The organism is Flavobacterium hydrocarbonoxydans (genome assembly GCF_009789235.1).
GTDB lineage: Bacteria > Bacteroidota > Bacteroidia > Flavobacteriales > Flavobacteriaceae > Flavobacterium > Flavobacterium hydrocarbonoxydans.
Map to the genome: position 1 here is coordinate 115343 of NZ_WSTB01000010.1, position 57671 is coordinate 173013.

The 57671-nt window shown below is 34.7% G+C and carries 62 protein-coding genes (2 of these 62 running past the window's edge); 30 read left to right on the forward strand and 32 right to left on the reverse strand.

What is annotated here, in order from left to right; genetic code table 11:
- A protein-coding gene (locus GON26_RS16765) for a carbon-nitrogen hydrolase family protein (protein WP_160375923.1) crosses the window boundary here: on the reverse strand, positions 1-81 show its beginning. Its footprint begins 669 nt before the window's first position; the window shows 81 of its 750 coding nt (coding positions 1-81); the start codon lies at positions 79-81; the stop codon falls past the left edge of the window.
- Between the two features lie 146 nt (positions 82-227).
- Here GON26_RS16765 and GON26_RS16770 point away from each other — a divergent pair, with 146 nt between their 5' ends.
- The 11 genes from GON26_RS16770 (at position 228) to GON26_RS16820 (ending at position 8500) form a co-directional block, all read left to right on the forward strand.
- Complete coding sequence (locus GON26_RS16770; RefSeq protein ID WP_160375924.1) at positions 228-2393, forward strand: TonB-dependent receptor; 2166 nt, start codon at positions 228-230, stop codon at positions 2391-2393.
- A 60-nt stretch (positions 2394-2453) separates the two neighbouring features.
- Entirely contained in the window at positions 2454-2831 is a 378-nt protein-coding gene (locus GON26_RS16775) for a hypothetical protein (protein WP_160375925.1), read from the forward strand.
- 304 nt (positions 2832-3135) lie between these two features.
- Positions 3136-3759, forward strand: a complete 624-nt coding sequence (locus GON26_RS16780) for a hypothetical protein (RefSeq protein ID WP_160375926.1) — start codon at positions 3136-3138, stop codon at positions 3757-3759.
- Positions 3760-3983: 224 nt separating this feature from the next.
- Positions 3984-4412, forward strand: coding sequence for a VOC family protein (locus GON26_RS16785; protein ID WP_160375927.1), 429 nt, complete (start codon positions 3984-3986; stop codon positions 4410-4412).
- Between the two features lie 263 nt (positions 4413-4675).
- The gene (locus tag GON26_RS16790; RefSeq protein ID WP_160375928.1) at positions 4676-6034 is read left to right on the forward strand and encodes a histidine kinase; all 1359 of its coding nucleotides are present in this window, start codon (positions 4676-4678) and stop codon (positions 6032-6034) included.
- A 2-nt stretch (positions 6035-6036) separates the two neighbouring features.
- Complete coding sequence (locus GON26_RS16795) at positions 6037-6339, forward strand: 2TM domain-containing protein (RefSeq protein ID WP_160375929.1); 303 nt, start codon at positions 6037-6039, stop codon at positions 6337-6339.
- A gap of 2 nt (positions 6340-6341) precedes the next feature.
- Entirely contained in the window at positions 6342-6647 is a 306-nt protein-coding gene (locus tag GON26_RS16800; RefSeq protein WP_160375930.1) for a 2TM domain-containing protein, read from the forward strand.
- Between the two features lie 16 nt (positions 6648-6663).
- Complete coding sequence (locus tag GON26_RS16805; protein ID WP_230407957.1) at positions 6664-7020, forward strand: 2TM domain-containing protein; 357 nt, start codon at positions 6664-6666, stop codon at positions 7018-7020.
- The gene (locus GON26_RS16810) at positions 7011-7328 is read left to right on the forward strand and encodes a 2TM domain-containing protein (RefSeq protein ID WP_160375931.1); all 318 of its coding nucleotides are present in this window, start codon (positions 7011-7013) and stop codon (positions 7326-7328) included. The genes GON26_RS16805 and GON26_RS16810 overlap by 10 nt, the downstream gene beginning before the upstream one ends.
- Before the next feature lie 15 nt (positions 7329-7343).
- The gene (locus tag GON26_RS16815) at positions 7344-7709 is read left to right on the forward strand and encodes a 2TM domain-containing protein (RefSeq protein ID WP_160375932.1); all 366 of its coding nucleotides are present in this window, start codon (positions 7344-7346) and stop codon (positions 7707-7709) included.
- Between the two features lie 23 nt (positions 7710-7732).
- Positions 7733-8500 carry a LytR/AlgR family response regulator transcription factor gene (locus GON26_RS16820; protein ID WP_160375933.1) on the forward strand — a complete coding sequence of 256 codons (768 nt, stop codon included), beginning with the start codon at positions 7733-7735 and terminating at the stop codon, positions 8498-8500.
- On the opposite strand, the gene GON26_RS16825 is transcribed toward GON26_RS16820, so the two are convergent.
- The 3 genes from GON26_RS16825 to GON26_RS16835 form a co-directional block, all read right to left on the reverse strand.
- Entirely contained in the window at positions 8481-9506 is a 1026-nt protein-coding gene (locus tag GON26_RS16825; RefSeq protein WP_160375934.1) for a COX15/CtaA family protein, read from the reverse strand. The genes GON26_RS16820 and GON26_RS16825 overlap by 20 nt on opposite strands.
- A 328-nt stretch (positions 9507-9834) precedes the next feature.
- Positions 9835-10143 (reverse strand): hypothetical protein, encoded by a 309-nt coding sequence (locus GON26_RS16830; RefSeq protein ID WP_160375935.1) that lies wholly within the window; start codon positions 10141-10143, stop codon positions 9835-9837.
- A 36-nt stretch (positions 10144-10179) separates the two neighbouring features.
- Positions 10180-11607, reverse strand: a complete 1428-nt coding sequence (locus GON26_RS16835; protein ID WP_160375936.1) for a CCA tRNA nucleotidyltransferase — start codon at positions 11605-11607, stop codon at positions 10180-10182.
- A 330-nt stretch (positions 11608-11937) separates the two neighbouring features.
- Between GON26_RS16835 and yaaA the strand changes: the two genes are divergently transcribed.
- Complete coding sequence (yaaA, locus tag GON26_RS16840) at positions 11938-12696, forward strand: peroxide stress protein YaaA (protein WP_160375937.1); 759 nt, start codon at positions 11938-11940, stop codon at positions 12694-12696.
- Positions 12697-12950: 254 nt separating this feature from the next.
- On the opposite strand, the gene GON26_RS16845 is transcribed toward yaaA, so the two are convergent.
- The 24 genes from GON26_RS16845 to GON26_RS16960 all read right to left on the reverse strand — a co-directional run bounded on the left by GON26_RS16845 (position 12951) and on the right by GON26_RS16960 (position 35987).
- Entirely contained in the window at positions 12951-14537 is a 1587-nt protein-coding gene (locus GON26_RS16845) for an MDR family MFS transporter (RefSeq protein ID WP_160375938.1), read from the reverse strand.
- Position 14538: 1 nt separating this feature from the next.
- Positions 14539-15618 carry an HlyD family secretion protein gene (locus GON26_RS16850; protein WP_160375939.1) on the reverse strand — a complete coding sequence of 360 codons (1080 nt, stop codon included), beginning with the start codon at positions 15616-15618 and terminating at the stop codon, positions 14539-14541.
- 12 nt (positions 15619-15630) lie between these two features.
- Positions 15631-16956 carry a TolC family protein gene (locus tag GON26_RS16855; protein WP_160375940.1) on the reverse strand — a complete coding sequence of 442 codons (1326 nt, stop codon included), beginning with the start codon at positions 16954-16956 and terminating at the stop codon, positions 15631-15633.
- Positions 16946-17575 (reverse strand): TetR/AcrR family transcriptional regulator, encoded by a 630-nt coding sequence (locus GON26_RS16860; protein ID WP_160375941.1) that lies wholly within the window; start codon positions 17573-17575, stop codon positions 16946-16948. Before GON26_RS16860 ends, GON26_RS16855 begins: the two co-directional genes overlap by 11 nt.
- A gap of 370 nt (positions 17576-17945) precedes the next feature.
- A complete protein-coding gene (gene trpA / locus GON26_RS16865; protein WP_160375942.1) occupies positions 17946-18707 on the reverse strand; it encodes a tryptophan synthase subunit alpha in 762 nt (253 codons plus the stop codon).
- Between the two features lie 136 nt (positions 18708-18843).
- Positions 18844-19581 carry a carbon-nitrogen hydrolase family protein gene (locus tag GON26_RS16870; RefSeq protein WP_160375943.1) on the reverse strand — a complete coding sequence of 246 codons (738 nt, stop codon included), beginning with the start codon at positions 19579-19581 and terminating at the stop codon, positions 18844-18846.
- Positions 19582-19594: 13 nt separating this feature from the next.
- Complete coding sequence (locus GON26_RS16875) at positions 19595-19912, reverse strand: gamma-glutamylcyclotransferase family protein (protein WP_160375944.1); 318 nt, start codon at positions 19910-19912, stop codon at positions 19595-19597.
- Positions 19913-19945: 33 nt separating this feature from the next.
- Positions 19946-20581, reverse strand: coding sequence for a LysE family translocator (locus tag GON26_RS16880; protein ID WP_160375945.1), 636 nt, complete (start codon positions 20579-20581; stop codon positions 19946-19948).
- Between the two features lie 162 nt (positions 20582-20743).
- Entirely contained in the window at positions 20744-21925 is a 1182-nt protein-coding gene (trpB, locus tag GON26_RS16885) for a tryptophan synthase subunit beta (RefSeq protein WP_160375946.1), read from the reverse strand.
- 10 nt (positions 21926-21935) lie between these two features.
- Positions 21936-22571 (reverse strand): phosphoribosylanthranilate isomerase, encoded by a 636-nt coding sequence (locus tag GON26_RS16890; protein ID WP_160375947.1) that lies wholly within the window; start codon positions 22569-22571, stop codon positions 21936-21938.
- A 169-nt stretch (positions 22572-22740) separates the two neighbouring features.
- Positions 22741-23526, reverse strand: a complete 786-nt coding sequence (gene trpC / locus GON26_RS16895) for an indole-3-glycerol phosphate synthase TrpC (protein WP_160375948.1) — start codon at positions 23524-23526, stop codon at positions 22741-22743.
- A gap of 74 nt (positions 23527-23600) precedes the next feature.
- Positions 23601-24593 carry an anthranilate phosphoribosyltransferase gene (gene trpD / locus GON26_RS16900; RefSeq protein WP_160375949.1) on the reverse strand — a complete coding sequence of 331 codons (993 nt, stop codon included), beginning with the start codon at positions 24591-24593 and terminating at the stop codon, positions 23601-23603.
- A 107-nt stretch (positions 24594-24700) separates the two neighbouring features.
- Complete coding sequence (locus tag GON26_RS16905) at positions 24701-25108, reverse strand: GNAT family N-acetyltransferase (RefSeq protein ID WP_160375950.1); 408 nt, start codon at positions 25106-25108, stop codon at positions 24701-24703.
- A 72-nt stretch (positions 25109-25180) separates the two neighbouring features.
- Complete coding sequence (locus tag GON26_RS16910) at positions 25181-25747, reverse strand: anthranilate synthase component II (protein WP_160375951.1); 567 nt, start codon at positions 25745-25747, stop codon at positions 25181-25183.
- A 90-nt stretch (positions 25748-25837) separates the two neighbouring features.
- Complete coding sequence (locus GON26_RS16915; protein WP_160375952.1) at positions 25838-26284, reverse strand: hypothetical protein; 447 nt, start codon at positions 26282-26284, stop codon at positions 25838-25840.
- Between the two features lie 86 nt (positions 26285-26370).
- Positions 26371-27771 carry an anthranilate synthase component I family protein gene (locus tag GON26_RS16920; RefSeq protein ID WP_160375953.1) on the reverse strand — a complete coding sequence of 467 codons (1401 nt, stop codon included), beginning with the start codon at positions 27769-27771 and terminating at the stop codon, positions 26371-26373.
- Positions 27772-28068: 297 nt separating this feature from the next.
- Positions 28069-29346 carry a hypothetical protein gene (locus tag GON26_RS16925; protein WP_160375954.1) on the reverse strand — a complete coding sequence of 426 codons (1278 nt, stop codon included), beginning with the start codon at positions 29344-29346 and terminating at the stop codon, positions 28069-28071.
- Positions 29347-29548: 202 nt separating this feature from the next.
- Positions 29549-30115 (reverse strand): YceI family protein, encoded by a 567-nt coding sequence (locus tag GON26_RS16930; protein WP_160375955.1) that lies wholly within the window; start codon positions 30113-30115, stop codon positions 29549-29551.
- Between the two features lie 33 nt (positions 30116-30148).
- Positions 30149-30781: an NAD(P)H-dependent oxidoreductase gene (locus GON26_RS16935; RefSeq protein WP_160375956.1), complete on the reverse strand. Its 633-nt coding sequence runs from the start codon at positions 30779-30781 to the stop codon at positions 30149-30151.
- Between the two features lie 4 nt (positions 30782-30785).
- Positions 30786-31247 (reverse strand): MarR family winged helix-turn-helix transcriptional regulator, encoded by a 462-nt coding sequence (locus tag GON26_RS16940; protein WP_160375957.1) that lies wholly within the window; start codon positions 31245-31247, stop codon positions 30786-30788.
- Between the two features lie 82 nt (positions 31248-31329).
- Positions 31330-32913 carry a glycerol-3-phosphate dehydrogenase/oxidase gene (locus GON26_RS16945; protein ID WP_160375958.1) on the reverse strand — a complete coding sequence of 528 codons (1584 nt, stop codon included), beginning with the start codon at positions 32911-32913 and terminating at the stop codon, positions 31330-31332.
- 355 nt (positions 32914-33268) lie between these two features.
- Positions 33269-33748 carry a DUF6691 family protein gene (locus GON26_RS16950; protein WP_160375959.1) on the reverse strand — a complete coding sequence of 160 codons (480 nt, stop codon included), beginning with the start codon at positions 33746-33748 and terminating at the stop codon, positions 33269-33271.
- Positions 33749-33758: 10 nt separating this feature from the next.
- The gene (locus tag GON26_RS16955; protein WP_202110891.1) at positions 33759-34328 is read right to left on the reverse strand and encodes a YeeE/YedE family protein; all 570 of its coding nucleotides are present in this window, start codon (positions 34326-34328) and stop codon (positions 33759-33761) included.
- Between the two features lie 240 nt (positions 34329-34568).
- Positions 34569-35987, reverse strand: coding sequence for an MBL fold metallo-hydrolase (locus tag GON26_RS16960; protein ID WP_160375960.1), 1419 nt, complete (start codon positions 35985-35987; stop codon positions 34569-34571).
- A gap of 880 nt (positions 35988-36867) precedes the next feature.
- Here GON26_RS16960 and GON26_RS16965 point away from each other — a divergent pair.
- From GON26_RS16965 to GON26_RS16990, 6 genes are all read left to right on the forward strand, one after another.
- Complete coding sequence (locus GON26_RS16965; RefSeq protein WP_160375961.1) at positions 36868-38214, forward strand: cytochrome ubiquinol oxidase subunit I; 1347 nt, start codon at positions 36868-36870, stop codon at positions 38212-38214.
- Positions 38215-38216: 2 nt separating this feature from the next.
- Complete coding sequence (gene cydB / locus GON26_RS16970) at positions 38217-39293, forward strand: cytochrome d ubiquinol oxidase subunit II (protein WP_160375962.1); 1077 nt, start codon at positions 38217-38219, stop codon at positions 39291-39293.
- Positions 39294-39846: 553 nt separating this feature from the next.
- Positions 39847-42699 carry a TrlF family AAA-like ATPase gene (locus GON26_RS16975; protein WP_160375963.1) on the forward strand — a complete coding sequence of 951 codons (2853 nt, stop codon included), beginning with the start codon at positions 39847-39849 and terminating at the stop codon, positions 42697-42699.
- A gap of 181 nt (positions 42700-42880) precedes the next feature.
- Entirely contained in the window at positions 42881-43165 is a 285-nt protein-coding gene (locus GON26_RS16980) for a hypothetical protein (RefSeq protein WP_160375964.1), read from the forward strand.
- Between the two features lie 136 nt (positions 43166-43301).
- A complete protein-coding gene (locus GON26_RS16985; protein ID WP_230407959.1) occupies positions 43302-43724 on the forward strand; it encodes a VOC family protein in 423 nt (140 codons plus the stop codon).
- 76 nt (positions 43725-43800) lie between these two features.
- Positions 43801-44586: a hypothetical protein gene (locus GON26_RS16990; RefSeq protein ID WP_160375966.1), complete on the forward strand. Its 786-nt coding sequence runs from the start codon at positions 43801-43803 to the stop codon at positions 44584-44586.
- Positions 44587-44682: 96 nt separating this feature from the next.
- Here GON26_RS16990 and GON26_RS16995 read toward each other — a convergent pair whose 3' ends face one another.
- Entirely contained in the window at positions 44683-45204 is a 522-nt protein-coding gene (locus GON26_RS16995; RefSeq protein ID WP_160375967.1) for a hypothetical protein, read from the reverse strand.
- Positions 45205-45673: 469 nt separating this feature from the next.
- On the opposite strand from GON26_RS16995, the gene GON26_RS17000 reads away from it, so the two are divergent.
- The 3 genes from GON26_RS17000 (at position 45674) to GON26_RS17010 (ending at position 47973) form a co-directional block, all read left to right on the forward strand.
- Positions 45674-46471, forward strand: a complete 798-nt coding sequence (locus GON26_RS17000) for a hypothetical protein (protein WP_160375968.1) — start codon at positions 45674-45676, stop codon at positions 46469-46471.
- A gap of 57 nt (positions 46472-46528) precedes the next feature.
- On the forward strand, positions 46529-47146 hold the full coding sequence (locus GON26_RS17005; RefSeq protein ID WP_160375969.1) for an RDD family protein: 618 nt from the start codon (positions 46529-46531) through the stop codon (positions 47144-47146).
- 104 nt (positions 47147-47250) lie between these two features.
- A complete protein-coding gene (locus GON26_RS17010) occupies positions 47251-47973 on the forward strand; it encodes a hypothetical protein (protein ID WP_160375970.1) in 723 nt (240 codons plus the stop codon).
- Between the two features lie 35 nt (positions 47974-48008).
- Here the strand turns inward: GON26_RS17010 and GON26_RS17015 are convergent, their stop codons facing one another.
- Positions 48009-48371: a winged helix-turn-helix transcriptional regulator gene (locus GON26_RS17015; RefSeq protein WP_160375971.1), complete on the reverse strand. Its 363-nt coding sequence runs from the start codon at positions 48369-48371 to the stop codon at positions 48009-48011.
- A 115-nt stretch (positions 48372-48486) separates the two neighbouring features.
- Between GON26_RS17015 and GON26_RS17020 the strand changes: the two genes are divergently transcribed.
- The 6 genes from GON26_RS17020 (at position 48487) to GON26_RS17045 (ending at position 53170) form a co-directional block, all read left to right on the forward strand.
- A complete protein-coding gene (locus GON26_RS17020) occupies positions 48487-49098 on the forward strand; it encodes an FMN-dependent NADH-azoreductase (protein WP_160375972.1) in 612 nt (203 codons plus the stop codon).
- A 389-nt stretch (positions 49099-49487) separates the two neighbouring features.
- Positions 49488-50270, forward strand: coding sequence for a hypothetical protein (locus GON26_RS17025; RefSeq protein ID WP_160375973.1), 783 nt, complete (start codon positions 49488-49490; stop codon positions 50268-50270).
- A gap of 94 nt (positions 50271-50364) precedes the next feature.
- Entirely contained in the window at positions 50365-51063 is a 699-nt protein-coding gene (locus tag GON26_RS17030) for a hypothetical protein (protein WP_160375974.1), read from the forward strand.
- A 103-nt stretch (positions 51064-51166) separates the two neighbouring features.
- Positions 51167-51853, forward strand: coding sequence for a DUF3575 domain-containing protein (locus GON26_RS17035; RefSeq protein ID WP_160375975.1), 687 nt, complete (start codon positions 51167-51169; stop codon positions 51851-51853).
- 141 nt (positions 51854-51994) lie between these two features.
- A complete protein-coding gene (locus tag GON26_RS17040) occupies positions 51995-52516 on the forward strand; it encodes an STM3941 family protein (RefSeq protein ID WP_160375976.1) in 522 nt (173 codons plus the stop codon).
- Positions 52517-52711: 195 nt separating this feature from the next.
- A complete protein-coding gene (locus tag GON26_RS17045) occupies positions 52712-53170 on the forward strand; it encodes an SRPBCC domain-containing protein (RefSeq protein WP_160375977.1) in 459 nt (152 codons plus the stop codon).
- Between the two features lie 113 nt (positions 53171-53283).
- On the opposite strand, the gene GON26_RS17050 is transcribed toward GON26_RS17045, so the two are convergent.
- Both GON26_RS17050 and GON26_RS17055 read right to left on the reverse strand, forming a co-directional pair.
- The gene (locus GON26_RS17050) at positions 53284-54069 is read right to left on the reverse strand and encodes a sulfite exporter TauE/SafE family protein (protein WP_160375978.1); all 786 of its coding nucleotides are present in this window, start codon (positions 54067-54069) and stop codon (positions 53284-53286) included.
- Positions 54070-54253: 184 nt separating this feature from the next.
- Positions 54254-54880, reverse strand: coding sequence for a Crp/Fnr family transcriptional regulator (locus GON26_RS17055; protein WP_160375979.1), 627 nt, complete (start codon positions 54878-54880; stop codon positions 54254-54256).
- 384 nt (positions 54881-55264) lie between these two features.
- Here GON26_RS17055 and GON26_RS17060 point away from each other — a divergent pair, with 384 nt between their 5' ends.
- The 3 genes from GON26_RS17060 to GON26_RS17070 all read left to right on the forward strand — a co-directional run.
- Positions 55265-55576 (forward strand): rhodanese-like domain-containing protein, encoded by a 312-nt coding sequence (locus GON26_RS17060; protein ID WP_160375980.1) that lies wholly within the window; start codon positions 55265-55267, stop codon positions 55574-55576.
- Between the two features lie 76 nt (positions 55577-55652).
- On the forward strand, positions 55653-57233 hold the full coding sequence (locus GON26_RS17065; RefSeq protein ID WP_160375981.1) for an NADP-dependent glyceraldehyde-3-phosphate dehydrogenase: 1581 nt from the start codon (positions 55653-55655) through the stop codon (positions 57231-57233).
- A 158-nt stretch (positions 57234-57391) separates the two neighbouring features.
- Positions 57392-57671 carry the 5' portion of a M1 family metallopeptidase gene (locus GON26_RS17070; RefSeq protein WP_160375982.1) on the forward strand. It continues 1592 nt past the right edge of the window, so only the first 280 of its 1872 coding nucleotides appear in the window; it begins with the start codon at positions 57392-57394; the stop codon falls past the right edge of the window.

The following is a 57671-nucleotide window of genomic DNA, read 5'->3' on the forward strand; positions in this document are numbered from 1 at the left end:
TTCAATCAACCTGATATGCTTTTCTATATTGGCTGGAATATCTCCTTTAAGAGGTTTTATTTGTGCAACTGCGATGTTCATTTTTCGTGTATATTAAATCCTACGAACTAAAAGCTAAGATACAAATAACTATTTTACAACTCATCCTCAAATTTCTACAATTGGGTGATTAATTATTTTTACTTTGTTATTCTCAAAATACATTTGCCTCATCAAAACCAAATGTTATGAACACCAAATTACTTTTTACCGCAGTTTTTTTATTTCTAAGCTCCATTATTTTTGCTCAAAACACCATTTCCGGAAAAGTGGTGGACGAAAAAGGAAAACCAGTTCCGGGAGCCAATATTTATATTGATGGTACTTATGATGGCGCAACCAGTTCTGAAACCGGTGAGTTTTCTTTTGAAACCACAGCTACAGGAAATCAATATTTAGTGGTGAGTTTTTTAATTTATGAAACTTTCAAAAAAGAAATAGAGGTTAACAACTTCAAAAATCAAATAGTAAAACTAAAAGAAAGCGTAAATGCGCTGGACGCCGTTGTTATCACAGCCGGAACATTAGAATCAGGTGATAAAGCCAGAGTTTCGGTGCTGAAACCTCTTGATATTGTAACCACAGCAGGTTCTGCGGGCAATATTATTGCGGCTTTGCAAACTTTGCCGGGAACGCAAACTGTGGGCGAAGATGGTCGTTTGTTTGTACGTGGAGGAGAAGCCAGCGAAACGCAAACTTTTGTTGACGGAATTCGTGTGGCACAGCCTTATGGCGCCACGACAAATAATGTACCTACCCGAGGACGATTTTCGCCTTTTTTGTTTAGCGGAATTGCCTTTTCTACCGGAGGATATTCGGCGGAATATGGCGAAGCTTTATCGAGTGTGTTACTTTTAAACACCCAGGATGAAGCCGATTATAATAAAACCGATATGGGTTTAATGTCTGTAGGATTGTTGTTTGGAAATACGCAGAAATGGGCAAAAAGTTCGTTGAGTGTCAATACGGCTTACATCAATCTGGCACCTTATCAGGCGGTGATTCCTCAAAACGTTGAGTGGAATAATCCTTATCAGTCGTTGTCTGGCGAAACGGTGTATCGTTATCATTTTACAAACGGAATTTTTAAACTGTACGCTTCTTTTAACTCAGAAAAATTCGATTTGAATCAGAAGAATATCAATTTTGAAGAACCTATCAGAACAGATTTGAACAATAATAATTTTTATTTAAATACCTCTTACAAAGGGAGTATTGGTACAGGCTGGCAGCTTACGACAGGTTTGAGTTACGGTTACAGCAAGAACAAAATAAAGTTTAATCTGAGTGATTTGGACAACGATGAAAATGCGGCACAGCTAAAACTGAAGTTGCGAAAAAATGTTTCGGAACACTTTAAACTTTCTTTTGGAGCCGATTATTTTATTACCAAATTCAATGAAAACTTTGATGACAATGATGCCATAAGTGCTACTAATGGATACGATTCGAATATTGCCGCTTTTTATACGGAGGGAGATATTTTATTTTCTAAAAATTTAGCTGCAAAAGTAGGTTTCAGACTTTCGAATAATAGTTTGCTAGACGAAACAACGATCACTCCAAGAGCTTCTATTGCGTATAAAGTGTCAAAAACCAGTCAGTTTTCTTTTGCCTATGGCGATTTTACGCAGACTCCTGTTGTTGACTACATCAAATATTCGAAATACCATCAATTCGAAAGCGAAAAAGCCAGTCATTATATCCTGAATTACCAGTTCACCAGACATGGGCAAACTTTCAGGGCTGAGGCGTATTACAAAGATTACAGCAATTTGGTGAAGTACGATACGAGAGACATTCAGTACAATTCGGTTTTCAATAATAACGGTTCGGGCTATGCCAAAGGATTAGATTTATTTTGGAGAGACAGTAATTTATATAAAAATTTAGAATACTGGATTTCATACTCTTACATAGATTCGGAAAGAGATTATAAAAATTTCAGAACGACGGCAACACCTAATTTTATCGCGAATCATAGTTTGTCAATTGTAACCAAATATTTCATCACCGACTGGAAATCTCAGATAGGTTTTACCAATAGTTTCAGTACCGGACGCCCTTATGACAATCCGAACGAAACACAATTTATGAACGGAAAAACCAAAGCGTACAACAGTTTGAGTTTCAACTGGGCGTATTTGCTAACCACACAAAAAATATTGTATTTCTCGGTTTCAAACCTTTTAGGTACTCAGAATATCTTTGGATACGATTATGCCAGAACACCAGATGCCGCAGGAGTTTACAACAGACAGGCTGTGCTGCCCACTGCGGATAGATTTTTCTTCGTAGGTTTCTTCTGGACCATCAGTCAGAATAAAAATGATAATCAGTTGAAGAATCTTTAATGTTGAGGGACAAAGGTTCAGAGTTGCAAAGGTTCAAAGGTTTTTTAATAGTTTTTTAAAATGAATTTACGCCGTTCAATATTTAGTATCATAAATAAAGGATCAATTAATTTCGTTACCGAGCGTCGTAAGTCTGTTAGTGAGCGTGGTAACTTTGTTGGTAAGCTTGGTAATTTCGTTAACGAGCATGGTAAGTCTGTTGACGGGCATGGTAAGTTCGTTAGTAAGCTTGGTAATTTCGTTAACGAGCATGGTAAGTCTGTTGGCGGGCATGGTAAGTTTGTTAGTAAGCTCGGTAATTTCGTTAACGAGCGTGGTAAGTCTGTTGGCGAGCGTCGTAACTTTGTTGGTAAGCTTGGTAATTTCGTTAACGAGCGTGGGAAGTTTGTTAGTAAGCATGGTAACTTCGTTAGCGAGCGTCGTAACATTTATGGATAGAACGACCTAATTTAAAATTAGCAGAATCAAAAAAAAACTTTGAACCTTTGTTGCTTTGAACCTTTGCACCTCAGAAAAAAAACTTAGAACCTTAGCCACTAAGAAACTCAGAACCTTTCAAAAAAACAATTCAGTCACAAAATTCAACAACTCAGTAGTATTTAATTTTAAAAGAATAAAAACCAGCATACTTTTGAAGAAGAATTAAGTTACTAAGGTTATGATATACTAAGAAAAAAAACTCAGAACCTTAGAATCTTAAAAAAAACTCATAATCTTAATAACTTTAAAAAAAACAGAAATCATGACCAAAATTATTACCGTAATCACGTTATTTATTTGCAGTTTATTATCTGCACAACCCCAATTTGAACAAGGAATGGGAAAAGCGTTCCAACTTTGGGGAGAAGGAAAAACTACCGAAGCATCAGCGATGTTCGAAAGAATTGCAGCTGCTGAAAAAACAAGCTGGTTGCCTAATTATTATGTTGCCCTGGTAAATACTACTGCAGCTTTTTCAGAGAAAGACAGAACCAAACTGGAATTGATGCTGACAAAAGCACAAGACGCTTTGGACACAGAAATGATAAAAGACCAGAACAACTCAGAGCTGTATGTAATGCAAGCCTTGATTTACACTGCCTGGGTAGTAGCAGACCCGATGACAAACGGCCAAAAATATTCTATTAAAGTAATGGAGGCTTACGCCAAAGCCAAAGCATTAGACCCAAACAATCCGAGAGCGGTTTTTGGTGAAGCAGATTATCAGCTGGGTGGCGCAAAATGGACAGGAGTTGATACAAAACCACTTTGTGTAGAAGTTGATAAAGCAATCGAACTTTTTGCTACTTTTAAACCTGAAACACCTTTTTCGCCAAAATGGGGATTAGAGAGAGCTTTAGAAGTTCAAAAAGGATGTAAAAAATAATATTGATTTATTAAACTATCCATAGGGTGAAATTATTTTAACACATAGAAAACATAGATTATTGAATTCAAAAAAGGCGTTTCACTTGCATTAAAACACATAGCTATGTGTGAGAAACTAGTTTCTTTTAGAATTACTTTTTTCAAAATCATAAAACCTATGTTTTCTATGTGTTTAATTAAATTTTCATTCATTACACCCAACGGGTTAAACCACACTTATCTATGATAACAATAACCCCGTATTTGTATTTTAATGGGAATTGTGAAGAAGCGTTTAACTTTTATAAGGACGTTTTTGAGGTTGAATTTAATTATATCGGTCGTTATAAGGATGTGCCAAAAGCAGACAAACATCTGTTTAAGGAACAGGAGAATAAAATTATGCACGTATCTCTTCCGATTAATACCAATACAACATTGATGGGAGCTGACAACTCACAATTATATAAAGGAAACGTTGCTAATAATAATTTTTCCTTATCCATTACTACCGATATTAAAGAAGAAGCAGATAAATTGTTCCTAAAGCTCGCTGTAGGTGGTAAAATTAAACTAGTAATGAAGGAGACGTTTTGGGGTTCCTATTACGGAATCGTTAATGATAAATTTGGAATTAATTGGAAGATCAGTTTTGAAACAAATGGAGAATAACCAACAAATAAATTGAATATAACTTGTTGGGTGATTTTTTTTAACACATAGAAACATAGTTTATTGAACTAAAAAAAGGCGTTTCACTTGCATTAAAACACATAGCTATGTGTTAAGAAACGAGTTTCTTTTTGATTTACTTTTTTTTAAAATCATAAAATCTATGATTTCTATGTGTTTAATTAAATTTTTATTAATTACACCCAACGGGTTGAATATATTTTATTCAGATATAAAAAAAATAAAAACAGCTTAAAGAGTATATGAAACAGCAAGGAAACACATTTTCTGATTTAAAAAACGGAACAATCGTTTGTTTCAAACTTTCTATGGTCTTTACAGTGATATTTTCAGCTTTTTTGGGAAGTGATTTTACTTTACGAAATGTGTTAATTACTTTTTTACTGAGCTGTTTGTATTCTTTTGGATTAGGATTCGGAAATGGTTTTCTGAATAATTTACTAGACAGACGCTGGGACTGGCTGGAACAAACCAATTTAAGGGTTTACTACGGAATTTTAGTAACGGTTTTGTACACGATTCCAGCCGTTTTGTTTATCAATTATATCATTTTTGTGGTTTTGCAAAAACTGCCTTTAGACCAGTTTTTTAATGATAGAATGATATGGGTACATCTTTTTTACATCATACTTTCTTTAGGAGTTTCGATTTTTATGCAAGCCAGAAGTTTTATGATCAAATGGAAACAGGCTTCAAAATTTGAAATTACCCAGCAAAAGATTATCGCAGGTACGGCAAATGCAAAATTCGAAAGCTTAAAAAATCAAATCGACCCGCATTTTCTTTTTAATAGTTTAAATGTATTAAGTTCTTTAATCGAAGAAAATCCCGATAATGCACAGCGATTTACGACTTCTTTGTCTAAAATTTACCGCTATGTTCTGGAACAAAAAGATAAAGAACTAGTGTCGGTCGAGGATGAATTGTCGTTTGCAAAGACGTACATGAATTTGCTGAAAATGCGATTCGAGAACAGTTTGTTTTACGAATTACCCACAACAAGTATTAATCCGGATGCCAAAGTAGTTCCGCTATCCTTACAGCTTTTACTGGAAAACACTGTAAAACACAATGTGGTAAGCGAACAAAAACCACTACATATCCGAATTTTTGTTGATGGAGATTATCTGGCCATTCAAAATGATTTTCAGAAAAAAGAAGTCCTGCAGGACAGGCAGGGTGTAGGATTGCAAAATATCGTAAACCGATACGGAATCGTAACAAACAGAAAAGTATTGATCGAACAAAACGAACAAAATTTTACCGTTAAAATTCCAATTTTAACCAAACAAATTACAGTTATGGAAACAAATGCAGATTATAATGATGAGAATAAAGCGTATTTCAGAGCTAAGAAAAGAGTAGAAGAGCTTAAAGGGTTTTACGGAAATATTATTTCGTATTGCTGTGTCATTCCGATTTTGGTTTTTATAAATCTAAGGTATTCACCAGGATTTCAATGGTTTTGGTTTTCAGCTTTAGGTTGGGGATTCGGAATTGTAATGCACGCTTTTAAAGTGTTTGGATACAGTTCAAACTGGGAAGAGCGTAAAATCAGAGAGATTTTAGAAAAAGAAAAACAACAGCAAAACTGGAGATAATCATGGAACCAGATTATAATGAAACAGAACGTTATCAGCAGGCCCGAAAAAAAGTAACGGAGATCAAAGAATTTTACCAGCATCTGACGGTTTTTATACTGGTAAGCATCATTTTAATTGTAATCAACCTGATGACTTCGCCAGGCTACTTATGGTTTGTGTGGTGCCTGATAGGCTGGGGAATGGGACTGGTTTTGCATGGATTGGCCGCTTTTAATTTACCTCCTTTTTTTGATAAAGAATGGGAAGCCAAGAAGATCAGAGAAATTTTAGAAAAAGACAATAACAAACAAACCTGGGAATAGTCATGGAAACAAATTATACAGAAGCAGAACGTTATTATCAGGCTCACAAAAGAGTAAAAGAAATCAAGGAATTTTATCAGCATCTCACCGTGTATTTACTTTGTAATCCTATCGTAATAATTGTAAACCTGATGACTTCGCCTGATTATTTATATTTTTGGTACTCATTACTGGGTTGGGGAGTTGCGGTTGTTTTACACGGATTGAAAGCCTTTGATCGTTTTCCTTTTTTTAGCAAACAATGGGAAGAACGTAAAATACAGGAATTCATTGACAAAGAAAAAGGAAGTAAAAAGGAATGGGAATAATTTAACAGCGAGTACAATGGAAGATTTTAAAGAAAGAATGCAGGATAAATATCCTCAGGAAGAAAGCCCTGAAGAGCAGGAACTAAAAAAAATAGTGACTAAAAAAGTGGTCAAACTAAAATCATTTTACACCCACGCCTTACTTTATGCTTTAGGAATTGTAGTGTATGTTCTAAAAGTATATTTTGGAGCGCCATTTAACTTTTTTCCCTTACAGTATATTAATGGTTTTGTAATGGCAATCTGGACCATAGCGTTTTTAGTTTCGGCAGTAGATTTGTTTGCTTCCTATAAAATTTTTGGAGAAGAATGGGAAGAACGAAAAATGAAAAGCATCTTAGATAAAAAAATAAAAAAACAAAAATGGGAGTAGCTATGGAAACCAATTATAATGAAGAGGATAAATATTACAGAGCAAAGAAAAAAGTCGAAAATATTAAAGGATTTTATGGAAATCTGGTTTCGTACATACTTGTAAATATATTTTTGATAGGTATAAATCTATATACTTCGCCAGATCATTTGTGGTTTTACTGGCCATTAATGTGGTGGGGTCTTGGAGTTGTTTTCCACGGAATGAAAGTGTTCGAAGTGTTCCCCGCTTTTGGGAAAGACTGGGAGGAAAAGAAAATCAAAGAATTCATGGAAAAAGAAAGAGACAGTAAAAATAAATGGCAATAATTTAAAACAAGTAAAATGGGACGTTTTAGAGAAAAAATGAATAATGAATTTTCGGAGGATATAATTACTGACGAAAACTACAAAATCGCCTATAAAAAAGTCAAAATTATAAAAGGATTTTACTCGCACCTCAAAGTGTATCTTATTGTAAATGTATTTATAATCATCTCGAACCTGAATAGGGATTTTATTGGAAACGGATTTCACGAAAGCGGATTGTTCGAATGGCATACCTATTCGACAGCATTATTCTGGGGATTTGGTTTGTTAGCGCATGGATTGATCGTTTTTAGCGGCGATTTATTTTTTAGCGATAAATGGCAGCAAAAAAAAGTACAGGAATTTATGGATAAAGAATCCGCTAATAATAAATGGGAATAATTTTAATTTTTGCATTGTAGTACATGACCACACTCATCATAGAAGACGAAAAACCAGCAGCAAGATTATTACAACGAAAACTCGAAAAATTAGATATTTCGGTTACAACCATGCTGCATTCTGTAGAAGAATCCATTCATTGGTTTTCGAACAACGAACATCCGGATTTGATTTTTTTAGACATTCAGTTATCAGATGGTTTGTCGTTTGAGATTTTTGAGAAAATAGATATTAAAAGCGCTATTATTTTTACTACGGCTTATGACGAATATGCTTTAAAAGCTTTTAAACTCAACAGTATCGATTATCTTTTAAAGCCTATTGACGAAGATGATTTAGAAGTGGCCGTTGCAAAGTTTAAAACGCGTTTACCAAAACTACAAACAGAAAACACCAACCTTCAGTTTGATTTTGAACAGATTCGCAGAATGCTTTCTAACCCATTTGAGAAGAATTTCAAAAAACGTTTCACGGTTAAAATCGGCCAGCATCTAAAAGTGATTACTACTGATGAAATCGAATGTTTTTTTAGTGAAAACAAAGGTACTTACATTCACACTTTCGATAATAGAAATTACTTAATCGACTCGACTTTAGAAATTTTAGAGCAAGAATTAGATATGAAAGATTTCTTTCGCGTAAGCAGGAAATTTATTGTTCCGCTTCAGGCAATAAAGGAAATTCAGGTGTACACCAATTCACGATTAAAAGTGATCTTGCCCACTTATAAAGAAGATGAGGTAATTGTAAGCCGCGAAAAAGTACAGGATTTTAAGAGTTGGCTGGGCTAGGTTTTTTGGATTCCAAAATCATGTAAAACTGAATTCCGAATAGGATAGAAGCCAATACCAAATGTATCGCCTGACTTCCAAAAGGAAAATCAAAATACGCCATCGCAATTCCTGAAATAATTTCAATTCCGATAATGCCCATTACCCAGTTTATTTTTGAAAACCCTAAATTGAATTTTCTGTTTTTGTTGAATAAATACACATTTACTAATAAAACTAAAATAGAAAAAGAGCGATGAATATAAAACGAAACCGAAGGATTTTGTAACCAAAGAATACTTGCCGTCACACCATTTTTGACCTGTTCATCAACTGCCTGACGCACTTGCGTACCAATCGCAACCTGTATTAAAGTAAGTAAAAGCGAAAACAAAAGCAGTTTTTTGAAAGTCGCATTATAGGTTACAACGGCTAATTTTGGTCTTGCCAGTTGAATAATGTACAGAATTACAGCAACAATGACCAAAGCCATTACCATGTGAATCGTAATTTTTATTGGGTTCAGTACTGAATAAACCACTTTGGCGCCCAACCATCCCTGAAAGCCCATCATAAAAACGACCAGCCAGGAAAGTAAGGTGATTTTTTTGTTTTCTTTCCAAAATTTGAATGAAGCGATTGCCATCACGAAACAGCCCAATCCAGCTAAAGCACCAACAAGGCGGTTGAGGTACTCTATCCAGGTGTGCAACGGATTGAAAATTGCGTAATCGTGTTTGGTATATTTTTCCCAATGCGAAGCATCAAAAGTACTTTGAGTGGTAAAATTGTCCTTCGCAACTAAAAGTGTTTCCTCTTTTATGATAACTTGTCCTTTTTCGAAAGTACGATTGGGTTCCCAGGTCAGTTCTTTTAAATCTGTGGGCGGAATGTAATATCCAAAACATTTTGGCCAGTCCGGACAGCCCATTCCAGAGCCAGTCATACGAACCAAAGCTCCTGCAACAATTACTAAATAAACTAAAACTAATGCTGTTTTTGCGATTGTAGGGAAATGTTTTTTCATTCTTTTTTTAGTTACTAAGAATCTAAGTTATTCAGTTTCTAAGTTTTTATTTTATTGGAAAATTATCAGGATTTTGTCTCGTGTCCCAAATGTCAAGGACAACAATTTCAGTTGGTGTTATTTTATAAATTAGTTCAAAATGGCTGGCAATTTTTAGTCGAATATGTCGAACTTCAGATTTAATAGCGCTTTCAGGAAACTCTGCAACTTGTTTTAAAGATTGCTGAAATAAAGCATTTAGTTTTCTACTGTAAACTGTCGATTTGTTTCTTTTGTTCCAATTATAAAAAAATAGCGTATTTTGATTCTTTAGCAAAAGATGTCCATATTATTTTTCTTGCTCCTGGAACCATTTTTCTAATTCAATTTGTGCTTCTTCATTTGAAATACAGTCTCCGTTTTCATATTGTTTTAGTACAATGTTTATTTTTTCTTGTTCTGCTTCAGAAAAAACTCTTATGTCTTTATTTGCCAATTTTTGATATTCTAAAGCAGGTTCATTAACCAAATGACTTCTTACATCTGTTTCTGGATAGTTTTTCTCTATTAATAGCGTATTGATTTTTAATAACAAATCGATGTCATTACTATCAATTATAGCTTTTATCAATTCTATTTTTAAGTCAGAAGTATTCATAACTGTTTTTTTATAAAGTTAAAGAAAATAACGAAACTAAACTTTCTTTAGACCCAACTTCTCAGCTCGTTTTAATATAAAATCATAAGCAGCCTGATATTCATTCGGTATATCACCTTCCAGAATAGCTTCTTTTACCGCTTCTTTCAGCACTCCAATTTCGCGCGATGGTTGTAGATTAAAGATTTCCATAATTTCTTCACCCGAAATAGGCGGTTGAAAATTGCGAACATGATCACGTTCTTCAACTTCAACAATTTTCTTTCGAACAATATCAAAGTTTTTATGGTACTTCTTAAATTTTGCTGGATTTTTGGTGGTAATATCAGCTTCGCAAAGTGTCATTAAATCTTCAACATCTTCGCCAGCATCAAAAACCAAACGACGAACAGCACTGTCGGTCACAATATCCTGCGCCAAAACAATCGGGCGGGAACTCATAACAACCATTTTTTGCACAAATTTCATTTTGTGATTCAACGGCATGTGCAGGCGTTCGAAGATTTTCTTCGCCATTTTTCCGCCTAAAAATTCATGTCCGTGAAACGTCCAGCCTTGTTTTTTATTGAAACGTTTGGTGGGTGCTTTCCCGATATCGTGTAACAATGCAGACCAGCGTAACCATACATCGTCTGTATTTGGGGAAATATTATCGACCACTTCAAGCGTGTGATAAAAATTGTTTTTATGGGTATGGCCTTCAATCTCTTCTACCTGATTCAACGCCGTTAATTCGGGTAAAATAAGATCTAAAAGTCCTGTTTTGTATAAAAGTAAAAATCCGATGGAAGGCTTGTCTGTAGAAAGAATTTTATTCAATTCATCTACAATTCTTTCTCCGGATATAATTTTAATTCTTTCAGCATTTTGAGCGATGGCATCAAGCGAATTTTCTTCAATTTCAAAACCTAATTGATTGGCAAAACGAATGGCACGCAGCATTCGCAACGGATCATCAGAATACGTAATATTTGGATCTAATGGTGTTTTGATGGTTTTGTTTTCTAAATCAGCCAAACCGTCAAAAGGGTCAGAAAGATTTCCAAAGGTTGCTGCGTTTAATGATAACGCCAAAGCATTAATCGTAAAATCACGACGATTTTGGTCGTCTTCAAGCGTTCCGTTTTCTACAATTGGGTTGCGGCTTTCAAAATTATAGGATTCTTTTCGGGCACCAACAAACTCAATATCAGTATCTTCAAAACGAAGCATAGCCGTACCGTAAGTTTTAAAAACCTGAACTTTTGGTTTTTTTGGAAGTAATTCAGATACTTTCAAAGCCAATTCGATTCCGCTGCCAACAGCAACCACATCAATGTCTTTTTTTGATCCCCGATTTAAAAGTAAATCACGAACAAAGCCGCCAATTACGTAACTGTCAACGTTTAGTTCCTGAGATGCCTGCGAAATAATTCCGAAGATTTTATGTTGTAAAGCTGTTTTATAGTTTGTTTGTATAGCCACGAATTCACTAATTTTAAAATAATAGTTTCCTTTTCGAAGAAGTTGAAACGTGTGCAAATTTACAACATAGAAAACGCCTTTTATAATCTATAGCTCACTTTTTTAAAGAAATCCAAAATTTTGAGTATTGAATTTTATTAAAGTTGAAAAAGACAACCACAAATTGCACAAATTTCCACAAATTATATTAAAATTTAAAAAATAGAAATTTGCGAAAATTTGTGCAATTTGTGGTAAAAAAAACATTTATAACACTATCAAACAAATCAATACGCATTGCTGTTTTTTATAATTTCAATTTGTATTTTTGAATCACTTAAAAATGCACAAATGAAAATCGTTATATCGCCAGCTAAGTCTTTAAATTTCGAAAAAGAATTACCAACTTCTCAATATACAGAACCTTCTTTTCTAAAGGAAGCGCGTCAGGTTCATAAAATTTTAAAAACTAAAAAACCTGCTGATTTAGGTGAATTAATGTCGATTTCTGAAAAATTAGCAGAGCTGAACTGGCAAAGAAACCAGGATTGGAAAACTCCCTTTACTTCAGAAAATGCACGACCGGCCGTTTATACTTTTGATGGCGATGTATATGCAGGTTTAGATGCTTACACAATTCCGTTAGAAAAATTGGATGTCCTTCAAAGTAAACTTCGAATTTTATCCGGACTTTATGGCGTTTTGAAACCCCTTGATTTGATGCAGGCATATCGTTTAGAAATGGGCACTAAATTGCCTGTAGGTGATTATAAAAACCTGCACGAATTCTGGAAACCAACGGTTACTAAAGCCCTAAATAAAGAACTCATAAAAGGAGAGTTATTTGTGAATTTGGCTAGTAATGAATATTTTTCGGCAGTAGATGTTAAGGCTTTAAAAGTTCCTGTAATTACGCCAGATTTTAAAGATTACAAAGACGGAAAATTGAAGATGATTAGTTTTTTCGCTAAAAAAGCGAGAGGTATGATGGTGCGTTACATTATCGATACAAATGCGGAAACTATTGATGACTTAAAAGGTTTCAATTACGAAGGATATCAGTTTGATGCGAATCTTTCAAAAGGAAATCATTTGGTTTTTACGAGATAGGTTTTTTTGGAGGTTCTGAGTTGCAGAGGTTCTAAGGTTCTGAGGTTTTTAAAAATTTCAAATTCTCTTCAAAATAAAAAACCCGACTAAAGTTCCTAAAAACTCGTCGGGTTAAAAAAAATATAATTTAAACTTGCGAAGCAATTTAAATTAGAGAAATCTAAAATCTAAAATCTAAAATCTAAAATCTAAAATCTAAAATCTAAAATCTAAAATCTAAAATCTAATCCCGATAGCTATCGGGACTAAAATCTCTAGTGCATCGCATCGGCTGGATTAATTTTGTTTTTTCCTTTTTTGATGAAAAAGATAATCGGAATACAGCATAAAAACATAATTCCTAAGTACATAAAGATATCAATATACGACATTACGGTACTTTGTTTCAGAATGCCATAATCTATTGCCTGATAGGCTTTTTTTAGCGCAACATCGGCACTATAACCTTTAGACATGAATGCTCTCTGCATTCCTAAAATACGTTGCTGAACGTCGTAATCTGCCGGGTCTAATTTTGTTAATAGGTTCACTCTGTGTTCCTGACTTAAACGGGTGATAAAAGTGGTAATGATCGCAATACCAAATGATCCACCTAACTGTCTCATCATTCCTGTAAAAGCAGCTCCTTCACCAATATGTTTTCCTTTTAAAGTCGAAAGAGAAAGTGTCGTTATCGGTACAAAAAGCAATCCTAAACCAACTCCTCTCAAAATCAAAGGCCAATACATGTGTTCTACACCGGTGTCAGGTGTCATACGGGTTTGCATCATAAAGGTAAAGAAAAAGAATACTAAGAAGCCAACTCCTACCATGTAACCTTGTGGAACTCCTTTTTGAATCATATTTCCCACAAAAGGCATCATTATCGCCGTAGTAATAGAACCCGGAATCAATAATAAACCTGCATCTGTAGCAGTCCATCCTAAAATAGCTTGTGTATAAATCGGAATAATTAAGGTAGATCCATACAAACCGAAACCTAGAATAAAACACATGATAGTTCCTATTCGAAGATTTCCATCTTTTAGAACGCTTAAATTTACAATTGGATACTTATAGGTCAGTTCTCGCCAAATAAAAAGTATTAATCCAAGAACGGTTACAACACTTAAAGTAACAATGGTCATATCATTAAACCAATCGTCCTGCTGGCCGTGTTCTAATACAAATTGTAAAGAACCAATAAAGGCTGCCAGTAGAAAAATTCCCCACCAATCTACCTGATTGGCTTTTAGTTTTTCGCCGTATTTTGGACTTCTAACGAAAGTTATCGCCAAAATAGTTGCAATAATCCCTAATGGAATATTAATGTAAAAAATATAAGGCCATGAGTAATTATCTACCAAATATCCTCCTAATGGCGGACCAAGAGTAGGACCCACAATTACACCCATTCCGTAAATTGCCTGCGCCATTCCGCGTTTTGCAACCGGATAACTTTCGGTGATAATGGTTTGTGCTGTTACTAATAAAGCACCACCACCCATTCCCTGAACGAACCTAAAAGCAACCAACTCCCAAATATTACTGGCATTTCCGCATAAAAAAGAGCAGACCGTAAATAATATTATGGACGCCACAAAGTAATTTCGTCTCCCGAACTGTTGCGATAGCCAACTCGTCATCGGAATTACAATTACGTTTGCAATGGCATAAGCGGTAATTACCCAGGCCACATCGGTCAGGGTTGCACCAAGGCTGCCTCGCATGTCTGTTAGTGCTACGTTTACAATCGTGGTATCTACAATTTCCAGCAAGGCACAAAGTACTGCTGTTATGGTGATGATAACACGTCTGAAACCGTATTCTACTAAATCGTCGTCTGCTTGTACTGCTGTCATTTTATTTTAAATGTACGTCAACATCCACATTCATTCCCGGACGTAATAATTTTACTTTTTCTGGATCGTTTGAAGGATCTAAACTAATTTTTACTGGTAATCTCTGAATCGTTTTCACGAAGTTTCCTGTTGCGTTATCTGGAGGTAATAATGAAAAACGAGAACCTGTTGCTGGTGAGAATGAAGAAACGATTCCTTTAAACTCATAGTTTGGATACGCATCAACTTTCAAGCTTACTTTTTGCCCCACAATCATTTTGTTTAATTGTGTTTCTTTAAAGTTAGCCACAACCCAGGCCTCATTATTGTTGATGATATAAAACAACGATTGTCCTGGCTGTACCAGTTGTCCTGGCTGGATATCTACTTTAGAAACCTGTCCGTCAATAGCAGCAGTAACTACAGTATAAGTAAGGTTCAGTTTAGCAACTTCTAACATTGTTTTAGCTCTTTTAATATTAGCTGCAGCAACTTGTGTTTGCTTATCCGAAGCTTTAGATTTTGATTCAATAACCGATTTTTGGAAAGAACTTGCTCTTTGTTGTTGTTCTAAAACACGAACCTGACTTTCAGCTTCTTCTTTTGCAGCCAAAGCTTTCTCGTATTGCTGTTTAGTAATAGTATGTGTTTTATACAAATTATTATAACGGTTATAGTCGCTGGTAATTTGCTTCAATCTGATTTTTGCACTTTCGATAGAACCACTTGCTGATCTCATATTGGCATCTGATACCGATACGCTGGCATAAGCACTTCCAATATCTGCTTTTGCAGCTTCATATTGACTTTCAGCTCCTAATAAAGCGGCTGTTGCTTCGTCAATTTTCAATTGATAATCTCTTTTGTCAATCGTAAACAAAGTATCTCCTTTTTTTACAAAATCATTATCTTTTACATATACATTATTGATATATCCAGAAACTCTCGGAATAATTGGATTCATCTTTTTCTCTATCTGAGCATCATCAGTTTCTTCGTGAGCAAGTGAGTGCATGTATTTGGTTACGCCGTAAATTCCACCTCCTAAAATCAAAACGGTAAGTATGATGATGAATTTTATATTAGTTTTTTTCTTTTCCATGAGAGCTATCGATTATATTTTAGAAAGATTGAATGATTGTGATAATTGTCCTGATACGGATAATAATTCGTAATATTTTTGGATAATAGTAGATTTAGAAACGGCTTTGTTGATTTGAGCACTTAGTTGGTCAACATCAGCTTCCAGCAAATCATTAGTATCTGCTAAATCATTATCGTACTTGTCTTTTACAAGTCTAAAGTTTTCAGAAGCCTGTTCAACTGCTTCTTCATAAACCACACTCTGATTGATGGCTAAATGATAATCTTCAATAGCTTTCTGAACTTCAACTTTTATCCTGTCGGTCATAATAGCTTCAGAAGTTTTGGCTTCTAATGCTTTACTTTCAGCAGCTTTCACGTTGGCACTGTTTTTTAGAATTCCAGATAAATCATAAGAAATTCCAACGCCAAAGTTCATGGCATATTTTACCGTAATAATGTCTTTTAGGTCTAATGCTGTGTAACCACCCAATAAGGCAATGGATGGATAATAAGCCGCTTTTGCAATTTTGATGTTAGCTTCAGAAGCTTTTCCCTGAAGTCTGATAGCTTCTAAATCTTTTCGGTTATCTAATGCTGCCTGCTCAGACATTGGGGCATTATCTGTCTTTAAATTAAAGAAATCACTTTCGTTGATTTCCAATTTGGTAGTAGTAGGTAATTTAAGTAAAGTCGTAAGATAAAAATTAACGATATTCAAATTGTTATTGGCTTCGTCAATTGATAATTGCACTTTAGAAACCTGTAATTGCGCTTTCAATAAATCGTTACGCGGAATAATTCCGTTTTTTTCCAATTCGGTAAAATCCGTCACACGTTGTTTGGCTCTTTTCTGATTTTCATTCAAAAGATCCAGTGTTTTCTGTGCTTTGTATAAGTTCGTGTAATACGTAATAACACGCATAGCAACATCTTCTTTTGTTTTTTCAGAATAAGCACTTTCCGCCTGATACAAATTGTCGTATAAATTAATGCTGTTCTGAATTTTAAAACCTGCAAAAATAGGTAAGCTTATTGTAGCTTGCCCAAACATAACTTGTTCAGGAGCTGGCATTGGTTCAGCACTGGCTTCGTCAGCAGTATGCATGTCAACAGAAGCTTTTGTTAATCGTTGGTATTGCCCAGAAAGCTTAAAATCAGGATACTGATTGTTTTTTACCGAACGTAATTCGTATTTTTTTGAGTTTACCTTAGTATCAGCAAGCGAAACTTCGTTGCTTTTTGTCCAGGCCAGTTTCACGGCTTCGTCTAAGGTTAAACTTGTTTTTTCTTGTGCTTCTATTGATGAAATTCCGATAAAGAAAATCCCAAAGAGCATTAGCTGATTAATTTTCATAAACAAGTAGCGCTTTTATAGTTTGTTGAATGTGCTTCGTAAGACTGGTTTTTATATAATCGTTGTACAACGATTCGGTTTTTAGGTTGAGTAATTCCTCAAAGAAAGGTTTATTCATGTGAAAGTGAAAGAACGTTCCCATAATCGTTGGTGTAATCAGCGGTATAATAACATCTTTTCTAAAAACTCCTTTTGACTGACCTTCCTGAACGATTGTTTCCAGAGATTTTAAATTCCCTCTTTTAAGTTCAGTAAAAGCAAATAAGTTTTTTTCTCTTTTTTTAGAAGTAAGTTCAAAATGTAAAATCCTGTAAATTCCTCTGTTTGAGTTTATTCTGTTGATATAAATTTCGATTAATTTATTGACTTTATCAAGAGGTTCAAGGTTTTCCTCTAATAAATTTTCGAGTTGTAATTTTAAATCAGAAGTTCTGTAAAGTATCAACGATTCGAGCAATCGCTCTTTCGACCCAAAATAATAAGAAACCATGGCAATATTTATTTTTGCCTGTTTCGAAATATCCCGAATCGAAGTCCCTTCAAATCCTTTCTCAGAAAAAAGCCTTTCTGCAACTTCCAGAATCTGAATTTTTTTGTCGTTTAATTCCCCTTTTGACATGGTAGTGTTTCTAATCGGGTACAAAATTAAACACTTGTTTAATTTAAACACTTGTTTAATTTTGTTTTAACAAAATATTAACATAAGTATTTGTTAGGTTTTAAGGGAATATTTAGGTTTTGGTGTTAAAGAAAAAAAGCCGAATTAATACTTTTTAATATTAATTCAGCTTTTAATTTTTCGCATTCTTGTCATTCCGCTTTCTATAATATAGCAAAATCTTTTTTCAGGAGCTAATCCCGCTATCCGTTTCAATCTTTTGTGGCGAACCCCGCCACAAAAGGATTTCCACTTCTATCGGGGCTAGGGCATCCGTTTTCAAGAAGAATGTTTTCGTTTATTTTGTCATTCTATGAAAAGCTTTGTAGTATTATCTTATTTTTCCAACAAACTCGCTAATTTTCCCAGAACCTTCTTCGCTCAAATGTTTGATAAAAGCACTTCCGATAATCGCACCTTTTGCAAATTTGGTTGCCTGATTAAAAGTCTCTTTATTCGAAATTCCAAAACCAATAATCTGTGGGTTTTTCAAATTCATTTTCGAGATTCTTTCGAAATAATATTCCTGCGTATCTCCAAAACCGGATTGAGAACCCGTAACACTTGCCGAACTCACCATATAAATAAAGCCGTTTGAAACACTGTCGATAAAACGAATGCGTTCGTCTGAAGTTTGTGGGGTAATTAAGAATACATTGATTAAACCGTATTTTTCAAAAATAGCTTTGTATTCGTCAGCGTAAACATCAACCGGTAAATCTGGAATAATCAATCCATCGATTCCGATTTCGCTGCATTTTTTGCAAAATTCCTCAACGCCATATTGCAACATCGGATTAAAATAGCCCATAATAATCAACGGAATTTTCACGCTTTCGCGAATGTTACGCAGCTGGTCAAAAAGTATTTGAGTCGTCATTCCGTTATGAAGCGCTTGTGTAGAACTCGCCTGAATCGTTGGTCCATCTGCCAAAGGATCACTAAATGGTAAACCAATTTCGATTAAGTCAACACCATTTTTTTCTAAATCCTGAATGATCTGAACTGTATCGTTTAAGTTAGGATACCCAGCCGAAAAATAGATCGAAAGTATCTTTTTGTCTTCTTGTAATTTTTGTGTTATTCTGTTCATTTTTTATGTGTTTTTCTCCTGCAAGGTTTCCAAAACCTTGTAGGTGTTTTGTTTTTTTGCCACAGATTAAAAGGATTTCAATGATTTTTTTAATACTTAATCTGTGAGAATCATTTTAATCTGTGGCTTTATTTTTTTAATCGTTTACGACTTTACTCGTCCAATTTCCGTTTTGATTTTCTACTACTAATAATCCCGAATCCGAATCATTCATTTGAGCTACGAGTTCTCCTTTATTATTCCAGAAAGCACTTTTTCCTCCCGAAGGATAACCCCAGGATTCTCCACTGAAATTCGACATCAGAACGTTCATTTTATGTTTTTGGGCATAATTTTGCAAATCCCGATGCGCATTTGGAACACCGTTTGGTGAAAAGAAAATACTCGCAATGTAAATATCAGCAGTTCTTTTACAGGCATTTTCAGGATGCAGCGGATTATCAATATCGGCGCAAATTGCAAATGAAATTTTCTTGTTTTCTATCGTAATCATCGGATTGTAATCAAACGAAGGTTGGAAAAATTCGTCTTCGCCTTCGTGTAAAAACTGCTTGGTATAAATGACAACCGAATTGTCTGGCGAAATGATAAATTCTCCAATAAATAATTCGGTTTCCGTTTTGATTGGAGCGCCTGCCACAATGATTATATTATGCTCGCCTGCTAATTTTTTCAAATGATTTATTCTCGAATCTTCTTTTGTGAAAGCCAGTTCTGCAGCATTTTCTCTTTCATAACCCGTAATGGATAGTTCAGGAAATGTGATTAGATTCGCCCCATTTTGTGCAGCCAAAGTTATCAGACGATAATGGTCGTCAAGATTGGCCTGGATGTTTCCACGAATAGGTTTTGTTTGTGCGGCTGCTAAAATCATGTATGTTCGATTATTAATTTTCCATATAAATCCATGCAACTGTCCCGGAATTCAGGGTAACCTGAACTCGTTTGTAGGCATTAGATTCGAACAAATCTACTTTGGCTAACTCGGCATTCGAAACCTCGAAAACAACCCCGTGAATAATTTCGGATGGATTTTCGCTTGGTACTACCACGACATAATCAGCCATTCCAAATTCTTCTTCAATTTGAAGGCTTTTTAGTTTATAACCCTGAAGCTGATCCGGAGTTCCAGTTAAGATTCTATTAAAAACCTGTCTTTGAATTTCTTTAGAGCGTAATGTTCCGTAAGAGAATAATTTTTCCATAAATATTAATTTTCTCGCTGTTTTTTTCTGTAATTATTTTTTACTTGTCAATGCTATTTTTATTCCTAAAGCGATTAAAACACCTCCGCAAGCTTTGTTGACATAGTTGGAAAGCTTTTTATTGTTCTTTAGCTTTGAAAAAATTATTGAAGCAAAGTTCGCCAAAATTAAACACCAAATTGTACCGGTAATTGTAAATGTTACACCAAGTTGAATAAATGGTATTATGGTATTTGTCGTTTTCGGGTCAATAAATTGAGGAAGAAAAGATATAAAAAACAACGCAACTTTTGGATTTAGAACATTCGTTATTACGCCATCCCGGTATATTTTTTTTAAATCAATTGCATTTCCTTCAATAGCTGTTTCTGTATTGAGTTGCTTTTTGTCGGTTAGCATTTTGTAGCCAATATATAATAAGTAAGCCGCTCCTGCATATTTAATAATGTTGAAAACCAAAATAGATTTCGCTATAATGATGGAAAGACCAAATGCTGCCAGAGTTGTATGAATTAAGGAACCAGTTGCAATGCCTAATACCGACATTATTCCTGCTTTTTTACCTTGAGCCATACTTCTGCTCAATATAAAAATAGTGTCATTACCCGGAGTAATGTTTAGCAAAAGTCCGGTTAAAATAAAAGTTTCATAATTAATTATTCCAGTCATTTTTTCTTTTTTATCAAAAGTGTCTCTAATGAATTACTTTGCGTTAGGGATAGAAGCGGTATCTCCTGATTTAGAAAAACAAGGCTTTTTAGCCGTAGTTTTTGTTAATCGGGAATTTAGCGGATAGCTCGACCCTTGGGTAACGCCCAAATCATAATTCTGTTATAGTTTAAAATAATCTATATAATTATCCAAATCTTTGTCGCCACGACCCGAAAGGCTGATTACGACAATATCCGTCGGTTTGAATTTCTTTTGGTCCAAAACGGCAAAGGCGTGAGCACTTTCAATCGCTGGAATAATTCCTTCTAATTTAGTCAATTGCAAACCTGCGTTCATAGCATCGTCATCAGTAACCGAGAAGAATTCGCCACGGCCTGTTTGAGCCAAATGTGCGTGCATTGGGCCAACTCCAGGGTAATCCAGACCAGCGGAAATCGAATAAGGTTCCGTGATTTGACCGTCAGGAGTTTGCATCAAAAGGGTTTTGCAACCGTGAATAACCCCTACTTTTCCTAACTTGCTCGTCGCCGCACTGTGACCGCTATCGACACCTTTTCCGGCTGCTTCAACAGCGATAATACCAACTTCTGGCTCATGCAAAAAGTGATAATAAGTCCCCGCAGCGTTACTTCCACCACCGATACAGGCGACCACATAATCAGGGTTTTCGCGCCCTTCTTTTTCTTTTAACTGCCATTTTATTTCTTCGGAAATAACACTCTGAAAACGTGTTACCATATCCGGATAAGGATGCGGTCCTATGGCTGAACCAATGATATAATGGGTGTCAACTGGATTATTAATCCAATCACGAATCGCTTCGTTTGTGGCGTCTTTTAAAGTTCTGGATCCCGAAAGGGCAGGACGTACTTCCGCACCTAACATTTTCATACGGGCCACGTTTGGCGCTTGGCGCGCAATGTCGATTTCGCCCATATAGACGATACATTCCATGCCCATAAGTGCGCAAACTGTTGCGGTTGCCACTCCGTGCTGACCAGCGCCCGTTTCGGCAATAATTCGTTTTTTGCCTAATTTTTTGGCAACTAAAATTTGCCCAATCGTATTGTTGACTTTATGCGCACCTGTATGATTTAAATCTTCTCTTTTTAGATAGATTTTAGTGTTATATTTTTCGGATAAGCGTTTGGCAAAATAGAGCGGGCTAGGACGTCCGACATAATCTTTTAGCAATTGGTCGAACTCAGCTTTAAAATCTGGTTCAGACGTAATTTGTAAATAATTCTGGCGCAATTCTTCTACATTTGGATACAGCATTTCGGGAATGTAAGCTCCTCCAAATTCTCCGTAATATCCTTTTTCGTTGACGTTGTATGACATAATTTATTTTTTATTTTGAATGTAGAGACGCACTGCTGTGCGTCTTTACACATGCGTCTTTACATAATTGTACATTTTTTAATCCAGGTTCAATTTCAAATCTACTGTTTACGTCGATAGCGTAAATTGGTAATTTGAGTTTTACTATGGTTGGAATTTCTTCGATTCCGATGCCGCCACTTAAGAAAAATGGTTTTTCGGATTTATAATTGTCTAATATTTTCCAGTCGAAAGTCGTTCCGTTTCCACCAGGTAATTTTCCTTTGGTGTCAAACAGAAAATAATTGCAGACATTTTCGAAAGGTTTCAGAACATCAAAATCAAAATCATCACCAACAGAAAATACTTTTATGATTTCTACTGAAGAATCTATTTTTCCTTTTAAATCCTCACAAAATTCAACCGATTCTTTTCCGTGTAATTGAACGGCTTGTAAATTGTGTTTTGTTATTTTTTGAATAATATTCTCAACCGATTCGTTTACAAAAACGCCCACTTTTTTTATCGATTTTGGTAATTCTGGAATTTCTCCATCAAAATATCGAGCCGATTTCTCCCAGAAAATAAAGCCCATATAATCGGGTAGGAGCGCTCCTACTTCGAGAATATTATCGGGATATTTCATGCCGCAGATTTTGATTTTCATTTTATAAAGGTTTTTGCCACGAAGGCGCTAAGACACTAAGTTTTTTGTTTTTGATTGTGTTTACAAACGCTAAGTTCGCAAAGCTATATGTTGTTTTTTGCCAATTCAATTTGCGAAAATTTGCGTAATTGCTTCGCCTGTTCGCTATCGCTCGGGTTGTGGTAAACTTTTAAATATTTAATTGCTTTATAAATTCCGTTGCAGCCTGACCAGCGTTATCGGTTTTCATGAAGTTTTCTCCAATTAAAAAACCGTTGTAGCCGTATGGTCTTAATTCTGAAATGGCTTCGATTGATGAGATGCCGCTTTCGGAAACTTTTACGAATTCATCCGGGATTTGCGATGCCAATTGTTTACTGAAATCCAAACTTACTTCGAACGTTTTTAAATTTCTGTTGTTCACTCCAATCATGTCTAAACTTGGCATAATCGATTTTTCTAATTCTTCCTGATTGTGGACTTCCAGTAAAACTTCAAGACCTAATTTTTTCGCGAACTCAGATAATGATTTGATTTCTTCGCGGGTTAAAACCGCTGCAATCAATAAAATCAGATCGGCTCCATAAGCTTTGGCTTCCAGAATTTGATATTCATCCACAATAAATTCTTTTCGCAAAAGCGGAATATTCACACTCGCTCTAGCCAAAAGTAAATCGTCAAGAGAACCGCCAAAATATTTTCCGTCAGTCAAAACTGAAATCCCGCAAGCACCGGCATTTTCATACCCTTTAACGACTTCTTCAACCGTAAAATTGTGATTGATAACCGATTTTGAAGGAGAACGGCGTTTGTGTTCAGCGATTATTCCGCTAGAGCTTATTTTTAATTTCTGACTTAATGAAATCGTTTCTCTTCCAAAAAATACAGAACTCTCCAATTGCGAAACCGGAATGATGGATTTTTTAAGAACGACTTCTCGTTGTTTATCGAAGATTATTTTATCTAAAATGTTCATGGCTGTTGTTTTGCCACAAAGTCACAAAGACGCAAAGTTAATTTGTGTTAATTCGTGAAATTTGTGTTTATTTTTTATTTACTTAATTCTTGTAATGTCTGTAATGCTTTTAATCCTTTTCCAGAAAACAAGCTCTCTTTTGCTAATTCAAATCCTTCCAGCGGCGAACATTTTGTAACCGTTGCAATTGCCATGGCGGCATTGGCGCAGACAACATTGTTTTGTGCTTCGGTTCCTTTTCCGGAAATGATATTGACAAACATAGCTGCTGATTCTTCGATGGTTTTTCCGCCTTCAATTTCGCTTTGCGATAAAAGCCTCACGCCAAAATCTTCTGGTTTTAGCATTCCTTCCATATGATTCGAAATAGTTTTTGTTGGACCTGTCAACGAGATTTCATCATAACCGTCAAGAGAATGTAAAATTGTAAAATTAACATCGGTACTTTGGTACAAATAAGCATAAATTCTAGCCAGTTCTAAATTGAAAACGCCCACCAATTGATTTTTAGGAAACGAAGGATTAACCATTGGGCCCAACATATTAAAGAATGTTTTTACAGCCAATTCTTTACGAATTGGTCCCACATTTTTCATCGCCGGGTGAAATAGGGGAGCGTGTAAAACACAAATTCCGGCCTGGTCGATACATTTTTCTAAGAAAGCAGCGTCATTGCTAAATTTGATTCCCATATTTTCCATCACGTTACTTGAACCCGAAATCGAAGAAACCCCGTAATTTCCGTGTTTAGCCACTTTTATTCCAGCTCCGGCAGCCACAAATGAAGCTAAAGTCGAAATATTGAAAGTGTCTTTTCCGTCACCGCCAGTTCCGCATAAATCGATGGTGTTGTAAGCAGATAAATCGACGCGAATACACATTTCTAGCAAAGCTTCACGAAAGCCCGAAAGTTCTTCAATCGTAATGCTGCGCATCATAAATACAGTCAAAAATGCCGAAATCTGACTCGGATTATAACTGCCACTCGAAATATTGATCAATACATTTTTAGCTTCCTCTTTCGAAAGTACTTCGTGATTGATTAATTTATTTAATATAGTTTTCATTTTTTTTAAGTTGCTAAGATTCTGAGACACTAAGGTTCTAAGTTTTTGTTTAGTTTCAAATTATTACTGAGACTGAATACTAAAATTCTGAACACTGATTACTATTTTTAATGTTCATTCCCCTGATAAATCCACATGGGTTCGCATTTTCCAGCTCTTTCAAATCCATTTTTTTTATAAAAATCAACCGATTTTCCATCAGCGGTCAACATTTGCATGTGAAAATGGCTGTATTTCTCCTGCATTTTATCCATAATCAATTTTCCGATTCCTTTTCCCTGATAGTCTGGAAGTATCAATAAATGTGGATAATAAACGGTTAAATATCCGTCAGAAATGGCATTTCCAAGTCCGACCAATTTTTTTTCTTTCCAAGCCGTTACTAAAGTTTCGGAGTTTAAAAGTCCGTTATATAATTCGTTTGGTTTGGCTGCAGAACTCCATTCATTGGCTTTGTATAGTGTTAATACATCTTCAATATTGATTTCTCGGGTTTCTGATATTGTTATTTTCATTGTTATGTTTGTTTCAGGTTTCAGGTTTCAAGTTCCGTTAACCTGAAACTTGAAACCTGAAACAAAGTAAAACTAGCTTTTAATCCAATTCTCTAAAATCCTTTTTCCATTAGGGGTTAAAACACTTTCTGGGTGAAACTGAACGCCTCGAACGTCAAATGTTTTGTGTCTCAAAGACATGATTTGTCCGTTTTCATCAACAGAAGTCGCTTCTAAAACTTCCGGCAAATCGCTGTTTACCACCCAAGAGTGATATCTTCCTACTTCAAACTCGTTTCCTAAGCCTTCAAACAAAAGTTCATCAGCAACTATCGTTTTTACGTTGGTCGCCACACCGTGATAGACTTTATCAAGGTTTGAAAGCGTTCCTCCAAAAACTTCACCGATGGCTTGTTGTCCCAGACAAACGCCTAAAATGCTTTTTGTTGGCCCGTATTTCTGAATTACAGCTTTTAATAAACCTGCTTCATCAGGAATTCCTGGCCCTGGTGAAAGTAATATTTTATCGAAAGATGCAATCTCATCAATATCAAATTCATCATTTCGATACACGATAACTTCACAATTTAAATCTTCTAAATAATGCACTAAATTGTAAGTGAAACTATCGTAATTGTCTATAACTAATATTTTTTTCATTTTTCTTTAAGGTTCTAAGTTGCTAAGGTTCTGAGGTTCTAAGTTTCAGTAACTTGAAACTTGAAACAAACAAAACTTGAAACTATTTTTTTACTTTTCTCGAACGTATTTTTCCGTGATAATTCGATCGACTCCTAATTTTTCTATTTTTTCAACTCCTTTTTGAATTAGCGTATCATTTTTTATTTTCACTACAAATTCAAATTTATTATTTTCCCACTGACGATTATTGAAAAACTCTAAATTTTCAGTGTAAACACTATCTTTTAAAGTATATTTTCCGCCTCCTCCAAAGAAAACTGCTGAGGTGTCTTTGCCGTGATTCAAATCATGATTGAAAAAAGCAAAATGTGAATCATTAATAATTTTAATCATTTTTGTTTTTGAATTGAAAGTCGAAAAAGTCGAATCTTTCTCGGTTGTTTCAGCTGAAATTAATCGCCAGGTTCCTTGTAACGGAATAGTATTAGATTCTTTTTTGCTTTCGCATGAAGCGAAAAAAACAATTGCAATTACAAAGGGAATTATGTTTTTCATTTTTTTAAAGTTGCTAAGGTTCTAAGGTACTGAGTTTCTAAGATTTTTTATTTAGTGCATTCTGTGACTGAAAACTGCGACTGAAACTAAATTTGTTCCGCCATTTCCAAAGCTGTATTCAACGCTCTTAATTTGTTATATACTTCCTGCATTTCGCTTTCTTCATCTGAGCTTGCCACGATTCCGGCTCCGGCCTGACAATGCAGTTGATGGTTTTTGCTCAGGAAAGTTCGAATCATAATCGCGTGGTTAAAATTACCTTCAAAATCCATAAAACCAATTGCTCCACCATAAAAATTACGATTTGTTTTTTCGTAATCTTCAATCAGTTGCATGGCTCTGTGTTTGGGTGCTCCGCTTAAAGTTCCTGCCGGAAAAGTATCCGCAACCACTTGCATTGTGGTTGCTTTTTCATGTAAATGACCGGTAACTTTTGAAACCAAATGGATCACGTGCGAGAAAAACTGAACTTCTCTGTATTTTTCTACATTTACATCGTGACCGTTTCGGCTTAAATCATTTCTCGCCAAATCGACCAACATGACGTGCTCGCTATTTTCTTTTTTATCTTCGGATAATTTTTTTGCCAATTCAGCATCTTTTTCATCATTTCCAGTTCTTCTAAAAGTTCCGGCAATGGGATGAATTTCGGCTTTTCTGTTTTTTACAATAATCTGAGCTTCCGGTGAAGAACCAAATATTTTGAAATCACCATAATCAAAAAAGAACAAATACGGAGATGGATTAATACTTCTTAAGGCACGATATACATTGAATTCATCACCTTTGAAACCTTGTGTGAAACGGCGTGACAATACCAATTGAAAAACGTCTCCGCGGAAACAGTGTTTTTTGGCTAAAGCCACATTATGCTTGAATTCATCATCAGTTAAATTTGAAAAACCTTCGCCTTCTTTGGTAAATTTATAAGAAGCAATATTGCGGGATTGCAATAATTGTTCGATTTCCGAAATATTATTTCTGCCATCAACACTATGACAAAAAATATACGCTTCGTTTTTGAAATGATTAATCGCAATGATATTTTGGTACACTGCATAAAAAACATCCGGAATTAAAGTAGCCGAATCTTTTTTGGCAATCGAAACTTTTTCGAAATAACGAACTGCATCGTACGAAATGTATCCAAACAAACCATTATTGATAAATTTGAAATCATTTTTCTCTGATTTAAACTGACTCGAAAATTCCTGAATTACTTCCGGAATATTTGTTGACGCATCAATGTTGATTTGCTCAGTACTTCCGTCAGGAAATGATTTTGAGATAACTTCATTTTCGATTTTAATCGTCGCAATCGGGTTGCAGCAGATGTAAGAGAAACTGTTGTCGTTCCCATGATAATCGCTGCTTTCCAGCAATAAACTATTCGGGAATTTGTCTCTTATTTTAAAATAAATACTAACTGGCGTGATGGTGTCTGCCAGTATTTGTTTGTAGTGTGTGTTGAGTATAAAAGGTTTCAATGTATTTCGTTTTTTAATTTAGTATAATTTTCAGCTTCGGTTTTAATCAAAAAAAAAGGCCTGTCGTGATGACAAGCCTTTTATATTTATAGTTTACAATACCATAGGAAGCTTTGTTCACGACGACTGACGTAAATTCTTCCACCACCAAGTATTGTTTATTGTTGTTTGCATATCTTATTTTGATTTCACAAATATATAAATGTAAATTGAATTACGATACATAAAATTTCAAAAAAAACTTTTGTAAAAATATAATTTTGTTAAATTTTGAAAATAAAAAGCCTTTTTAATCCCTTAATTTCCAATTGCAATCGTGTTATTGACATTCATCCTGAAATCAGGATTCCCTTTGATGTTGGGCATTGTAAACAAATTATTGTTTTTAATATTGGTATAATCTAAGCCAGAAGCTGCATTACTATAATACGTTTTAATAATTCCGTTGCTACCGGCAGACTCACTCGTAATTCCACCATTGCAATTATTAATTATTGTGTTTTTAAAGTTTATTTTCGATAGATTCACATCGCCGTTGCCTATATTTCCCTCTAATAAAACAAAAGGACTAAAACCTGAAACGACACTATTATTCAAATTAAAAAAAGTGTTTTCTCTCACATAAATAGATTCTCTAACCAAACCCTGATTGTTTTCTTCAAGATTAATAAGGGTGATATTTGAGGCGTTTATTTGGGTCATTTTTTTAGTCATATCCGTATTTTCGATTTTGTCATACGAATCTACTTCAAAACATCTGGAGCCTGAAATGTCTGATGAAAAGGGATGACGAACCGCAATACTATTGTTGATATTAATTTGCGCCCCCTGTGTAAAATCGAAATCATCATCGGTTGTTCGGTACGAAATCAGATTATTCATATTCAAATCTCCTCCATAACATTCAAATGAATCATCATTAGAAAAACTAATCTGAATATTGCTCAAAACCGTTTTTCGTCCCACACCTGCTAACGAAAGACCGTTTAGCTCTTTCAGTGCGCTTAATTTTCTTCCGGAATATTCAATTCTCACAAATTTTAAAATTCCAGAATTGTCCTCAGCATCCTGACCACCATAATGATTTAGCATAGGTTCCAGATTAAAAGGCAAAATATGAATACCGCCAAGAGAATTTATGGGAGCTTTTCCTAAAATGATAATCCCGCCCCAGTCGCCTGGTTTTCTATCATTAATCTCTTTGTTAGTGGTAAATACAATTGGGTCAGTTTCCAGACCCTCGGCCATAATTTTCGCGCCGTTAGTTATAACTAATGTTCCGCAGGTTTTATCATCGCCACGAATTACAGTTCCGGGTTCGATGGTTAAAACAGCATTATTGGTTACATACACAATACCTACTAATTGATAGGTGTTGCGTTTCGTTAGTCGGGTGTCTTTGTCTATCGTTCCGGCTATAATATTAGTAGCTTCGTTATATTCGGTATTGGCAGGTTTAAAATTGGTCCAGTTGTTCATCCAGTTTGTGTTGCCATAAATTCCTTTTGGTTGTTGTGCCTGAAGCGAAAAAATGCAAAAAAGACTTGTAAGGATAACGTGTATTTTTGTTTTCATAACGATGATTTCTATTGCTAGTTTTGGATTGTTTTAACGAGTCCAAAAGTAGAAGCCAAATGTTAATCAAACTCTGAGTAGATATTATCAAAGCGTTACGTTACTATTAAGAACGTTATGTTTTTGAAAACAGAAAAAAAGAAACCCCAACAATCTAAACTGTTGGGGTTCCCTGAATATTTGAATTAGTAAGTCGAAAATATTAGAATTTTAAAGCTACTGTCAATTCGAATTCGTCATTGATAGTTTTGTCTCCTAAACCTTCAAAGAAACTTCCTGAACCGTATTTAATATCGTATTTAGTTCTGTCCACTTTAAATGCAGTTGTAGCAGTGTTTCCGTTTACAGCGATATCAAAAGTTACTGGTTTAGTAATTCCTTTGATAGTCAAATCTGCAGTTGCAGTGTAAACATCTTTAGATTTAGTTCCGATAGTTTTGATAACTAATTTAGCAGTTGGGAATTTATCAGTTCCAAAGAAATCATCAGCTTTCAGGTGACCATTCAATTTTCCTTGGTATTCTCCAGTTAAATCTGTAGCTGTCAATGAAGTCATATCAACAGTAAAACTACCACCAACTAATTTTTTTCCTTTAAGAACTACAGCTCCGTCTTTAAAGTTTACAGTTCCTGAGTGCTCACCTGTTACTTTTTTTCCTACCCATTTGATAGTACTCGCCTTTACGTCGATTTTCTTAGTTTGTGCGTTTACCGAAACGCTAGCTACTGCTACGAATAATGCTATTGCAATTGTTTTTAAATTTTTCATGTTGTAAAAATTGATTTTGATTGTTATTAATAATTATAGTGTGATAAATAATTCGTCTTGAGATTTTCTAACTTTTTTGTAATGTTGCGTATCGTCTTCTTCATGTCTGTAACCTACAGTTGCAATTACAGCAGCGTTTAAGCCTAATTTGTCTAATCCTAAAATTTCATTAAACGCAGCAGGATCAAATCCTTCCATTGGTGTTGCGTCAATTTTCAATTCAGCTGCTGCCGCCAATAAATTTCCTAAAGCAATATAAGTTTGTTTTGAAGTCCAGATATTTTTAGATTCTTCAGAACGGCTTGTAATCGCACCATTTATCATGTCTTCAAGTCCACCTAAAGCCTCTAGAGGAATTCCTCTTGTCTCGCTAATGTTCTTGATATAAGCTGCTACAGATTCCGTGCCAGCATTCAAATCATTGGCAAAAATAAATAAGTGAGAAGCATCTGTAATCTGAGTTTGGTTCCAGGCTACGGCTTTCAGTTTTTCTCTTACTTCAGGAGTATCCACGATAATCACTTTATAAGGTTGTAATCCGTAAGAAGATGCGCTTAGCCTTACAGCTTCTTTTAATGTATTCAAATCCGATTCTGATATTTTTCGGGTCGCATCGTACTTTTTAGTAGCGTATCTCCAGTTTAAATTTTCTAAAATTTTGCTCATAATATTAATTTTGTTGAGTTCGGTATTTTTCTAATAATGTATTTAATAATTCTAATTCTTCAGGACTTATATTTTGTGCAAACAAACGCTCGTGTTCATCTACTTTTGGGTCTAATTCTTTCAAAACTTCTAATCCTTTTTGCGTGATCAAAACTTCGATTTTTCTCCTGTTTCCAGGACAGACATTTCGGGTAACAAATTCTTTTAGCAACAATTTGTCAACCAGTCTTGTGGTGTTGCTGGTTTTAGCCAGCATCCGTTCCTGTATCACACACATATTAGCAGGATTGCCTTTTTGTCCTCTTAATATACGCAGTACATTATATTGCTCTCCAGAAAGATCATACGGTTTTATCAACTCGTTAAAATGATCCTGAATCACATTTTGCGTGTACATGATATTCAGAATAACTTTTTTCGCATTATCCATCTTAACTGTACTTTTTATAACCTCTTCAATTGTCATAGTCGTAAGTGTATAATTTGTATATACAAATGTAGAAATATTAATAGTTGTATATACAAATGTTGCGTTAATTTTTTGTTAATTAAATTAATTGGAATTCAGATAGAAGGAAACCTTTTGCTATTTTTTTAAAATCGAGGATTTCTTTCTCAATCCAGGCTTCATCATAACAAAGTTCTTTTGCAATTAATTGGGCTGTTTTTTCGGAAGATTCAATTGCAGCTCTTGCATCTAAGAATAATAATCGCACGCGTCTTGCCAGAATATCATCGACAGTTCTTGCCATTTCATAACGAATGGCCCAGGCTACTTCAGCCATTGTGAATTCGTGATTAGGATGTAGTTTTTCTTTTAATTCAGGTTCGCTATTTTGTAGTTCGATTATTTTAGGAATATCAGAACCGTAGATATATAAATGATTTTCGCGTTCAGTTGTAGTGGTGGGTTTATTTCCATGAATCGCAAGATGTTCTGTTTGACAAGGTTTTTTAGGCAGTTTGTGGATACTGATGGCTTTATCTATAATGTCCTGAGCAATTTTTCGGTAAGTTGTCCATTTTCCTCCTGTAATGGTTATGAGGCCAGTTTTAGAAACGAGAATTTTGTGACTTCTGGAAACTTCTTTAGTGCTTTTACCTTCTTCTTTAGGTGCGGCTAATGGACGTAATCCTGCAAAAACAGACAATACATCTGCTCTTGTTGGTCTTTTTGCTAAAAAGCGTCCGGCAGTTTCAAGTACAAACTGAACTTCGCTTTCTAAAGCAATGGGTTCTAAACTATGACTTTTAATCAAGGTGTCTGTTGTACCTACTACAACACTATTGTGCCACGGAACGGCAAATAGAACTCTTCCGTCTTTTGTTTTCGGAATCATTAGTGCATGATCGCCGGGCAAAAAAGATTTATCAAACACCAAATGAATTCCCTGACTCGGAACGATATATTTTTTATAAACGTCATCGTTCATTTTCATTATGGCATTTGTAAAAACACCTGTTGCATTTATGATGGCAGATCCTTTTATATCATATTTATTTCCGGTTTCCTGATCTGATACCCGAACACCAGTAACTTGGTTATTATCGTCCTTTAATAAATGGACAACTTTGGTATAGTTTAAAACGCAAGCCCCGTTTTCTACAGCAGTTTGTGCCATATTGATGGCCAATCGGGAATCATCAAATTGTCCGTCGTGATAAATTACACCATTGACCAAATCTTTTTCCTGTAAATTAGGAAGCATTTCGATAGTTTTTTTCTTTGAAATGTATTTTGAAGATCCTAAACTTAAGCAGCCTGCCAGTAAATCATAAATTTTTAATCCGATGGTGTAAAAATACCCGCTCCACCAATTGTAATTCGGAATAACAAAGGATTGATTTTTGACTAAATGGCCAGCGTTTTTAGCCAATAATCCTCTTTCTTTTAATGCCTCACGAACCAGATGTACATTTCCTTGTGCCAGATATCGTACTCCACCATGAACTAATTTGGTACTTCTGCTTGAAGTTCCTTTTGCAAAATCAACGGCTTCAAGTAAAATTGTATTGTAACCGCGGTTTGCAGCGTCAATAGCGGTTCCGAGGCCACTGGATCCTCCGCCAATGATTATGACGTCCCAATTTTCGGTATTTTGTAATTTGGATAATTGTTCTTTACGATTCATATAGTCTTTAAGGCTTTGCTTTGGGAGGTTTTTGGCTTATAACAAACATAAGAAAAGGTATGGGAATAAATTGATGTTGTTCTTAAATAAAAAGTAAAATTCTGTTTTTAAAAATGAATGGTGATTTGAAGTACGTTTTGCGTGAGGGATTGAGCTAAGCTACCGAAGTAGCAGCGAAAGCCCGACAGCATCCCGATAAAAAGGGGTGTAAACGCAAAGAGCATCACCCTTTTTATCGGGATGGTGGCACGCCCTAATTTTAAATGTTAGATTTCTGAGTTTAGATTTTAGATAAAAAAAACAGACCCGACAGGTTTTTAAACGAGTCGGGTCTATATTATTTTAGATAAAAAAATTAATGAGGCAATTTGTTTTTAAGCAACCCATAAACCCAGGTTCCTGCAATTGCACTTAACAAAGTCACCACAATTACTGTAACTCCCGTTCCAATCTGAGCAAACAAGGGCCCAGGACAAGCTCCGGTAATCGCCCATCCAAAACCAAAAAGCAATCCGCCATAAATTTGTCCTTTATTAAAGGTTTTGGGCTGAATTTCGATTTTTTCGCCCTGAATGGTTTTAATATTAAATCTTTTAATGATTTGTACCGAAATGATTCCCACCACAACGGCGCTGCCAATTACACCATACATAAAGAACGATTGTAACTGAAACATTTCCTGAATACGGTACCAGCTGATGATTTCTGCTTTTACGAATACGATTCCAAAAACGATTCCCACCAACATATATTTTAGGTTTGAAATTCCGGAATCTTTCAGTTGGCTTCCGTTGATTCCTTCTGTATCGGTAATTTTATTTTCTGAATTATTCATTTTCTAAATTTTAAAGTGAAAGAATATACGGCAAAATCAAATTGGCCATAATAAAACCGCCAATCATAAAACAGATCGTCGCCACCAATGAAGGCCATTGCAGGTTCGAAATTCCCATAATCGCATGACCACTCGTGCATCCGCCCGCGTAACGCGTTCCGAAACCGACCATAAATCCGCCCACGACAATCATAATAAAACCACGAAGTGTGAACAAACTTTCCCACGAGAAAAGCTGTGCCGGCAATAATCCCGAATGATCGGTAATGCCGTAAGTTGCTAATTGCTCTGAAAGCTGTGGGGTAATTTCAATCGCATTTGGATTGGATAGGAAATATGTCGCGATGATTCCGCCAAGGAAAATTCCGAACACGAAAAATAAATTCCAGCTTTCTTTTTTCCAGTCGTATTTAAAGAATGAAATATTCGCCGGAATACAAGCCGCGCAAATATGTCGCAACGATGAGCTAATCCCGAAAGATTTATTTCCGATTAGCAATAAAATGGGTACAGTCAATCCAATTAGCGGACCTGAAACATACCAAGGCCAAGGTTCTTTTATAATTTCTATTATACTCATGTTTTAATATTTAATGTTTTTTTTTTACCATATAAGTTATATAAGAAAATATAACCTGGTGTTTACATTGCGCTGAATTAATATCATATAAGTTTAGCCAGTTAAGCGAATTACTATCACAATTAAATGAACTTAATGACTTATATGGTTAAAAACAATCTTAGTTTAACCAATTAATAAGTCAGATTTTTAAACCCACAGTAATTAAATGAACTTATATAACTTATATGGTGAAAAAAATTACGCTTTCAGGATTTTGCTTTGACAAACAAAATCAGATTTTGGGATATTGGTTTTTGCGATTGCTCCAAAACCACCATCGATTTCAGTGAAGTTTCTAAAACCTCTTGCCTGCAAAATCGAAGCTGCAATCATACTGCGATAACCACCTGCGCAATGCAAATAAAAATGTTCATTTGGGTTGATGTCTTTTACCCAGTCATTAATAAAAGCTAAGGGTTTGTTGTAAGCATCATCAATATGTTCGGCGCTGTATTCTGTTTCTTTACGAATGTCGATTACTTTATTTTCGGCTGGGTTAAATTCGGTTGCAAATTCTTCTGCCGAAATTCTGTTTACCGTATCGATTTCAAAACCAGCTTTCTCCCAGGCTTCAAAACCACCTTCGAGATGCCCAATAATCTGATCAAAACCTACGCGGCTCAAACGGGTTACGGTTTCTTCTTCCTGACCCATTTCGGTTACTAATATAATAGGTTGTTTTACATTCGCAATCAAAGTTCCCACCCACGGTGCAAAATCACCATTGATCCCAATATTAATCGACTGCGGAATAAATCCTTTATAAAAATCACTATTTTTTCTGGTGTCCAAAACCAGTGCGTTTGTTTCTTCGGCAACAGCCTCAAATTCAGCTGCTGTTATGGCCTTCATTCCGTTGTGCAATACCGATTCGAAGCTTTCGTATCCTTTTTTATTCATCGCCACATTCATACTAAAATAAGCCGGCGGAGGCAATAAGCCATCGGTTACTTCGGTGATAAATTCGGGTTCTGTCATATTTTCGCGTAAAGCGTAATTCGTTGCTTTCTGATTCCCGATAGTCGAAACTGTTTCTTTGCTCATGTTTTTTCCGCAGGCACTTCCGGCTCCGTGTGCCGGGTAAACAATAACATGATCGGCAAGCGTCATGATTTTATTGCGAAGCGAATGGTATAAAATTCCAGCCAGTTCCTCCTGCGTCATGGCAGCGGCTTTTTGTGCCAGATCCGGTCGGCCCACGTCGCCAATAAACAAGGTATCTCCAGAGAAAATAGCGTGATCTTTTCCGTCGGCATCAATCAGTAAATAAGTCGTGCTTTCCATGGTGTGACCTGGAGTGTGCAGTGCTTTTATAGTAATGTTGCCTACTTTAAATTCCTGTCCGTCTTTGGCAATAATACAGTCAAATTCCGGAGCAGCATTGGGCCCGTAAACGATTGGCGCCTGAGTTTCTTTGCTTAAATCAAGATGACCGGAAACAAAATCAGCGTGAAAATGCGTCTCAAAAATATATTTTAACTTCACCTGATCGCGCTCTAAACGATCCAGATAAGGCTGAATTTCCCTAAGCGGATCAATAATCGCGGCCTCTCCGTTTGAAGTGATATAATAAGCACCCTGCGCTAAACAACCGGTGTAAATTTGTTCGATTTTCATGATATACAATCTAAAATAATGTTACACAAAGATACCTTTGTTTTTCATGAATATAAGTGACTAATGTTACAGATGTATGATTTTTTCGAAAAATGGTTAAATGGTTTTACCATATAAGTGATATAAGTTCATTTGATTTTTGGGTTAAATTACAGGAACCTGTTGTACACAATCTTGTCATTTCGTAGGAATCTCTAAATGCGGTGATTTAGATTAACTAAGATTCCTACGGAATGACAAGATTGTGTAGTGTTGTCTGGTTCTCGCAAAGACGCAAAGGCGCAAAGTTTTTTTTAAAGCCACAGATTAAAGGATTGAAAGGATTTAAAAAAATCTGCTAAATCTGCTAAATCTGCGGGAGACAAAACTTTGCGCCTTTGCGTCTTTGCGAGAGACCATCACACCTAAAAGACGCACTGCTGTGCGCCTCTACTGAAAATTGAAACGAAAAATAGAATCTCCCAAACATAGGATGCGTAAAGAAAACTTAATCAGTTAAAAAAAACTTTGCGACTCTGCGCCTTTGCGAGAGATGACATTAATTTTTAAAACTTAAAATAAAAACAGTTCACAGTTTTACACAATCTTGTCATTCCGCAGGAATCTCTGAATGCGGTGATTTACATTAGCTAAGATTCCTACGGAATGACAAACTTTGGGCAAGTTGCTTCATGAATTACCTTTTCACACAAAGTTTTTTAAATGAACTTCTATCACTTATATGGTTTAATTGTCATCACTTATATGGTGATATTGTCTATGCTAAATTTATATCACGTATAGGGTTCAAAACTTTACAAATAAACTGTTTTTACAGTACAGCTATTCGGGTTTTAATAGGTAAATTTGTGGGACTTCATAAACAAATAAATCACTTCTTATGGAAGAAATGCTCTTTTATGACCGAATGCAATTCGCCTTCACCATTACCTTTCATTATCTTTTTCCGCAACTTACAATGGGTCTTTCGCTGATTATTGTTTATTTTAAATGGAAATATCTTCGAACCAAAGACGAACACTACAACCACGCTACGCATTTCTGGATGAAAATCTTCGCACTCAACTTTGCGATGGGTGTCGTAACCGGAATTCCGATGGAGTTTCAGTTCGGAACCAATTGGGCTAAATTCTCTGAGCTCACAGGCGGAATCATCGGACAGACTTTGGCGATGGAAGGCATGTTCTCCTTTTTCTTAGAATCCTCTTTTCTCGGTATCTTTTTATTTGGAGAAAAACTCATTGGACACAAATGGCATTTTGTAACCGGATTATTAATTTGCATTGGTTCCTGGGCGAGTGGTTACCTGATTATTGCCACGCATTCGTGGATGCAGAATCCGGTGGGTTATGAAATTCTCGAAAACGGAAAATTTGTATTGACGAATTTCAAAGCGTTATTCCTCAATCCTTGGCTTTGGCCTTCTTATTTGCACAATCAGGCAGCTTCGTTGGTAACGAGTTCGTTTGTGGTAGCCGGAATTGGCGCTTTTTATATTTTGAGTCAGAAGAATGTTGCTTTCGGGAGATTGTTCGTGAAAACGGGCGTGATCTTCGGATTGATTTCGAGTATAATCGTGGCGGTTCCTACGGGAGATTTACTGGCTAAAAATGTCGTGAAATACCAACCCGTAACGTTTGCTGCGATGGAAGGAATTTTTCATACCGAAAAAGAAGGTTCCGAAATTGTTTTAATCGGTCAGCCGGATGTAAAAGATAAAAAGCTCGACAATAAAATTGCCGTTCCCAATATCCTGAGTTTCCTAACTTACGGAAGCTGGAATCAGACCATAAAAGGACTGGATAATTATAAAGAAGACGTGCATCCTACCAATATTTCGGGGCTGTATTACGCGTATCATATTATGGTAGGACTTGGTACCTTATTTATTGGTCTGATGGTTTTTGCGGTTTTTCAGCTTTTTCGAAAGAAACTTTTCGAAACCAAATGGATTTTATGGTCGCTGCTCTTTATGATTCCCTTTCCGTATATCGCCAATACTACAGGCTGGTACACGGCCGAATTAGGCCGACAACCCTGGCTCGTTTATAATTTGCTGCGAACTTCCGAAGGCGCTTCGCCAACCGTTTCATCAGGAAACACCTTATTTACTTTATTAGGTTTTATAGGATTGTATCTGTTACTCGGAATGCTGTTTTTGCTTTTGGTTGGAAAAATTATCAATAAAGGGCCTCACAATGTGGAACTTTCAACAGAAAAAATATAAGTATGGAATTTTTTTGGTACGTAGTTTTAATGGGAATTCTGGCAGTATATATAGTGTTAGACGGTTACGATTTTGGAGCAGGAATTATTCATTTGTTTTTGGCCAAAACAGAGAAAGATAAAAAAGCCATTACAAGCGCCATTGGTCCGTTTTGGGATGCCAATGAAGTGTGGATTATTGCAGCGGGAGGCGTTTTGTTTTTTGCTTTTCCAACCTTGTATGCGTCTTCGTTCAGTGGTTTTTATTTGCCGCTGATCATGATTTTATGGCTGTTGATTTTCCGTGCGATTGGTCTTGAAATGCGCGGTCAGGTGCATCACCCCATGTGGGAAGTCATCTGGGATAAAGCCTTCGGGATTGCGAGTTTGCTGCTGGCGTTGTTCTTCGGGATTGCTTTGGGGAATATCGTGCGCGGTGTCAATCTCGGAATGGTCGAAAATGGTGTTTCGACTCAGGAAGCGCATTATTTCTTTTTGCCTTTATGGAATCCTACTTTTAGCCCGCAGGCGAATGAGTTGGGTATTATCGATTGGTTTACGCTTTTCCTGGGGATTGTGAGTGTGGTTGCCCTGACGATTCACGGCGCCAACTGGATTATTTTCAAAACCAATTCGTCTTTGAACACCCAGCTTAAAAATGTGGTTTTTAAACTGAATATCGTTTTACTGATTTTGGTTATTATTTCCTTGCAGATCTGGCATTTTATCGAGGCGGAGCCGTTTCATAATTTTATTGACAACCCTGTTTTGTGGTTTTTTCCGCTAATGACTTTTGTGGGTATTGTGGGGTTATTCAAAGTGCGAACGTACCAGAAAGACGGTTTAGGATTTTTGTTTTCGAGTTTATTTCTCGTGGGAGGTTTTGCCTCAACAGCCGTTTCGATTTTCCCGAATGTGCTGCCGTCTACCAATAAAGTAAATCCTTCGTTAACAATCTATAACACCGCCGCTGGCGAATACGGTTTAAATGCTGGATTGTACTGGTTTTTTATTGCTTTGTTCCTGGTGATTATTTACCTGATTGTACAGTATCGCGTTTTTAGTGGGAAGATGGATGAGGTAGGGTATGGGGAGCATTGAGGTTTTTTTTTAGCCACGAATGCAAGAATTTTTATTGGAATTTTTGAATAGCCTCCTGCTTAGCTGGAGGTAATTTAAGTTGAAGATTTTTTTAGCCACGACCCGAGCGATAGCGAACAGGCAAAGCAATTCACGAATTTTTACATTTTAATTAATATTAAATTTTTGAATAGCCTCCTGCTTTAGCTGGAGGAATTATAGATTTATAAAGTAAAAGGCTTTAGCTGAAATTACGATTTTGGCTAAAGCTTTTTTTTTGCAGATTTGTTTTGAGGTTTTTGACAATTCTTAATATTCTCTAAAATACCGTATAACTACTTGTATGCAGTTTTTTGATTATGCTTATACTTGTCCAGCACAAATATTTGACGATTATGGTTTTCCGTAAGGGAAATATTAATTGAATGAGGATATTTGTTTTTAGGAATAATAATGGAGTTTATGGTACTAAAACCATCTAAAATAAATTAAAGTCATTTTATGGCTAGCATAAAGAAGTTACTGGTCATCATGATTAAGGATGATACGAACCAAAATCAAAACCAATTAAACAATGGACAAAGGAGCACACTTTTACAGATGCGATTTTCAAGTACATAGTCCAAGAGACATAGCTTATACTGGAAATAAATATGGACTAAATCCAGAAGAAATTGAAAATATAACACCTGAACAAAAGGAAAAAATCACTTTAGAAAGGGAGCAATTTTCAAAAGAATATTTACAAAAAATCAGAGACGCTGGGTTAAATGCAATTGCGATGACGGACCATCATGATGTTGTATTTGTAAAGCAGTTAAGAAAAGTTGCAGAACTACAGAATCAAGAGTTCAAATCAAATTCCGAATTCGAAAAAATTATTACTGTTTTTCCGGGAATTGAAATGAGTTTGGCAAATCCTGTAAGCCAATGTATTATCATTTTTGACTCAGACTTCAGTGATTCTAATTTAGATTCAGTATTAAATTTTTTCGGAATAAATCCAACAAATGAATTTGAAAAAGTTACTACTCCAACATTAAAAATATCACAGACTGTAATCAATGATTTAGTGCATTTACATGAAAAACTAGATGAACTAAGCTATTGTAAAGGAAGATATGTAATCTTACCAAATGTTGGAAAAAGTGGTGACCATACCATAATGCGAAGTGGTTTTCATGAACATTATAGAAAAATGCCTTGTGTTGGAGGTTATGTAGACAAAGCTATTTCAACGGAAAGTGGTTATCAGAATAAACTTAACGGTGGAGATGTTAATTATGGCAACAAATCTATCGCATTAATTTCTACTTCAGACAATCGATATGAAGATGGTAGAGAATTTGGCAAATATTCAACTTGGATAAAATGGGCTGAACCAACTGCAGAAGCTATTAAACAAGCTTGTCTAGCGAAAGAATCCAGAATATCTCAAGTAGAACCTGAATTACCACAAATATTTATTCATTCAATTGATGTTACAACTTCAAAATTTCTTGGCACATTTAATATTAATCTAAATAGACAATATAATGCTCTAATCGGTGGAAGAGGAACTGGAAAATCTACAATTCTTGAATATTTAAGATGGGGTCTTTGCGACCAAACAATTCAAAATTCAGATTTTGATGAATTAAGTATAATAGAAAAAAGAAGAGAAGCTTTAATTCAAAAAACTCTTGCCGATGTTAATGGGGAAGTCCGTATTGCAATGGAGAAAAACGGGATTCTGCACATTGTAAAAAGAAACTCTAAATCACGTGAAATACTTTTAAGAATCGGCAACGGAGACTTTCAACAAGTCAAAGAAGACGATATAAGAAAAATTCTTCCTATACAATCATACAGCCAAAAACAACTAAGTGATGTAGGTGTTAAAACCGATGAATTAAAAAGGTTTATAGAACAACCTATAACCAATCGATTGGATTCAATAAAATTTAATCTTAATGAAACTGGCACAAAACTCAAAAACTCATACAATCAACTAATTCGAAAAAAAGAAATTGAACAAGAAATTGAAAACTTCAATCTTGAATCTCAATCCTTAAATAACCAAGCGGAAAATATTCGTAAATCTTTAAAAGGTGTTTCAACTGCTGACCAAGAAACAATTAATAAAAAACCGAAGTTTGAGAAAGAGGAAACGATTATTTCAAATTCAAAAAATGAATTAACGGTTTTTGAAAATAAAGCCGATGAATTACTACGCCTTTTAGAAAACTATCCTGAACCATTAGGAGATATTGAACAATTAGAAAATAAAGATTTAATTCAGAACATTTCGAATGAAATTGATTTAACATTTGTAGAAATAAAAGCCACAGCTCTTGCATTTAAAGCAATTTTTAGCTCTGAAAAACTTTTAAAACTAAATGAATTTATTCAACAATGGAACCTAAGGAAAGAGACTTTTGAAATAGCTTATGAACTATCAAAAGGTAATTCTCAATCCAGTCAACAACAACTTTTAGAAATTCAAAGAATAGAAAAAAGATTAAGTGAAATAAATAAAATTATTTCCGATAGGAAACTACTTCTAAAAGAAATCGGTACACCAGAAGAAGATTTTACTGCTCAAAGGCTTAATTGGCAAAAATACCATACTGAAAAAGTGACATTGCTAAATGAACAAGCCGTTAAATTCACAGAGCTATCTAAGAACCTAATTAAAGCAGAAGTTACTAAGAGTATTAATCTTCAACCTTTCAAATCACAACTCAAAAACATATTTGAAGGAACTCGAATTAGAGAAGAAAGAATAGATTCTGTAGTTGATATAATTAAACAATCCGCTGACCCAATAAAAGAATATACAGCAATACTTGAAGAATTTAGGCAACTAGCAGAACTTAAAGTATCAGAAGACAAAACACTCAAAATTCCAGATACACCATTATTGACAAATTGTGGTTATACTGAAGACCATAAATCAAAACTTTGTAGTAAACTATCATCAGAAGATTGGTTAAGGCTTTCCGCTAGTGAGCTAGAATTCAACCCAGAGTTTTATTACACGACAAACAATCAACTTGGAGATGTAATACCATTTAGGGAAGCCTCTGCTGGACAACAAGCTACTGCATTGTTGACCGTATTGCTCAATCAACCAGGAATTCCATTATTAATTGACCAACCCGAAGATGATATTGACAATAGAGCAATTGACCAAATAATTAAAAACATTTGGGAAGCTAAGAAAAAAAGACAATTGATTTTTACAAGTCACAATGCAAATCTTGTTGTTAATGGAGACGCAGAACTTGTTATTTGTTGTGACTACAAAGATTCAACAAGTCAGACAAGAGGAATAATTAAAGAAGAAGGAGCAATTGATAAAAAACTTGTAAGAAACGAAATTACTTCTGTTATGGAAGGTGGAGAAAAAGCATTTAAACTTCGGAAGGACAAGTATGGTTTTTAGTATGGAGAATCTGACAACAGAAGAAGCGCGAACTGGTAACAGGTGTTTTCCAAAAAAAAGATCACTCGTATTTCTACTAACTAGCTCTACTCCGTTACAATCTATAATTTAGTAACTGAAAAATTGGAACGGGCACGGATTGAAAATCTGCGCTATCTGTATCAATAAAAACTCTACCTCAATGAAAAAAATATTTTTATATTCAGTTATTATTTTACTATTAGTTATCACTGTGATTTGCATTATTTTGAAATACAAATATCAGAATGATTTTATGCTAAATCAATCTGAAAAACTTAATGCTTTAATGGTAAACATTGATGAATTAAGTCCAAACCAAAAAGACGAAATAGGGAAAATAGCTAATGATTATAAATATCATGTTTATACTTACCATATTGTAGCATTTTTGGCATTTGCAACTGCTGTATTCTTAATTTATAAAAGGAAAAATATACTTTTATAAAAATCATATCATTTAGTAACTGACAACAAGAACGGGCACGGAAAGAATTTCCGCGCTATCTGTACATTATGCGTAACTTTACCTAAATCTGTTTAAAAAATAAATTCAGACTATGGAAAAAAATAATTTACTCCGAATGGACAATGTTGGCATTGTGGTAGAATCGCTGGATGAAACTATTGCTTTTTTCCTTGAACTTGGTCTTACGTTAGAAGGCAGAGCAATGATCGAAGGGGAGTGGTCTGGTCGTGTAACAGGACTTCGGGATCAGTCAGTAGAGATTGCGATGATGGTCACACCAGACGGAAACAGCCGATTGGAGCTTTCGAGATTCCTTAATCCGAAAGTAATTGAAGATCATCGCGCTGCTCCGGTAAATGCTTTAGGCTATTTACGTGTTATGTTTGCCGTTGCTGACCTCGACGATACCCTTGATCGACTTTATAAACATGGCGCACAGCTTGTTGATGAAGTCGTGAGATATCAGGACTCTTATAAACTTTGTTACATCCGTGGCCCCGAAGGCATTTTAATCGGAATCGCAGAACAACTTAAATAGAATAAGCAGCGTGCATAACAGCAGTTTTTTTCAACCACAAATTCCTGAAAGGTTTTAAATTATAAATAATAATCGTATGCGAATAAAAAGGGGGTTACTGCTATTGGTATTTATTGTACTTCAATCTTGTAATCAAAATAAAAAAAAATCTTTTATAGACAAAGTTCATCCTGATGATAGATATTGTTTTGATGAAATCGAAAGAGCAAAGAAAGATATACAGAAAGCTAAATTGGTTCATTGCCATTATGCCGGAGGTATTGGGTTTCATGTGTTAAGAAGTAAAACCGAACTGGATAGTTTATTGCGATTATATAAAATAGATTTTGAATATACAGGCAGTTCTGATATTGAAGAACCCAATAAAACCCAAGGCTGTTACTGTTCGTTGATGCAGGAAAACATAGAAAAAAAGTTTGGAGGAAAATTTATAGATTCGGTTTCCTTAGTAGCAGACAGTTTATATATCGTAAAACATCTGGATCAAACTTACAGCTACATGGATTATGAAAGAAGCTGGGATAAACCGCCATTATACCCCAATGACAGCACGTATGATGCTTCTAACCATTCCGGACTTCAAGCCTCTTTTGAAAAAGCAGTACAATATCCTGCAGGTTATATTTTTAAAAACAATAAAAATTCTTCGGCCAGTATTTATATTGACATGTTTGTTAATGAGAAAGGAGAAGGTAAAATCAACACACTTTCTTTGCATTTCGACCATGAAAAAAACAAAAACTACACTCCTTATTTCAGAAGATTAGCTACGCAATTGATAGAAGAAGTCACCTGGACGCCTGCTAAAATTGCGAATGTCAGTGTGAAATCAAAAAATTTAATTTATATCTATCTAAAATAGTGTTGCGTTTCATTCCGTAGGAATTTAGCATTCTTATTAAAAGAAAAAATCTGCTGAATCTGCAAAATCTGCGAGAAACTAATCACCTTCATTGTTTTACTGAAGCGAAAGGCGCTCTTTCAACAGTAACTCTTCTTGTTGCAGCATTCGGAGTTTAATCGTGTATTGTTCCTGCAGCTGCAAACTATTTTTCTCGATAGCGTTTACGGCATCGTTTTTTATGACGTTTACAATACTATTTTGGACTTTTTCCGTTTCTTTGGTCGCTAAAAAACCTGCAAGCTGAAAAGCGATAATACCCTCTTCGAAATTTTTCTTGCAACTGTTAAGTTTAGCTTCGGTAATAGATTGCCTGTATTTATTGTTGATGAGCTGGTCTTCTATATACTTCCTCATTTTTGATTCCTGTGTCTTTACAAGTGCTATGGGCTCACTTCCCTCCTTATTCAGTTGGCTGGTGAAGGTTAGCATTTCAGTTATTTTTAGGTTAGCGGCTGTAGGCAAACTGCGCTTTCCTGTTACATACATGGCCCATTGGCTACGTGTAACTTTTAGCAGTAAGGCCATTACATCTTGTTTTATACCCAATAATTCTCCAATTCTTTTATCTTTTTTCATCACTCGTATGGGTTGTTGTTTTTATTGTTATTATAAATTTATTTATTTTTTGTTTTCTCACAACAGCTGTGATATTTTTTTTTATTTTTTATTTTGTCACAATAGTTGTGATTTTTTTTCAAATTTTTATTTATGTCACAACTATTGTGATTTTTTTTATTTTTCTTTATTTTGTCACAGCTTCTGTGACGAAATGTATTTTATTGTTTTTTAATCACAACATAAAATAAAGGATTATGATTGTAACTCAATTTTGTTAACCGATAATGACTCCTCCCAAACATTTCATGATTTAACCTAAACGTTTCGTGATATTATTCCAAAACTTTTCTGAAAAACCGTAAAACTACTTGTATTAAGCTTTTTGATAATGCTTATACTTGCCTCGCACAAATATTTGACGATTAGGATTTCGCATAAGGGAAATAATAAATAAATGTTGATATTTGTTTGTAGATAATAGGAGAACATGAATTATAAAGACGAAATTGTAGAATTTGTGGTTAATGGTTACAAGAATCATTACAATCAAATTATAACAGAGAATCACCGCTTTGTGTTGAAGGAAAAAAACGATAATTTTATAACTTTACCTCCAAAAGATTTTAAATATCATATTCATGCTAGGAGTTTAAAGAGTTCTCAAGCATTCGCCTATAATGTTTTTTCTGGTGTCAATAATCCAACATTACAATTTGAATTTCCTATGAAAGTTTTTGATAAAGATGCTCAAATCGACGTTATGTTTGAAAATGTAGAATCACAAACCATTGAATTATTTGAAGTTAAGTTTTTTGAGATTACTCATTTAGGAACAAAAAAAAATATTTTTAAAGAGAAGTATTTTAATGAAAGTAAATATATTCGTTCTGACATTGCGGCACAATTTATTGATTTTTTGGACACCGTAATAAAGGAATTTGAAGACAAAAGAATATATAGTTCGGGGGTAAAACAACTTTGCAGTCATCTACTTGGAATTTTAAATATTATGAATATAACGGACTATGCAGACAAAAAATTCAAACTCTACAGTTTTTGTTTTGATGATCCATTTTCGATTAAATTTAAAAAAGATTTGGAGAATTATAAAGATACTCTAACAATTTTCAAAAAACTTGTAGATAAATTATTGAAAGAGCTTAAAGTCGATGCAAGAGTTGAGTATTATGGATTTCTATCTGCCACTGAATATATAACTAATAGTAAAGAATTGTTAGGAAAGGAAAACTATGATTATGTAATGAAAAGATATTTTCAGAAGTAATATTTCAGCTGTAGTTGCAGAACGTTATTACCAAAGCAAGAAACCAAAATATAAAAAATGGAAAATATTTTTACGGATTTAATGACTAAGAAAACAAATGATGAATTGATTCTATTAGTAACTATTGATTGTGAGAAATATCAGCCCTTAGCAGTTGAAACTGCAAAAAATGAAATTAGATTACGCAATATTGATTTAAAAAAAATTGAGGAACTGAACGAAGTACGCAAAGAAGAAATTGCCATTAAGAAGCTAAAAAAAACTCAAAAACAAAAAGAAGTTCTTAAAAACAGTGCTAATTCTACTTTACGCAGCATTAACTTTATTATTGATATTGTGGCTATTTTTCTCCTTTATGTATCAATAGTCTATATAATACAAAAGCTATTTAATATAATCAGTACCAGGGAAATATTGTTTGTAAATAGAACAACAGTAATCGTAGTATTTCTTTTGTATTTTATTTTAGCAGAAAATATATTTCAGAAAACTTTGGGTAAAGTCATTACTAAAACCAAAGTAGTAAATTTAGAAGGTGAAAAACCAAATTTTATTGACATTACAATACGAACGTTTTGTAGATTAATCCCATTTGATGGTATTTCTTATTTATATTCTATTAGTGGTTTTCACGATAAATTATCAAAAACAATTGTAATAAAAGAAACTAATTAAAAATACAACAGGTAAAAGTTTTTATGAAATTCAAATTTATAATTTTAGTATTATAAATAATAGATCAACATGCAACACTTTTAGAAAAAACGGAATAAGAAATAATGAAACAACTACTAAGCTTTATAATTTTAATTATTTCCACGATAAGTTTTGGGCAAACGGCTATTGTAAATTTTCAAAAAGTATTTCCAAATGTAGAAGAAACCGAAAATTATATCAAATTTGAAATTAACGGTCAAAACTTTGGAGAAAAAGATTCTATCATCAGTATTCGAATTAACAAATCTGGATTCGATAATTGTAAAGCAATTATAAATAATGACACTTTGAATTTTGTGGCTAAATTTAGAGAAAATGAAACATACGAAATCAGACAAGGCTGCTGTTGTGCCGCATTTACATTAACAGCACAAAACAATCCGAATAGGGGAACTGTAAAATTTAAGAACCGTACCAAAAGAGATTTAGGTTTGATTGTAGCGGAAGCAAATATTGAAAAAATTGGCATTGGCAAAACTCAAAACATCTATGCGTCTGAATCTGCAATGTGCCTTTTTAAGCCTTGCAGTATTTTATTGACGGAAACAGAATACCTGTCTGAAAAATACGATTACAAGTCCGATGAAAGAGATTATGATACGTTGTGGAAAGAACAAAGAAAATATGAAATTGCATCAATTTGGTTTCACTTTCTTCACGGTGAAAAAATAGAACTATTCTATAATGAAAAAACTAAAAAAATAGAACTCAATCTAATTGGTTACTTGACTGAAAAAGAATTTAAAAAGACAATCGAGGAGTTTAATAAAAATGTACAGGAATAAAAAAAGCAATAATAGTTCCTTTTTATAAAATCAGTTTATTTGCCAATAATTTTATTTCTATGGCCTGCACCCCAATGGCTTAATGTTTTTAATACATCATTCAAGGTTTCGCTGTATGCGGATGCCTCATAAACGATACTCACAGGTGTAGTAGGATATACATTTCGTACTACCAGTTCGTTTTGCTCTAAATGTCGGAGTTCCTGTGCCAATATTTTTGGCGAAATACCTTCTAAATCTTTCATGATTTCGTTGAATCGCTTTGGAGCATTTACTAAGCTAAGCACAATTGGCAATTTCCATTTGCCATTTAATACATACAATGCATCAATTACATTCCTCAAACTGCTGGTACATTCTGCTTTAGTAACCGTTACTTTATTTTCCGTTTTTTCCATGGTACAAAAGTACGCACTTTCCTAAAAGTAACCACTTTCCTTTAGGAAACTACTATCTTTTAAGTAGTTATTAGGCCTAAATTTGTTTCCTGATAAATTATAAAAACATTTAAAAATGAGTTCAAAAAGAATATTACAGCTCAATTCCAGCATAATGGGTGAACAATCGTATAGCAGAAAATTAGGTAATGCTATTGTAGAAAAAATACAGCAAAAATATCCCGAAAGCACTGTTGAAGAATTAGATTTGGTCGAAAATAACATTCCACATCTTACCCCTGAAACACTACAGGCCATCTTTACGCCAGTCGAGCACCAAACAGCCGAAATGAAACAGAGACTAGAGTTGTCGGACAAATTGGTAAAACAAGTATTCGAATCGGATATAATAGTTATAGGGGCACCGCTAATAAACCTTACCATTCACTCTTCTCTCAAAGCCTGGATCGACCATATAACCCGCCGTGGTATTACATTTGGTTATACTGCAGAAGGTCTTCCGACGGGTTTGGTTGAGGGCAAAAAAGTGTATGTGGCCATGAGTTCGGGCGGTGTTTATACCGATGAACAAGGCAAAGCAAATGATTTTGTAGCTCCCTATCTAAAGTCTTTTTTAGGCTTTTTGGGCATGAAAGACCTGACTGTGTTCAGGGCTGAAGGACTGCATGTACCAGTAGTACAGGATACGGCATTAGAAAAAGGGATTAATAGCATCATCATTGATTAAAGTTTTTTTGCAATTTTAACCAAAGAATAAATTAGATCTACAAAAAAAGTGGCACATCACCACTACTAATACAATCGGGATTCTGGCAGATTGACGTTTCAATTTTACGAAGAAATTCTATCTTAACGTGCGAACTCAATCTGCTTTGATCTCCGACTCTTACCGCGATTGTTATCAGGTTTTTCTAACCGATAACGACTCCTCGCAAGTACTTCATAACTTGCCCTAAACGTTTCCTGAGACGATTTTAAAACTTTTCTAAAAAAACCGTAAAATTACTGGTATTAAGCTTTTTGATTATGCTTATACTTGTCTGGCATAAATATTTGCCGATTTGGATTTTGCGTAAGGGAAATAATAAATAATTTGCTGATATTTGTTTTTAGATAATGATTTTGTTATACATATCTATGCTTATAGTGTGGGTATATGACTTTATGATATATAATACCAGCACTTATAAACAACAATTAAAAATGAATGCTTTTACAATTACATTCTGTTTAGTCTTGTATGGACTAACACTTTTATGTTTTTTTCTTCCCTTTAAAAACGGGCAAAAAGTAACGGGCAAAATAGTTGGAGTTATTTTAGGTATCGTTATTACTTTAACCGTAATCGGGAACTTAGATTTTCTTATAATCTTTATTTGGCCTTTAATTGCAGTATTTCAAATAATCTTCATTAGCTATTGGTCTTTCAGGATTTTCGGAAGAAGGAAAACCGGAAAAATAGTCGCTATAGTTTTTACAACTGCTTTCCTTTTACTTTTAATGCAACCCTGGATTTCAGACTGGACATTTAATAAAAAAGATGTAAAAAAGATACTTGCTTTTCACAACTTGGAATTGAAAGACGATTTCAAAATTTTAAAAAACGAGAGTTTTGGATTTAAAGATTACCGTGAAACATTCATTTTAAAATTATCAGACAATGATTTCAATCGTATTTCTCAATCAATAAAGAGTTCAAAAAGTTATAAAGGATTTTTTAGGGACTATTCAAATGCTCCATCAGTCGACACACAAAATGACACAGTTGACTTTGAGACTACGAATTATTTTGAGAGAGAATATTCAACAAACAGGAAGATGGAAAATGGAACATATCACTTTTGGTTTCAATTAGATAAACAAAAAAAAGAATTAGAATATAATGGAAGTGATGAATAAAAACAGCCGCTAACAGCACATGCATCCGCAAGCTTCTCGCTCGTGCACGCAAAGTGTTAATTCAAAGTGTGTTAGTGGTAATATTAGAAAAAAAATGAGAAAACAGACCTTTGCAGTAGCACTATTTTTAATTCTAATTTCTTGTGCAAAAAAGAAATCAGAAGGCATAGCTGCATCTAATGAACAAAAAGCTATAACTAAAAGTCTAAACCTAAAACAAGCCAATAAAGTCAAGAAGCCTGCAATATTAGAAATTGAACCTTATGATTTTGATACGATACTAAAAAATGATTTTCATTTATCTTATAGGGTCTATAAAGACACCATTGAAAATGAAATGTTGCAAAGTTTAACTTTAGTAAAAGGGAATAAGGATATAAAACAAATTAGTGAAACAAGTTTTCCGATGCTGCATAAAAACCTAGGCTATATTGGTGGTGATTTTGGAAAAACGTTTCTATTTGTTCAATCATTCGGTTCTGGAAATCCACACGAAATACAGCTTATTGAAAAGGAAAACGGAAATGTAATAACTGAAGGTACATTAGTTGACAGTAATGAAAAAGAAAAAGTATTATTATATATTAAAAACGAACATGAAAAAGAGGAAAAATTAATTTTACTTGACATTAAAAATAATAAGGAAAAAATAATAACCGATTTTAATGATTTAAAATGTACTCATACTGGTGGATTAAGAGATTGTATCGTAATTGACACTGTGACGAAGATTGAAATTATTATAAAAACCGATTCAGAACAAGATAACGTAACAAAAAAATACTACCGCTAAACAGATTTGAGCATTGACTTATTGCAAAAATTGTTTTTTGTATTTGGAGTTTGGCAAATCCAAAATATGGACTTATTTTCACCGTAACAATAGCAAAACCCTGATGAAAAAAACACTACTTATAATGATTTTGATGCTTTCGAATTTAATCTTTTCGCAGGAAGAGAAAAAGGAATACAATTGGGCAGTTAAAATCAATACCCTTCAATTAACAGATTTTGTATCTTTTCCTACTGTACAATTATCTGTGGAGCGAAAGATAAATTCCTGGTCGAGCCTAAACGCCGAATTTGGTTATCAGCTTTATGACACAGAAACAGCAGTAGATACGGTTTCTTTAAAACCAAAAGGCTTTAAGGCAAATATTGAAGGACGAATATATTTCCAGGAATTATTGAATAGAGATAGAGTTGGTAAAAACAGATTTTATTTAGGTCTTCAATTATTTTATAGACAAAACCAAAAATCAAGTTCACTAAGCTATAGCCGCATAGACGATGAAGAGGGCGAATATAAAGATTATGTCGATAATTTTGGCGTAAAAAAATCGGCACGAGGAATCAATTTAATTTTCGGAAGCCAATTTTCAGTCACAGAAAGATTTATTATGGAGCCATTTGTTGCGTTGGGTTATATGGATAGAAACGTTGAAAATCCCGGATCGGAATATGATGAAGACATACACGAGCCCACAAATCATCATATGATTATCTCTGGATATGATTTAGAACACGATCATGAAAACACTGTCAACTTTGGTTTGGGCTTCAGGATGGGTTATCGATTCTAGAAGCAGTTTATAAAAGCCTTTTATTTGGATGGTTTAGCTTGTTTGTTTCTTATCTCTCGGGAGGTAAATTCGAATAATTGGTTAAATTCAGGAAGAAAAAGCGTCTGTAGTCGAAGAAAAAAGGTAAAATAAAAAACTTAAATGAAAGAAATTAGACTTTACAAAAGCCCTATTAAATCACTAAGATTATTACTCATGTCTTCTCTATTTGTAATTCCAAGTATTTGGTTTATAATAAACGAAAAAGAAACCAAATTTATTTTTTGGTTCTGCTTATGCTTCTTTGGAATTGGTTTTTTGATTAGTGTCTTTAATATTCTAGACAGAAGAGTTCAAATAATTATTACTGAAGTTGGAATCTGGGACAGAAGTATAAATCAAGAATTAATAAAATGGGAATTCATACAAAACGCATATGATATTGAAATTCATAAGCAAGTCTTTATTTCAATAAAAACTGATGAAAGATTTGTAATGAAAAAGAAATTATATAAATGGGCTAACAATTTAAATCAAAAAATTGGAGCGCAAAAAATAAACCTAAATCTCACCTATATAAAAGTTGATTTAGAAAAAATGATAACTTTTATAAATATTATGAAAACAGAAAAAATCGAAGAAAGAGAAAAGCTAATCGGATTATATAGAAATAGAATTATATAAAGTTATTATTTCTATAGCAACTACAACTTATTAGAAATAAACTCAATAGCAAGTTAGTTTAGTATATGATGTTTGGAAAATTCAACTAATGGTCTTAATTTAGTATTAAACTCATTGAATTTCAATGAACTATAAAGCGCAAGTTTGGGTGACAGCTAATAAAATTTGAAACAATCTAAGTAAATAGTAAACATTATGAAAAAGTTACAATATAAAGTAAGCATCAATGCCCCTGTGACCAAGATATATGATTTTATGCTTGGTATTAGCAATAAGTCAACTTATGAACAATGGACTTCTTTGTTTAATCCTACCTCTACCTATGAAGGAAGTTGGGAAAAGGGAAATAAAATTCTGTTTATTGGAGTAGATGAGAAAGGAGAAAAAGGAGGGATGGTTTCCAGGATCGCTATAAACGTTCCCAATCAATTTGTTTCAATTCAGCATTATGGACTTTTAAAAGCAGATAAGGAAATTACAGAAGGACCCGAAGTCGAAAAATGGGCAAACGGATTTGAAAACTATACCTTTGAAGCAACCAATGGTACTACAACCGTTACGGTGGACTTAGATACTACGGAAGAATTTTTAGATTACATGAACGAAAACTATCCAAAAGCACTCGACAAGCTGAAAGAAATTTGTGAAAAATAGGAATTTTAGGGATATTTTAAAAAGTAAAAAACTTTTCGTTTCCACAGTTTTACAAAAAAATAAAATTTGTGCTTATCTGCATAAATCACCCTAAATCTGCGTGAAATAAACCCCTAAAACAAAACTTCCTTAATAATAATATAAAAGCCCATCACCAGTACAAACCAGCCGAAAAGAGGTTTTAGTTTGGTGCCGTCAATTTTTTTGGAGAACTGGCTGCCAAGTAACATTCCGATTAATGCCATGGCTGAAATACTTAACAGAAAAGTATAATTTATTGGGGTTCCGATGTATAAATCGCCCGCAAAACCTATAGAGGAGTTTATCGCTATGATTAATAACGAAGTGCCTACAGCTTGTTTCATAGGTAATTTGGCAAAAAACAGCAGGGCAGGAATGATTAAGAATCCGCCGCCTGCGCCAAGAAATCCGGTTACGATTCCGACCACAAAACCAATCAGGCTTAGTTGGAGATAATTAGTTTCGGTAGTGGTTATTTTGGGCTCATTTTTTCGAATCATCGAAATCGCAGCCGTAATCATCAGTACCGAAAAAACAATCATAATCAGGAAATCTTTGGAAACCGAATACGATGCAACTGAAAAAAGGGTAGTGGCTATTTCAGGGAAAATAACTTCGCGGATAATCAAGATTGAAACTACAGACGGAATGGCGAAATACAATGCCGATTTAAGTTTTAGATTCCCCATTTTATAATGGCTGTAACTCCCGAACATAGCCGTCAAACCTACAATAAATAAGGAATACGAAGTAGCTTGTTCCGGATTGACTTTGAACAAATAGACCAAAATTGGAATGGTCAATATAGAACCGCCGCCGCCAATTAAGCCAAGTGAAATTCCGATGATGATAGAAGCAAAGTAGCCTAAATATTCCATTGAATGTGTTTTTTATGCAAAGATGCTTCGGAAATTAAAATTCTGCAGTAACATTTATCACATAAGCGTTAAATATTTTTTTCGCCACGACCCGAGCGATAGCGAACAGGCAAAGCAATTCACGAATTTATTTTTTTGTTAATCTAAATTGAGAAAGAAATTCGTGAATTCGTGGCTATTTTAATCATCTCAAAAGCTCTATCTGATTGCGGTTTAATTTAACCAATCCGCGTTGTTCCATTTTTTTGAGTAATCTCGAAACGACTTCTCTTGAGGTATTAAGCTCTGAAGCGATTTCCTGATGAGAGAGTTTTACTTCGTTGCAGCCACAAGCATCCTGATGACGTTTGAGGTAAAATTCTAAACGTTCGTCCATAGAGCGAAACGCAATGCTGTCAACGACTTCCAGAACTTCTTCAAAACGGTTTCTATAGGTTTCGATGACAAATTCGTACCAGCTTCGGTGCTCCATCATCCATTTATCCATTAAGTGCAGCGGAATCATGATGGCCGAAACATCTTCATCAACTTTTGCCATAATCTGACTTTTTTGGCTTTTGGTAGCACAAATCATCGAAATGGCACAGGCTTGGCCAGGCTGCAAATAATACATTAAAAATTCTCCGCCATCTTCATCTTCACGATAGATTTTGATTTTTCCTTTGGTAATCAAAATAGTGTTTTTGATGTATTGTCCCGTTCGCATTAAAATGGTTCCTGATTCAAAATCTTGTTCGGTTGCGTTTTCGGCGATAGAGGAAAGGAGTTCGTTGGAGAAATTCGGAAATAAATTTTTTAAGGAATTTTGCATCTTTTTGCTTTTTTGTACCCACACAATTAAAATTCTATTTTAAGGAAATTAAGTGTATTTTGATTTAAAATTTAAAATAAAAACAATCAATTTTGAGTTTAAGCTATTATCAAAAACAACTTAAAAAGAAAGTTTTATTGCAAAGATAGCAGATTGATATGGTTTAAATTGAGAGAAAATGACATTTAAGATGAATTTAATGCAAATGATAAAATCTTAATTTCTATCGATTTTATAGGGTATAATTTTAAAAATAGTGAGTAAATTTGTAATTCACTGATTATAATACTATCTCTAAAACGTTTTCTGAGAATAATAATCGAAAACTGATTTGGTGCGTTTTTAATAACTAGAAACGTCGTAATTTTACAAAAACACAATATTATGAATTTATCACAGGAAGATTGGGTTGCTCAGCTGGCAGCTGACGAAAATGCAGTTATACTTGACGTAAGAACTGGAGACGAATTTAATGACGGTTATATCGAGAATGCCGTAAATATTGATATTCATAAAGGACAGGGTTTTATTTATGAAATCGAAGAATTAGATAAAAACAAAAATTATTATGTGTATTGCCGTTCAGGAGCAAGAAGCGCTAAAGCATGCCAGATCATGAATGAGTTAGGGATAGAAAATGCCTATAACTTACTTGGCGGAATCTTAGACTGGGAAGGCGATACCGTAAATCCATAAATAACAAAGAAGAGGCCGCAAAAGCCTCTTTTTTCTTTTGAAAGCTATTAAATAACCAAATTATAACAACCAAATTATGAGTTTAATACCCGAAGAATACCAGATTAAAGAACTAATTAACCAGGATACTTATCTTGTAAACGGAGAATTAAAACAATGGACCGGGCAAACCACACCGGTGTTTTCTACTATTTCTTCGACAGAAAAATACGCGCCAACTTTATTAGGATCTATTCCGTTTATGGCAGAAAAAGAAGCTGCTGAGGTGGTGGAAGCTGCCAATGCGGCCTATAATAAAGGACAAGGTTTATGGCCAACGATGAAAGTCGTGGACCGTATAAAATGTATGGAGAACTTTGTTCGCCAAATGAAAGAGACCCGCGAAGAAGTAGTAAAACTTTTGATGTGGGAAATTGGTAAAAACCTGGGCGACTCACAAAAAGAATTTGACAGAACCGTAGAATATATTCAGGATACGATAGACAGTTATAAAGAACTAAACGGTCGTAGTTCTCACTTTGCAAAAGTACAGGGAGTAAACGCGATGATTCGCCGTGGGCCTCTTGGCGTTGTTTTATGTCTTGGACCTTATAATTATCCGTTGAACGAGACATTCTCATTGCTTATTCCGGCTTTGATTATGGGGAATGCGGTGATTTTTAAACCGGCCAAACATGGTGTTTTATGTATTTCGCCTTTGTTGGAAGCTTTCAGAAGCAGTTTCCCTAAAGGAGTTATCAATATCGTTTACGGTAGAGGTAGAGAAGTTGCGTCGCCAATTATGAAGTCTGGAAAAATTGATGTATTGGCCTTAATCGGAAACAGTAAATCGGCGATTGCGTTGCAGGATCAGCATCCAAACAAAAACAGACTGCGTTTGATTTTAGGGTTGGAAGCTAAAAATCCAGCGATTATTTTACCGGATGCCGATTTGGATCTGGCGATTCAGGAATGTATCACGGGTTCATTGTCTTTCAACGGTCAGCGTTGTACGGCATTGAAAGTTTTGTATGTGCATGAATCGATTGTTGAAGAATTCAATAAACGTTTTTCTGAAAAAGTGGATGCTTTGGTTTTTGGAAATCCTTGGGAAAAAGGAGCTTCACTGACACCGCTTCCAGAATCAGATAAACCGGAATATATTCAGGGATTAATTGATGATGCGACAAGTAAAGGAGCAAAAATCCTGAACGAAAAAGGAGGAAAACATTCTGAAAATTATATTTTTCCAGCTGTTTTATATCCTGTAAATAAAGAGATGCGCGTGTATCATGAAGAGCAATTTGGACCTGTAGTGCCTATTATTTCTTTTAAAGATATCAACGAACCACTTGACGATATGGCCGAATCAAACTACGGACAGCAGGTAAGTTTATTTGGTAAAGACATTAAAACTTTGGCACCGCTTATTGATGCTTTGGTAAACTTAGTTTGTCGTGTAAACCTGAACAGTTCTTGCCAGAGAGGACCGGATGCGTTCCCGTTTACAGGGCGTAAAGATTCGGCAGTAGGAACTTTGAGTATTCCTGATGCGTTGCGTTCGTTCTCTATCAGAACGTTTGTAGCTTCAAAAGATATTGCTTACAATAATGAAATTTTGCAGGAATTGCTAAACAGCAAAGAATCAAACTTCATTAATACCGATTATATTTTGTAGATAGTTATATATTAATTTCCTAAACCGTCTTTTTCTTTAAGAATCAGGCGGTTTTTTTGTTTTTAGAGATATATATTTGAATAAAATGTAACAAAAAAAGAAATTCCGCCACTAATGAGTAATCAAAATTTCTAATCAACAAACCTAAAACGTAACTTATGACTAAAAAAGGACTTCAACTGTTGTTATTTGCCTTTTTATTTTTGGCACAAAATAACTTTGCACAAGAGCTTTATATGCCCCGAAATATTAAAGAAGCTTACGCAAAAGGAACCCGTTCTATGGATGGAAAGCCAGGTAAAAACTATTGGCAGAATCACGGTAAATATACTATGGAAATTGCCGTAGAGCCTAAAACCAGAATGGTAACCGGAACCGAAACCATTATCTATGAAAATAATAGTAATGATACTTTAAAAAATTTGCAAATTCGTTTTG

Excerpts from the sequence above, each read along its gene's own strand:
- GON26_RS17050 (WP_160375978.1), bottom strand. The coding sequence starts at position 54,069 with ATGGAATATTTAGGCTACTTTGCTTCTATCATCATCGGAATTTCACTT.
- GON26_RS16955 (WP_202110891.1), bottom strand. The coding sequence starts at position 34,328 with ATGAGTATAATAGAAATTATAAAAGAACCTTGGCCTTGGTATGTTTCA.
- GON26_RS16875 (WP_160375944.1), bottom strand. The coding sequence starts at position 19,912 with ATGGAAAAATTATTCTCTTACGGAACATTACGCTCTAAAGAAATTCAA.
- trpC (WP_160375948.1), bottom strand. The coding sequence starts at position 23,526 with ATGAACATTTTAGATAAAATAATCTTCGATAAACAACGAGAAGTCGTT.
- GON26_RS16925 (WP_160375954.1), bottom strand. The coding sequence starts at position 29,346 with ATGAAAACAAAAATACACGTTATCCTTACAAGTCTTTTTTGCATTTTT.
- GON26_RS17025 (WP_160375973.1), top strand. The coding sequence starts at position 49,488 with ATGATTTTGTTATACATATCTATGCTTATAGTGTGGGTATATGACTTT.
- GON26_RS16995 (WP_160375967.1), bottom strand. The coding sequence starts at position 45,204 with ATGAAAAAAGATAAAAGAATTGGAGAATTATTGGGTATAAAACAAGAT.
- GON26_RS16850 (WP_160375939.1), bottom strand. The coding sequence starts at position 15,618 with ATGGAAAAGAAAAAAACTAATATAAAATTCATCATCATACTTACCGTT.
- GON26_RS16975 (WP_160375963.1), top strand. The coding sequence starts at position 39,847 with ATGGACAAAGGAGCACACTTTTACAGATGCGATTTTCAAGTACATAGT.
- GON26_RS16810 (WP_160375931.1), top strand. The coding sequence starts at position 7,011 with ATGGGAGTAGCTATGGAAACCAATTATAATGAAGAGGATAAATATTAC.
- GON26_RS17055 (WP_160375979.1), bottom strand. The coding sequence starts at position 54,880 with ATGCAAAATTCCTTAAAAAATTTATTTCCGAATTTCTCCAACGAACTC.
- trpB (WP_160375946.1), bottom strand. The coding sequence starts at position 21,925 with ATGTCATACAACGTCAACGAAAAAGGATATTACGGAGAATTTGGAGGA.
- GON26_RS17045 (WP_160375977.1), top strand. The coding sequence starts at position 52,712 with ATGAAAAAGTTACAATATAAAGTAAGCATCAATGCCCCTGTGACCAAG.
- GON26_RS16880 (WP_160375945.1), bottom strand. The coding sequence starts at position 20,581 with ATGACTGGAATAATTAATTATGAAACTTTTATTTTAACCGGACTTTTG.
- GON26_RS16870 (WP_160375943.1), bottom strand. The coding sequence starts at position 19,581 with ATGATTTTAGCAGCCGCACAAACAAAACCTATTCGTGGAAACATCCAG.
- GON26_RS16980 (WP_160375964.1), top strand. The coding sequence starts at position 42,881 with ATGAAAAAAATATTTTTATATTCAGTTATTATTTTACTATTAGTTATC.
- GON26_RS16860 (WP_160375941.1), bottom strand. The coding sequence starts at position 17,575 with ATGTCAAAAGGGGAATTAAACGACAAAAAAATTCAGATTCTGGAAGTT.
- GON26_RS16930 (WP_160375955.1), bottom strand. The coding sequence starts at position 30,115 with ATGAAAAATTTAAAAACAATTGCAATAGCATTATTCGTAGCAGTAGCT.
- GON26_RS17005 (WP_160375969.1), top strand. The coding sequence starts at position 46,529 with ATGGAAAATATTTTTACGGATTTAATGACTAAGAAAACAAATGATGAA.
- GON26_RS16985 (WP_230407959.1), top strand. The coding sequence starts at position 43,302 with ATGGACAATGTTGGCATTGTGGTAGAATCGCTGGATGAAACTATTGCT.
- GON26_RS16775 (WP_160375925.1), top strand. The coding sequence starts at position 2,454 with ATGAATTTACGCCGTTCAATATTTAGTATCATAAATAAAGGATCAATT.
- trpA (WP_160375942.1), bottom strand. The coding sequence starts at position 18,707 with ATGAACAGAATAACACAAAAATTACAAGAAGACAAAAAGATACTTTCG.
- GON26_RS17000 (WP_160375968.1), top strand. The coding sequence starts at position 45,674 with ATGAATTATAAAGACGAAATTGTAGAATTTGTGGTTAATGGTTACAAG.
- GON26_RS16855 (WP_160375940.1), bottom strand. The coding sequence starts at position 16,956 with ATGAAAATTAATCAGCTAATGCTCTTTGGGATTTTCTTTATCGGAATT.
- GON26_RS17040 (WP_160375976.1), top strand. The coding sequence starts at position 51,995 with ATGAAAGAAATTAGACTTTACAAAAGCCCTATTAAATCACTAAGATTA.
- GON26_RS16790 (WP_160375928.1), top strand. The coding sequence starts at position 4,676 with ATGAAACAGCAAGGAAACACATTTTCTGATTTAAAAAACGGAACAATC.
- GON26_RS16845 (WP_160375938.1), bottom strand. The coding sequence starts at position 14,537 with ATGACAGCAGTACAAGCAGACGACGATTTAGTAGAATACGGTTTCAGA.
- GON26_RS16890 (WP_160375947.1), bottom strand. The coding sequence starts at position 22,571 with ATGAAAATCAAAATCTGCGGCATGAAATATCCCGATAATATTCTCGAA.
- cydB (WP_160375962.1), top strand. The coding sequence starts at position 38,217 with ATGGAATTTTTTTGGTACGTAGTTTTAATGGGAATTCTGGCAGTATAT.
- GON26_RS16795 (WP_160375929.1), top strand. The coding sequence starts at position 6,037 with ATGGAACCAGATTATAATGAAACAGAACGTTATCAGCAGGCCCGAAAA.
- GON26_RS16815 (WP_160375932.1), top strand. The coding sequence starts at position 7,344 with ATGGGACGTTTTAGAGAAAAAATGAATAATGAATTTTCGGAGGATATA.
- GON26_RS16945 (WP_160375958.1), bottom strand. The coding sequence starts at position 32,913 with ATGAATCGTAAAGAACAATTATCCAAATTACAAAATACCGAAAATTGG.
- GON26_RS16820 (WP_160375933.1), top strand. The coding sequence starts at position 7,733 with ATGACCACACTCATCATAGAAGACGAAAAACCAGCAGCAAGATTATTA.
- GON26_RS16905 (WP_160375950.1), bottom strand. The coding sequence starts at position 25,108 with ATGAAAATAACAATATCAGAAACCCGAGAAATCAATATTGAAGATGTA.
- yaaA (WP_160375937.1), top strand. The coding sequence starts at position 11,938 with ATGAAAATCGTTATATCGCCAGCTAAGTCTTTAAATTTCGAAAAAGAA.
- GON26_RS16785 (WP_160375927.1), top strand. The coding sequence starts at position 3,984 with ATGATAACAATAACCCCGTATTTGTATTTTAATGGGAATTGTGAAGAA.
- GON26_RS16825 (WP_160375934.1), bottom strand. The coding sequence starts at position 9,506 with ATGAAAAAACATTTCCCTACAATCGCAAAAACAGCATTAGTTTTAGTT.
- GON26_RS16990 (WP_160375966.1), top strand. The coding sequence starts at position 43,801 with ATGCGAATAAAAAGGGGGTTACTGCTATTGGTATTTATTGTACTTCAA.
- GON26_RS16950 (WP_160375959.1), bottom strand. The coding sequence starts at position 33,748 with ATGAATAATTCAGAAAATAAAATTACCGATACAGAAGGAATCAACGGA.
- GON26_RS16915 (WP_160375952.1), bottom strand. The coding sequence starts at position 26,284 with ATGAAAAACATAATTCCCTTTGTAATTGCAATTGTTTTTTTCGCTTCA.
- GON26_RS17020 (WP_160375972.1), top strand. The coding sequence starts at position 48,487 with ATGAGTTCAAAAAGAATATTACAGCTCAATTCCAGCATAATGGGTGAA.
- GON26_RS17035 (WP_160375975.1), top strand. The coding sequence starts at position 51,167 with ATGAAAAAAACACTACTTATAATGATTTTGATGCTTTCGAATTTAATC.
- GON26_RS16805 (WP_230407957.1), top strand. The coding sequence starts at position 6,664 with ATGGAAGATTTTAAAGAAAGAATGCAGGATAAATATCCTCAGGAAGAA.
- GON26_RS17015 (WP_160375971.1), bottom strand. The coding sequence starts at position 48,371 with ATGGAAAAAACGGAAAATAAAGTAACGGTTACTAAAGCAGAATGTACC.
- GON26_RS16935 (WP_160375956.1), bottom strand. The coding sequence starts at position 30,781 with ATGAGCAAAATTTTAGAAAATTTAAACTGGAGATACGCTACTAAAAAG.
- GON26_RS16830 (WP_160375935.1), bottom strand. The coding sequence starts at position 10,143 with ATGAATACTTCTGACTTAAAAATAGAATTGATAAAAGCTATAATTGAT.
- GON26_RS17065 (WP_160375981.1), top strand. The coding sequence starts at position 55,653 with ATGAGTTTAATACCCGAAGAATACCAGATTAAAGAACTAATTAACCAG.
- GON26_RS17030 (WP_160375974.1), top strand. The coding sequence starts at position 50,365 with ATGAGAAAACAGACCTTTGCAGTAGCACTATTTTTAATTCTAATTTCT.
- GON26_RS16780 (WP_160375926.1), top strand. The coding sequence starts at position 3,136 with ATGACCAAAATTATTACCGTAATCACGTTATTTATTTGCAGTTTATTA.
- GON26_RS16940 (WP_160375957.1), bottom strand. The coding sequence starts at position 31,247 with ATGACAATTGAAGAGGTTATAAAAAGTACAGTTAAGATGGATAATGCG.
- GON26_RS17010 (WP_160375970.1), top strand. The coding sequence starts at position 47,251 with ATGAAACAACTACTAAGCTTTATAATTTTAATTATTTCCACGATAAGT.
- GON26_RS16960 (WP_160375960.1), bottom strand. The coding sequence starts at position 35,987 with ATGAAAATCGAACAAATTTACACCGGTTGTTTAGCGCAGGGTGCTTAT.
- trpD (WP_160375949.1), bottom strand. The coding sequence starts at position 24,593 with ATGAAAACTATATTAAATAAATTAATCAATCACGAAGTACTTTCGAAA.
- GON26_RS16910 (WP_160375951.1), bottom strand. The coding sequence starts at position 25,747 with ATGAAAAAAATATTAGTTATAGACAATTACGATAGTTTCACTTACAAT.
- GON26_RS16965 (WP_160375961.1), top strand. The coding sequence starts at position 36,868 with ATGGAAGAAATGCTCTTTTATGACCGAATGCAATTCGCCTTCACCATT.
- GON26_RS17060 (WP_160375980.1), top strand. The coding sequence starts at position 55,265 with ATGAATTTATCACAGGAAGATTGGGTTGCTCAGCTGGCAGCTGACGAA.
- GON26_RS16770 (WP_160375924.1), top strand. The coding sequence starts at position 228 with ATGAACACCAAATTACTTTTTACCGCAGTTTTTTTATTTCTAAGCTCC.
- GON26_RS16800 (WP_160375930.1), top strand. The coding sequence starts at position 6,342 with ATGGAAACAAATTATACAGAAGCAGAACGTTATTATCAGGCTCACAAA.